This window comes from Streptomyces sp. NRRL F-5122 (genome assembly GCF_001507435.1).
In the GTDB taxonomy this organism is placed as follows: domain Bacteria; phylum Actinomycetota; class Actinomycetes; order Streptomycetales; family Streptomycetaceae; genus Streptomyces; species Streptomyces lannensis.
The window spans coordinates 1-57,671 of record NZ_LMWH01000242.1; the positions used below are offsets into that span (position 1 = coordinate 1).

44 protein-coding genes and 6 pseudogenes (1 of these 50 running past the window's edge) are annotated in these 57,671 nt (G+C 67.5%); 21 read left to right on the plus strand and 29 right to left on the minus strand.

Features of this window, described 5'->3' with window-relative positions:
• Positions 1 to 118: 118 nt before the first annotated feature.
• Together ADL25_RS48340 and ADL25_RS27125 are read right to left on the minus strand one after the other, a co-directional pair.
• Positions 119 to 252, minus strand: a pseudogene (locus ADL25_RS48340) (IS5/IS1182 family transposase); the annotation flags it as partial.
• A 191-nt stretch (positions 253 to 443) separates the two neighbouring features.
• On the minus strand, positions 444 to 1,352 hold the full coding sequence (locus ADL25_RS27125; RefSeq protein WP_059130536.1) for a LysR family transcriptional regulator: 909 nt from the start codon (positions 1,350 to 1,352) through the stop codon (positions 444 to 446).
• A 142-nt stretch (positions 1,353 to 1,494) separates the two neighbouring features.
• Here ADL25_RS27125 and ADL25_RS27130 point away from each other — a divergent pair, with 142 nt between their 5' ends.
• From ADL25_RS27130 to ADL25_RS27140, 4 genes and pseudogenes are all read left to right on the plus strand, one after another.
• The gene (locus ADL25_RS27130) at positions 1,495 to 1,959 is read left to right on the plus strand and encodes an ester cyclase (RefSeq protein ID WP_059130463.1); all 465 of its coding nucleotides are present in this window, start codon (positions 1,495 to 1,497) and stop codon (positions 1,957 to 1,959) included.
• 399 nt (positions 1,960 to 2,358) lie between these two features.
• Positions 2,359 to 2,522: pseudogene (locus ADL25_RS50760) on the plus strand (FAD-dependent monooxygenase); the annotation flags it as partial.
• A gap of 330 nt (positions 2,523 to 2,852) precedes the next feature.
• On the plus strand, positions 2,853 to 3,803 hold the full coding sequence (locus ADL25_RS27135; protein WP_059130464.1) for a GAF domain-containing protein: 951 nt from the start codon (positions 2,853 to 2,855) through the stop codon (positions 3,801 to 3,803).
• A 218-nt stretch (positions 3,804 to 4,021) separates the two neighbouring features.
• Positions 4,022 to 4,429 (plus strand): ATP-binding protein, encoded by a 408-nt coding sequence (locus tag ADL25_RS27140; RefSeq protein WP_107116715.1) that lies wholly within the window; start codon positions 4,022 to 4,024, stop codon positions 4,427 to 4,429.
• Positions 4,430 to 4,773: 344 nt separating this feature from the next.
• On the opposite strand, the gene ADL25_RS49155 is transcribed toward ADL25_RS27140, so the two are convergent.
• On the minus strand, positions 4,774 to 5,115 hold the full coding sequence (locus ADL25_RS49155; protein WP_159045011.1) for a hypothetical protein: 342 nt from the start codon (positions 5,113 to 5,115) through the stop codon (positions 4,774 to 4,776).
• A gap of 164 nt (positions 5,116 to 5,279) precedes the next feature.
• Between ADL25_RS49155 and ADL25_RS27145 the strand changes: the two genes are divergently transcribed.
• Positions 5,280 to 9,029 carry a family 78 glycoside hydrolase catalytic domain gene (locus ADL25_RS27145; protein ID WP_079050598.1) on the plus strand — a complete coding sequence of 1,250 codons (3,750 nt, stop codon included), beginning with the start codon at positions 5,280 to 5,282 and terminating at the stop codon, positions 9,027 to 9,029.
• A gap of 521 nt (positions 9,030 to 9,550) precedes the next feature.
• Entirely contained in the window at positions 9,551 to 10,627 is a 1,077-nt protein-coding gene (locus tag ADL25_RS27150) for a fatty acid desaturase family protein (RefSeq protein WP_059130466.1), read from the plus strand.
• Positions 10,628 to 11,123: 496 nt separating this feature from the next.
• Here the strand turns inward: ADL25_RS27150 and ADL25_RS46520 are convergent, their stop codons facing one another.
• Positions 11,124 to 11,408, minus strand: a complete 285-nt coding sequence (locus ADL25_RS46520; protein ID WP_181922975.1) for a hypothetical protein — start codon at positions 11,406 to 11,408, stop codon at positions 11,124 to 11,126.
• A 175-nt stretch (positions 11,409 to 11,583) separates the two neighbouring features.
• On the opposite strand from ADL25_RS46520, the gene ADL25_RS27160 reads away from it, so the two are divergent.
• Positions 11,584 to 12,327: a lysophospholipid acyltransferase family protein gene (locus ADL25_RS27160; RefSeq protein WP_059130538.1), complete on the plus strand. Its 744-nt coding sequence runs from the start codon at positions 11,584 to 11,586 to the stop codon at positions 12,325 to 12,327.
• 863 nt (positions 12,328 to 13,190) lie between these two features.
• On the opposite strand, the pseudogene ADL25_RS50765 reads toward ADL25_RS27160, so the two are convergent.
• Positions 13,191 to 13,353: pseudogene (locus tag ADL25_RS50765) on the minus strand (IS5/IS1182 family transposase); the annotation flags it as partial.
• A gap of 113 nt (positions 13,354 to 13,466) precedes the next feature.
• On the opposite strand from ADL25_RS50765, the gene ADL25_RS27165 reads away from it, so the two are divergent.
• A complete protein-coding gene (locus ADL25_RS27165; RefSeq protein ID WP_059130539.1) occupies positions 13,467 to 14,288 on the plus strand; it encodes a DUF1684 domain-containing protein in 822 nt (273 codons plus the stop codon).
• A gap of 281 nt (positions 14,289 to 14,569) precedes the next feature.
• Here the strand turns inward: ADL25_RS27165 and ADL25_RS27170 are convergent, their stop codons facing one another.
• Complete coding sequence (locus tag ADL25_RS27170) at positions 14,570 to 15,073, minus strand: AAA family ATPase (RefSeq protein WP_059130467.1); 504 nt, start codon at positions 15,071 to 15,073, stop codon at positions 14,570 to 14,572.
• A 644-nt stretch (positions 15,074 to 15,717) separates the two neighbouring features.
• Here ADL25_RS27170 and ADL25_RS27175 point away from each other — a divergent pair.
• A complete protein-coding gene (locus ADL25_RS27175; protein WP_079050599.1) occupies positions 15,718 to 17,049 on the plus strand; it encodes a sulfite oxidase in 1,332 nt (443 codons plus the stop codon).
• A gap of 398 nt (positions 17,050 to 17,447) precedes the next feature.
• Here the strand turns inward: ADL25_RS27175 and ADL25_RS50770 are convergent.
• Positions 17,448 to 17,612 (minus strand): annotated as a pseudogene (locus tag ADL25_RS50770) (NADPH-dependent oxidoreductase); the annotation flags it as partial.
• Between ADL25_RS50770 and ADL25_RS27180 the strand changes: the two are divergent.
• Positions 17,613 to 18,041 (plus strand): annotated as a pseudogene (locus ADL25_RS27180) (transcriptional regulator); the annotation flags it as partial.
• Positions 18,042 to 18,245: 204 nt separating this feature from the next.
• Here ADL25_RS27180 and ADL25_RS27185 read toward each other — a convergent pair.
• The gene (locus tag ADL25_RS27185) at positions 18,246 to 19,115 is read right to left on the minus strand and encodes an SDR family NAD(P)-dependent oxidoreductase (protein ID WP_059130468.1); all 870 of its coding nucleotides are present in this window, start codon (positions 19,113 to 19,115) and stop codon (positions 18,246 to 18,248) included.
• 56 nt (positions 19,116 to 19,171) lie between these two features.
• Here ADL25_RS27185 and ADL25_RS27190 point away from each other — a divergent pair, with 56 nt between their 5' ends.
• Complete coding sequence (locus ADL25_RS27190; protein WP_234381060.1) at positions 19,172 to 19,624, plus strand: MarR family winged helix-turn-helix transcriptional regulator; 453 nt, start codon at positions 19,172 to 19,174, stop codon at positions 19,622 to 19,624.
• Positions 19,625 to 20,406: 782 nt separating this feature from the next.
• Here the strand turns inward: ADL25_RS27190 and ADL25_RS27195 are convergent.
• The 6 genes from ADL25_RS27195 to ADL25_RS27220 form a co-directional block, all read right to left on the minus strand.
• Complete coding sequence (locus ADL25_RS27195; RefSeq protein ID WP_059130469.1) at positions 20,407 to 20,754, minus strand: ArsR/SmtB family transcription factor; 348 nt, start codon at positions 20,752 to 20,754, stop codon at positions 20,407 to 20,409.
• 730 nt (positions 20,755 to 21,484) lie between these two features.
• Positions 21,485 to 21,910 (minus strand): ATP-binding protein, encoded by a 426-nt coding sequence (locus tag ADL25_RS27200; RefSeq protein ID WP_059130470.1) that lies wholly within the window; start codon positions 21,908 to 21,910, stop codon positions 21,485 to 21,487.
• A 3-nt stretch (positions 21,911 to 21,913) separates the two neighbouring features.
• A complete protein-coding gene (locus tag ADL25_RS27205) occupies positions 21,914 to 22,309 on the minus strand; it encodes a hypothetical protein (protein ID WP_059130471.1) in 396 nt (131 codons plus the stop codon).
• Positions 22,306 to 24,033 carry a SulP family inorganic anion transporter gene (locus tag ADL25_RS27210; RefSeq protein WP_059130472.1) on the minus strand — a complete coding sequence of 576 codons (1,728 nt, stop codon included), beginning with the start codon at positions 24,031 to 24,033 and terminating at the stop codon, positions 22,306 to 22,308. The genes ADL25_RS27205 and ADL25_RS27210 overlap by 4 nt, the downstream gene beginning before the upstream one ends.
• Positions 24,030 to 24,371, minus strand: coding sequence for an ArsR/SmtB family transcription factor (locus tag ADL25_RS27215; protein ID WP_059130473.1), 342 nt, complete (start codon positions 24,369 to 24,371; stop codon positions 24,030 to 24,032). The genes ADL25_RS27210 and ADL25_RS27215 overlap by 4 nt, the downstream gene beginning before the upstream one ends.
• A gap of 397 nt (positions 24,372 to 24,768) precedes the next feature.
• Entirely contained in the window at positions 24,769 to 25,377 is a 609-nt protein-coding gene (locus ADL25_RS27220) for a TetR/AcrR family transcriptional regulator (RefSeq protein WP_059130474.1), read from the minus strand.
• Between the two features lie 171 nt (positions 25,378 to 25,548).
• Between ADL25_RS27220 and ADL25_RS27225 the strand changes: the two genes are divergently transcribed.
• Positions 25,549 to 26,262 (plus strand): SDR family oxidoreductase, encoded by a 714-nt coding sequence (locus ADL25_RS27225; RefSeq protein WP_059130475.1) that lies wholly within the window; start codon positions 25,549 to 25,551, stop codon positions 26,260 to 26,262.
• A 102-nt stretch (positions 26,263 to 26,364) separates the two neighbouring features.
• On the opposite strand, the gene ADL25_RS27230 is transcribed toward ADL25_RS27225, so the two are convergent.
• Genes ADL25_RS27230 through ADL25_RS27240 form a run of 3 tightly spaced genes read right to left on the minus strand, consistent with a single transcriptional unit; the run spans position 26,365 to position 28,942 of the window.
• The gene (locus ADL25_RS27230; protein ID WP_059130541.1) at positions 26,365 to 27,093 is read right to left on the minus strand and encodes an amino acid ABC transporter ATP-binding protein; all 729 of its coding nucleotides are present in this window, start codon (positions 27,091 to 27,093) and stop codon (positions 26,365 to 26,367) included.
• 41 nt (positions 27,094 to 27,134) lie between these two features.
• On the minus strand, positions 27,135 to 28,052 hold the full coding sequence (locus tag ADL25_RS27235) for an amino acid ABC transporter permease (protein ID WP_059130476.1): 918 nt from the start codon (positions 28,050 to 28,052) through the stop codon (positions 27,135 to 27,137).
• Positions 28,049 to 28,942, minus strand: coding sequence for an ABC transporter substrate-binding protein (locus ADL25_RS27240; RefSeq protein WP_059130477.1), 894 nt, complete (start codon positions 28,940 to 28,942; stop codon positions 28,049 to 28,051). The genes ADL25_RS27235 and ADL25_RS27240 overlap by 4 nt, the downstream gene beginning before the upstream one ends.
• Positions 28,943 to 31,199: 2,257 nt before the next feature.
• Between ADL25_RS27240 and ADL25_RS27245 the strand changes: the two genes are divergently transcribed.
• A complete protein-coding gene (locus ADL25_RS27245) occupies positions 31,200 to 31,415 on the plus strand; it encodes a hypothetical protein (RefSeq protein ID WP_059130478.1) in 216 nt (71 codons plus the stop codon).
• An 88-nt stretch (positions 31,416 to 31,503) separates the two neighbouring features.
• Here ADL25_RS27245 and ADL25_RS27250 read toward each other — a convergent pair whose 3' ends face one another.
• Positions 31,504 to 31,707, minus strand: a complete 204-nt coding sequence (locus tag ADL25_RS27250) for a cold-shock protein (RefSeq protein ID WP_059130479.1) — start codon at positions 31,705 to 31,707, stop codon at positions 31,504 to 31,506.
• Between the two features lie 1,271 nt (positions 31,708 to 32,978).
• On the opposite strand from ADL25_RS27250, the gene ADL25_RS27255 reads away from it, so the two are divergent.
• Complete coding sequence (locus ADL25_RS27255; RefSeq protein ID WP_059130480.1) at positions 32,979 to 33,224, plus strand: DUF5133 domain-containing protein; 246 nt, start codon at positions 32,979 to 32,981, stop codon at positions 33,222 to 33,224.
• Between the two features lie 305 nt (positions 33,225 to 33,529).
• On the opposite strand, the gene ADL25_RS27260 is transcribed toward ADL25_RS27255, so the two are convergent.
• A complete protein-coding gene (locus ADL25_RS27260) occupies positions 33,530 to 33,970 on the minus strand; it encodes a GNAT family N-acetyltransferase (protein ID WP_059130542.1) in 441 nt (146 codons plus the stop codon).
• A gap of 363 nt (positions 33,971 to 34,333) precedes the next feature.
• Here ADL25_RS27260 and ADL25_RS27265 point away from each other — a divergent pair, with 363 nt between their 5' ends.
• From ADL25_RS27265 to ADL25_RS27280, 4 genes are all read left to right on the plus strand, one after another.
• Positions 34,334 to 34,996: a class I SAM-dependent methyltransferase gene (locus ADL25_RS27265; protein ID WP_059130543.1), complete on the plus strand. Its 663-nt coding sequence runs from the start codon at positions 34,334 to 34,336 to the stop codon at positions 34,994 to 34,996.
• Positions 34,997 to 35,206: 210 nt separating this feature from the next.
• Complete coding sequence (locus tag ADL25_RS27270) at positions 35,207 to 36,430, plus strand: PP2C family protein-serine/threonine phosphatase (RefSeq protein WP_059130481.1); 1,224 nt, start codon at positions 35,207 to 35,209, stop codon at positions 36,428 to 36,430.
• Positions 36,431 to 37,754: 1,324 nt separating this feature from the next.
• On the plus strand, positions 37,755 to 38,267 hold the full coding sequence (locus tag ADL25_RS27275) for a hypothetical protein (protein WP_234381061.1): 513 nt from the start codon (positions 37,755 to 37,757) through the stop codon (positions 38,265 to 38,267).
• Between the two features lie 122 nt (positions 38,268 to 38,389).
• On the plus strand, positions 38,390 to 38,935 hold the full coding sequence (locus ADL25_RS27280) for a GNAT family N-acetyltransferase (RefSeq protein WP_059130482.1): 546 nt from the start codon (positions 38,390 to 38,392) through the stop codon (positions 38,933 to 38,935).
• Between the two features lie 57 nt (positions 38,936 to 38,992).
• Here ADL25_RS27280 and ADL25_RS27285 read toward each other — a convergent pair.
• The 4 genes and pseudogenes from ADL25_RS27285 to ADL25_RS27300 form a co-directional block, all read right to left on the minus strand.
• Positions 38,993 to 40,242 (minus strand): annotated as a pseudogene (locus ADL25_RS27285) (IS256 family transposase).
• 398 nt (positions 40,243 to 40,640) lie between these two features.
• Positions 40,641 to 44,327 carry an NACHT and WD repeat domain-containing protein gene (locus tag ADL25_RS27290; RefSeq protein WP_059130483.1) on the minus strand — a complete coding sequence of 1,229 codons (3,687 nt, stop codon included), beginning with the start codon at positions 44,325 to 44,327 and terminating at the stop codon, positions 40,641 to 40,643.
• Complete coding sequence (locus ADL25_RS27295; protein WP_059130484.1) at positions 44,324 to 44,740, minus strand: hypothetical protein; 417 nt, start codon at positions 44,738 to 44,740, stop codon at positions 44,324 to 44,326. The genes ADL25_RS27290 and ADL25_RS27295 overlap by 4 nt, the downstream gene beginning before the upstream one ends.
• Positions 44,741 to 45,061: 321 nt before the next feature.
• Positions 45,062 to 46,450, minus strand: a complete 1,389-nt coding sequence (locus tag ADL25_RS27300) for an IS1380 family transposase (RefSeq protein ID WP_059130485.1) — start codon at positions 46,448 to 46,450, stop codon at positions 45,062 to 45,064.
• A 113-nt stretch (positions 46,451 to 46,563) separates the two neighbouring features.
• On the opposite strand from ADL25_RS27300, the gene ADL25_RS46535 reads away from it, so the two are divergent.
• Positions 46,564 to 46,872: a VOC family protein gene (locus ADL25_RS46535; RefSeq protein WP_079050607.1), complete on the plus strand. Its 309-nt coding sequence runs from the start codon at positions 46,564 to 46,566 to the stop codon at positions 46,870 to 46,872.
• A gap of 556 nt (positions 46,873 to 47,428) precedes the next feature.
• Here ADL25_RS46535 and ADL25_RS27305 read toward each other — a convergent pair.
• Positions 47,429 to 47,839, minus strand: coding sequence for a cupin domain-containing protein (locus tag ADL25_RS27305; RefSeq protein WP_059130486.1), 411 nt, complete (start codon positions 47,837 to 47,839; stop codon positions 47,429 to 47,431).
• 319 nt (positions 47,840 to 48,158) lie between these two features.
• Positions 48,159 to 48,308 carry a hypothetical protein gene (locus tag ADL25_RS49160; RefSeq protein WP_159045012.1) on the minus strand — a complete coding sequence of 50 codons (150 nt, stop codon included), beginning with the start codon at positions 48,306 to 48,308 and terminating at the stop codon, positions 48,159 to 48,161.
• 481 nt (positions 48,309 to 48,789) lie between these two features.
• Between ADL25_RS49160 and ADL25_RS27315 the strand changes: the two genes are divergently transcribed.
• Both ADL25_RS27315 and ADL25_RS27320 read left to right on the plus strand, forming a co-directional pair.
• The gene (locus tag ADL25_RS27315) at positions 48,790 to 49,293 is read left to right on the plus strand and encodes a hypothetical protein (RefSeq protein ID WP_059130488.1); all 504 of its coding nucleotides are present in this window, start codon (positions 48,790 to 48,792) and stop codon (positions 49,291 to 49,293) included.
• 279 nt (positions 49,294 to 49,572) lie between these two features.
• Positions 49,573 to 52,812: a family 78 glycoside hydrolase catalytic domain gene (locus ADL25_RS27320; protein ID WP_199839215.1), complete on the plus strand. Its 3,240-nt coding sequence runs from the start codon at positions 49,573 to 49,575 to the stop codon at positions 52,810 to 52,812.
• A 222-nt stretch (positions 52,813 to 53,034) separates the two neighbouring features.
• Here the strand turns inward: ADL25_RS27320 and ADL25_RS27325 are convergent, their stop codons facing one another.
• The 4 genes from ADL25_RS27325 to ADL25_RS46540 form a co-directional block, all read right to left on the minus strand.
• On the minus strand, positions 53,035 to 55,569 hold the full coding sequence (locus tag ADL25_RS27325) for a Pls/PosA family non-ribosomal peptide synthetase (protein WP_079050600.1): 2,535 nt from the start codon (positions 55,567 to 55,569) through the stop codon (positions 53,035 to 53,037).
• Positions 55,570 to 56,052: 483 nt separating this feature from the next.
• A complete protein-coding gene (locus ADL25_RS27330; RefSeq protein WP_059130491.1) occupies positions 56,053 to 56,892 on the minus strand; it encodes an IS5/IS1182 family transposase in 840 nt (279 codons plus the stop codon).
• Positions 56,893 to 56,964: 72 nt separating this feature from the next.
• Positions 56,965 to 57,510, minus strand: a complete 546-nt coding sequence (locus ADL25_RS49890) for a hypothetical protein (protein WP_234381062.1) — start codon at positions 57,508 to 57,510, stop codon at positions 56,965 to 56,967.
• Positions 57,488 to 57,671, minus strand: partial view of a helix-turn-helix domain-containing protein gene (locus ADL25_RS46540; RefSeq protein WP_319115144.1) — the 3' portion only. It continues 326 nt past the right edge of the window; the window shows 184 of its 510 coding nt (coding positions 327-510); its start codon lies off the right edge, out of view — the gene reads right to left on this strand; its stop codon occupies positions 57,488 to 57,490. The genes ADL25_RS49890 and ADL25_RS46540 overlap by 23 nt, the downstream gene beginning before the upstream one ends.

Sequence of the window (57,671 nt, forward strand, 5' to 3'; positions counted from 1 at the left end):
GCCGCTACGAACGCAAATCCGAGCACTTCCTGGCCTTCACCAGCATCGCCTGCACCCTCATCTGCTACCGCAGACTCACCAAATGAGATGACGTCTTAGGGCGCGTATCGGGTCGTGATCAATGAGTGGTCTGTGTGAGGTCCTTGATCCAGATCATTGCTGCGCGCAGGTGGAGGCTGGCGAGGTAGCTGCCAGGGGTCTTGCCGTACCGGGTGGCGATGCCGCGCCTGCCTTGAGCTTGTTGATCAGGCGGGGCCACCGGCGATCCGGTGACCGCGCCGACGAACGTCGCGAGGTGCCCGGCCGCTACCTCTCCGGCGCGGCGGCATCCGACGGTCTCGACGGGGCGTCGGCCGTTTCCGCCCCGGAACCCGCTGTAACGGGGCCGAATGCCGGATGTGTCGGCCGGAACCCGCCATGGGAATTTCTCGCCTTCCACCCCGTCAGCGTCTCGGTTGATCCTCAAAGGGCTCCCGCAATGCCCGGACAATGATTTCGTGCGTTTCCACCCTGTCATTCCTGGTGACCGCAAGAATGCTCCGTCCGAGCCAGTTCGGGTCGTCCACGCGTACCAGGGCGATGTTCTCCGGGACGACCGGGGCGAGGATGTCTGGAATGACGCAGATTCCGAGACCGGCGGCGACGAGTCCAAAGCGGCTGTGCCAGGTCCGCGTACGGAAGGCGATGAGCGGATCGGTCAGCGTGGGCCAGGCGCCGAACTGTGGTTCGTCACGGGCACCCTTGCCCACGATCCATGACGCGTGGGCGAGTTCACGCACCGGGACGGTGCCTTCCATCGCGGCGAGAGGGTGCCCGCGTGGCACGCCCACCGTCAGCTCGCCGCCCGGCAGCGGGGCGATCCGCAACCCCTCCAGGGCCGGCTGCGGCAGGCCGGGCCCGGAGGCCACGACCGCGACGTCCAGCCGCTTGCTGATGATCTGGTGCACGAGCTGCGGCGAGGACGCCTCGGTGAGCGCGAATGTCAGCCTGGGCTGCTGCTCCAGTGCCCTGGCCAGCGCGAAGGGGAGCAGAGCGGCGTTCGCAGCGGGGAAGGCCCCCACCCGGACCCGCACCTCGGGTCCGTAGGTCAGCTCGTCGAGCCGTTCGTCCAGCTGGTCAAGGCCGGCGAGGGTCTCGGTGGCGAATCGGGCGACGAGCTCCCCCGCGCGCGTCGTCCTGACGCCGCGCGCGCCGCGTACGAAGAGGGGCTGCCCCGCGGCTTTCTCGGCGGCCGAGACCTGGCGGGAGATGGCGGGCTGGGAGTAGCCGAGGGTGCGCGCCGCGCGGCTCAGGGAGCCGTGCGCGGCCACCGCGCGCACGACGCGGAGAGCGTTGATGCTGAGTTCGGGCACGGCACCATCGTAGCCGTCCGAGCCATGCACAGTCGTTATGGGAGCGGGCCGATAATTGCATGTTACGCAGGGCCAAAAAGGAGTTTTCAGGGTCTAGTGTCGAAAGCGGCGGCAACGCCAATACCCCCGAAAGGATTTTCTAGTGAGCGAGTTCATTTCCCCTGACGACACCCGTTACGACGAGCGGGCGCGCGCCCTGGTGCGGATCGGCCGCGAGGCGATCGCCGTGGCTGACGACGAGAAGCTGGACGCCTACTTCGCGGATGACTTCGTTTTCCACGGGCCCGACGGCGACATGACGTACGCGCAGCTCCGTTCCTTCTTCGCGGCCATGCGTGCCGCGTTCGAGGGATTCGCGTGCGAGCGGCGCACCATTGTCAGCGAGGGTGAGTACATCGGTTCGCGTACCTGTATGTCGGGGCGTTTCACCGCGCCCTTCGAGGCGTCCCCGATCGACACGATCGCGCCGAACGGGCAGCCGATGCGACTCGAACTAATCAACGTCTTCCGCTACCACGAGAACGGCCAGTTGGCCGAGGAGTGGGTCCAGTACGACAACGTCGGCTTCCTGCGTCAGCTCGGCGTCGACCTCACCGAGGGGCACTGACGGACACTCCGGCGGCCGTCCCGCCGCCCGGGTACCTTCAAGGGGTGTCTCCGCGGAAAGATCGGGAAGGCACCCTGGGTGACCTAGGGTAGCCCTAGACCGACGTAACGGTATGACTCAGTTGGTCATGTGGCGGTGTGCATTAGAGCAGGAAAGCGGCTTGATCGGCGGTCGGCCGTGCATGGGGTGTTGATCCAGTCGGCGACGCCGACGTCGCCGCACGCCGGTGCGGTGTGAGCATGTTTCGGGGCGGGTTTCTTCAGCCCGCGGTAGCGGGATCGGTCCAGGCCGTGGGCCCGGACGTTCTGCGAGAGAGCGGCCTCGATGCCCACGGATCGCCTTGCAACGCTGCCACTCTGCGGTGGTCTGGTCGAGTCCGTTGTGCATCTCATCTCGTGAACCGACAGCGACACCGCGCCGGTCCTGTGCCGCCGCTGTATACCCTTCCGATCGGGCACCGCTGGGATTGAACGCCGGGGGTTACCCTGCTCGGCGACACCGCCCACCGCACGCCCCCGAACGGCGATGGCGCGAAGCTGGCCATGTTGGACGGTGCACAGCTCCAATGACGGGGCCTGACCGCGGCCAGGCGGGGTGCCTGTCGGCTGCCGTCGCCCCACTGGGTTACGGACGGAAGCGCCATCGACCCTCGATGACTATATCGACCTCACCGCCGATGATCAGAAGCAGGTCGGTGCAGGTCAGCACTGCATTGTGCTCATGCGGCAAACCCGCATCCACATGTGCGGCAGCTGCGCAGTATGGCTCGCGGGCAGGCCGCGTGAGGGTGGGCATTTCCCGCTTGGTGTGCACGGGCTATTACCGATGTGTCCCCAGTGACGGCGACGGATGCTCGGAGACAGGCACGCTCCTCGCCCCTCCGAGGTGATCACATGAATTCCTCCCTTCCTGCCGTCACCGGGGTCGACGGTCCGTCCTCCGTGGACGCCTTCCGGGCCACCAAGCAACTGGTGGACTCCGCAGTGCCCGCCGTGGCCGACATCGCTGTCGTCGAGGTCTCGGACAGCACCCTCTGCGAGCACACCGCCTTGTCCGAAGCATGCGACGGGATCGGCTTCCGCCGCGCAGCCTTCCGCGGCGTACGCAACCCGGGGTGCGCCTACCGGATCGGTGAAGCCTGCCGTATCCCTTCCGGCACGCCCTACAGGCGCAGCCTCAGGGACATGCGGCCGCGCATCGTCTCCCCAATTCCCGCGCACGCCCGGTGGCTGGCACATGACCCGGTCCGCGCTGCGGTGATGCGCAAGAACGACGTGCACTCACTGATGGTGGTGCCGCTCACTGCGAACCACGTCGTTCTGGGACTCGTCGCCTTCTACCGGCGCAGAGGGTCCTCACCGTTCCGGCAGGCCGACCTGCGGGCAGCGGCAAGGCTTGCGCAACAGGCAGCCCAGGTCCTCGATGCGATACGCCGCGAGCTGCAAGAGCAGGGGATGGGACGCCGATTCCAGCACGCTCTGCTGCCGCAGCCACCCCACCTGACCGCCATCGAAGAAGTCAACGGTCATGTGCCGGAGAACGGCCCTCCCGGCGGATGGTTCGACGTCATCCGTTTGCCCAGCGCCCGAGTGGGGCTGGTGGCGGGATTCTGCAGCGGTAGCGGCATCACCGCGGCAGCCGCCATGAGTCAGCAGAAGGCGCAGATCAGGGCATTCGCGGTACAAGACATCGACCCCGGTGAGGTCCTGAACCGCAGCTTTGAACTGCCCACTCACGAGCCCGACGCCCAGGGTCCACCCTCAGCAGCGGGGCACTGCGTGTACGCGGTCTACGACCCGGTGACCCGCCGCTGCACCGCAGCCCACACGGGCCTGGCCCGGTAGTCGACGCCGATGGTGCGCAATCCGTTACTACCTCCACCCAAGCGCCTATCGGCTCCGAGCCGTGCGACGTCGCCGAATTCGACGTTCCTCCAGGCAGTCTTCTGGCCCTGAGCTGTGCCGGTCCCCAGGAACAGCACCAGAGCGCGCCAGGCGACCAGGTACGAGCGGACCCGGGCGTGGGCTCGCACCACCCGGCACCAAGGACGACGTCGGCGGTCATGCTCACTGCTCGAACACGAGCCGCCACGCCCACGAACATTGCCACGTGGAACCTGCCCAACGAACCCTCCGCAGTGGCCGATGCCCGTGCCCGAACAGCCACCCAGCTGACGTCCTGGGGGCTCCCGGACCTGTCCTTCACCGCCAGCCTGGTGGTGAGCGAGCTGGTCACGAATGCGATCCGCTACTCCACCGGGCCGATCCAGCTGCGCCTGATCCGCGACCACGCCTTGATCTGCGAGGTGTCGGACACCAACCGTGCGGCACCCCACGCCCGCGAACCGGCGCCGAGCGAACAAAGCGGCCGGGGCCTGAGTATCGTCGCCCACCTCACTCAGGGCTACGGCACCAGATACACGGCGTCCGGCAAGATCGTCTGGACAGAGCTGAATCTCTGCGGTTGCTAACGGTGAATGCTCCTACAGCCCCTCGAGGGTCACGTCCGCGTGGGTGATCCAGGCTTGAGGTTATGGGCGAGTTCAGTGGGCAGGGCGGTGTCGTCGGCTTCCGATTTCGGTCGAGACTCCCAGCCTGGTCAAAAACGCCCTGGACGCTCATCAGCGGTCCGGGACCGCAGACGACGCAGTGGAGCACGCCGTCTCCATCAAGCAGGCTGTCCCGGCCGGTCAGGACATGGGCGACCCACCGCCGGTCGGGATGGTCATTCTCCAGCCGAGTCAGCTCATCGCCGAAGACGATCACGCCGACTGAGCGAGCAGGCCGCACCGAACCCGCCCATTTCCAAGCCAACTCAAAGATTTCCACGGGGCACTTCGGAGAGGTCGAGTTCGGTCAACTCCGCTTCGGTAAGCGTCAGATCGGCCGTTGCGGGCTTGTCGCCGATGGTTGCCGGATGAGGCGACCCGGGATTGGGACGACGACGGGTGCCGTGGCCAACTCCCAGACCAGACGTACCTGTTGTGGGCTGATCCCCGCGCCCCCGGGCGATACGCGCGAACGCGGCGTCCGATGAGCCCAGTTCCGCCACGTGAGAGGTATCGCCCAGCAGGCTGCACGGCGGAAAGCTGATTCCCAGCTGCGATTGGAGCGGCGAGGCCCTTTGTGAGCCCTGTGCCTCGAACCCATGCAGCATGTGTTGACGGTCCCGAGCAACTCTCATAGATTCACCCCGCACCAATGAATTGAAACGTTTCAATCCCGAGTGCTGTCGCCTCAGCGCTCCAGCTCCTCCTGCCCGGATGCACCGCTCAGCCCGAGTCGTCCTGCTTCGCTTGCCGTCTGTGAAGGAGCACCTCGTTGTCCAGTCCAACGACGTCCCCCGATCCCCACTCGACCGCCTCTCACGACCAACTCCCCCTGAGCCGCCGCCATTTCCTGGGCGTGGGGTCGGCGCTGACCGTGGGAGCCATTGCCGCAGGAACGGTCGGCGCAGTCTCCGGCCGCGCATTGGCCGCCGCCGGCACGGCACGGTCCGAGCCCGTCGATCTGTCCCGTGCCCACTGGATCTGGTACCCGGAAGGAAAGCCCGGCTCCGCCCCCGCCGGATACCGCTTCTTCCGCAAGAGGTTCACCGTCGGCGAGGGAGAGGTGACCGAAGCGCAACTCGTCGTCACAGGCGACGACACCGTCGACGTGTGGCTGAACGGGAAGCCAATCGCCGGATCCCCCCGCGTCGCCGGTGCCTGGCGCAACGCCCTGTACGTGGACCTGCGCTCCGCCGTGACGCCGGGCGTCAACACCCTCGCGCTGGCAAGCAGGAGCAAGGGCGGCCACGCCGGCGTCATCGGGCGGGTGCGCGTCCGTACCACCGAAGGGACGACGGATCTCGTCACCGACGGCAGCTGGTCGGCGGGCAGGGACGCCCCCGCGGGCTGGGAGCGGCCCACCTTCGATGACGGAGGCTGGCCTGTCACGCGGGACCTCGGCGCCTATGGAATCGCCCCCTGGCGCTCCGGAGTCCGCGCCCCCGACCTCGTGGCCGCATCACCCCTGCACGTGTCCGGCTGCACCGTCGAGCATCACATCCGTCCGATGGGGGTCGACGCCGCACGCCCACGGTTCGGCTGGAAGCTCGGCTCGACAGCCCTGCAGCAACGGCAGGCCGGCTACCGGATCCAGGTCTCGTCCACGCGTTCCGGCACCGGCGATGTGTGGGACAGCGGTCAGGTTCCGTCCGACCAGCAGATCGACATCGACTACGCCGGATCCCCTCTCGCAAGCCTGACACGCTATTTCTGGCGTGTACGCGTGTGGGACACCCAGGGCCGGGCCGGCGCATGGAGCACGCCGCAATCGTTCGAGACCGGGCTGATGGCGCCGGCAGAGGAGTGGCGTGCCAAGTTCATCGGCCAACCCCAGGGGCCGGACCTGTCAGGGGCCAACTGGATCTGGTATCCCGAGGGAGATCCGGCCGCCGGGCGCCCCGTGGAAACGCGCTACTTCAGGCGCACCTTCACGCTGACCGGGGCGCCCTCCGGCGCAACCCTGGCCGTCACCGGAGACGACACCGCGGACGTATGGGTCAACGGAGTCCTGGTGAGCACCTCGCCCCGCGTGACCGATTCCTGGAAGAGCGCCGCCCTCGTCGACGTCACCACGCACCTCACGAGCGGCAGCAACACCATCGCGATCGCGAGCCGCAACACGAGCGATTCGCCAACCGGAATGATCGCCAAGCTGACCATAGCCGCAGGCTCGACCATCGTCACCGATGCGTCGTGGAAGTCCTCCCAGAGCGCGCCGTCCGGCTGGAACGCCTCCGGTTTCGATGACAGTGCCTGGCCTGCGGCACTCGCGGTCGCAGCATACGGCGGCGGGCCGTGGGGATCCAACGTGCGGGTCGTCCAGCCGGCGCCGATCCTGCGTAAAAGCTTCACCGTGCGCAAGAGGGTGGCCTCCGCGCAGCTCCTGACCACCGCTCTGGGCATCCACGAGACTCGTCTCAACGGTGCGAAGGTCGGTGAAGACGTCCTGGCTCCCGGGTGGACCGACTACGCCAAGCGCCTCCAGTACAAGGTGTTCGACGTCACGGGACAGATCCGGCAGGGCACCAACGCTCTGGGTGCCTGGCTGGGCAACGGCTGGTACTTCGGCAGCCTGGGCTTCGCCGGGAGCCAGAAGTACGGCACCCAGCCGTGGTACTCCGCGCAGCTGCTCGTCACGTTCACCGACGGCACCACCCAACTCGTCACCACCGACGGTGGCTGGAAGGTCAACACCGGCGCGATCAGAGCGGACGACCTGTACAACGGCGAGACCTTCGACGCGCGCCTGGACATCCATGGCTGGGACAGCGCCGGCTTCGACGACAGCGGATGGGCCGCCGCAACCGTCTACGGCGGTTCCGCCCCCCAACTGGTCGCCCAGGTCGACAACGGCGTCACCGTCCACCACGAGTTCCAGCCCGTGTCGGTCACTCAGCCGCAACCGGGCGTTTGGGTCTTTGACCTGGGCCAGAACTTCACCGGCTGGAACCGCATCGCGTTGCGTGGTCCCGCCGGCACCGAGGTCAGCATCCGCCACGGCGAAGTCCTCAACGCCGACGGCACGCTCTACACCACCAACCTGCGCGGCGCCCAAGCCACCGACCGGTTCATCCTCGCAGGCACGGGCAACACCGAGACCTACGAACCCCGGTTCACCGTCCACGGATACCGCTACGTCGAACTCACCGGCCTGCCAGCCGACTTCACACCAGGCCGCAGCACTGTCAGCGGTCGCGCTGTGTGGACCGACACGCCACAGCCGGGCACGTTCAGCACCTCGGACGCACTGATCAACCAGCTGCAGCACAACATCGTCTGGGGCGAACGCAGCAACATGCTCTCCATCCCGACCGACTGCCCCCAGCGCGACGAGCGCCTCGGCTGGACGGGCGACATCGCTGCCTTCTGCGCCACGTCCACATTCAACCTCGACACCCAAACCTTCCTCGCCAAATTCGTCGACGACCTGACCGACGCCCAGCAGCCCAACGGCGCATTCACCGACGTCGCCCCCGCAGTGATCAGCGGTGCCGGTACAGCCGGCTGGGGAGACGCGGGCACGATCATCCCGTATACGCTGTGGCAGCGATTCGGGGACCTCAAAGTCGTCGACCAGCACTTCGCGTCGATGGCGAAATGGGTCGACTATCTCCGCAGCACCGCCGGCAGCGACCTGATCCGCAACCAGCAGACTTTCGGCGACTGGCTGAACGTCAACGACAACACAGCGCAGGACCTCATCTGCACGGCCTACTTTGCATGGTCGGCGCGGCTGGTCTCGCGCATGGCTGCGGCCACCGGCCGCGTGGCCGAGGCCACGTCGTACGGCCGGCTCGCCGACCAGGTCGCGGCCGCCTTCACTGCGAGGTTCGTCACGGACGACGGCACCGTCAGCGGCAACACCCAGACCGGTTATGTGCTGGCCCTGGCCTTCGAGCTGCTGCCCACCGAGCTGGTCCGGTCCGCGGCGGACAAACTGGCTGCCAAGGTCGCCGCGACGGACGGGCACCTCAGCGTGGGGTTCCTCGGCGTGGAGAACCTCCTGCCCGTGCTGGCGGACCACGGGCACCTGGACACCGCCTACCAGATTCTGCAGCAACGCGGCTTCCCTGGCTGGGGTTACATGATCGATCACGGGGCCACCACGATCTGGGAGCGCTGGGACGGCATCCGTACCGACGGTTCGTTCAACGACCCGGGGATGAACTCGTTCAACCACTACGGTCTCGGCTCGGTCGGAGACTTCCTTTACCGCCACGTCGGCGGGCTCGGCCCGGCAAGCCCCGGCTACGCTTCCCTGCGCATCGCACCGCAGCCCGGCGGCGGCCTCACCTCAGCCGACAGTACGTACGAAACGCCCTACGGCACCGCAGTGAGCAGCTGGTCCACCTCCGACGGGCAACTGACACTGCACGTCACCGTCCCCGTCAGCACCTATGCGGCGGTCATGCTGCCCACCTCGAAGCCACAGTCGGTCGTCGCACCCGCCCAGGCGATCCCGGCCGGACCAGCGGCCTACTACCTTCCGTCCGGAAAGTACACCTTCCGCGCGGCACGCTGACCGTGACCGGGCGGAGACGGGCCACCACACGCCTCCGCCCGGATCCCGACCGCCCGACATGCAGGCGTCCACCAGCCTGGGTAACTTGCGAGCCGCCCGGAAGGTCAGACCCTCTCCGGACGGCACCATCTCACGCGACATGCCCTGGAGCTGTGGTTGAGGCGTTCTCCGGGGTACGGGGGCCGTTCGGTTCAAAGCATCAGGGGTCCTAATGGTCTTCGGCGATGCTCGGCGAGCCGGCCTGGTCGGCGACGGGCTGGGCCTACTCGCGCTGTTCTCGCTCATTGCCGGTGCCATGGCGGCCTACGGCGTCAAGAAGGGCTGGCACGCACGACTTCACATGGCTCGTCCCTTGGCGGAGGCGGCTCGGTCGGCACCGGCATCCGGGCGAACCGGCGAATGCCCTGCTCAGGGGGCGCAGAGGTGGGGACAACCCCCGGGATGGTGGGGGGCTCGGCCCCCAGGAGGCCTACGGCTGACAGGCTGGTGGCGGTGGGAGGGCCGTAGCCAGACTCGCCTGCATGACGATTTCCTCCGAAGCCACGGTCACGAAGGGCCCGGCCGCCGTGCGGCCCAGCCGATCCCGCCCCGACGCCGGCAGCGACTTCGCCCGCCTGTCGCAGCGCATCACCGAGGCGGGTCTACTGCGGCGGCGCCCCGGCTACTACACGGTGCGGCTCGGTCTGGTGATCGGGCTGCTGGCGGGGGGCTGGACGGCCTTCGTCGCGCTGGGCGACACGTGGTGGCAGTTGGTGGTCGCCGCCTTCCTCGCCCTGATGTTCGGCCAAGTAGCCTTGGTGGCACACGACTTGGCGCACCGGCAGGTGTTCCGAAAGCGGCGCGCGAGCGCGATCTGGGGCCAGCTCTTCGGCAACCTCGGCATCGGCATGAGTTACGGCTGGTGGATGAACAAGCACACCCGCCACCACGCCAACCCCAACCATGAGGAACTCGACCCCGATGTCGCCCCGGACATCCTGGTGTGGTCCACCGAGCAGGCCCGCAACAGCAGCGGTCTGGCCCGATTCATCGGAGGCCACCAGGCGTTCCTGTTCTTCCCGCTGCTGACGCTGGAGGGCTTCAACCTGCACGTGGCGAGCGTGCGGGCGCTGCGCTCGCCGTCGATGAAGAACCGCCTGCTGGAGGGCACACTGCTCTTCCTGCACATTGCGGCCTACTTGTCCGCGCTGTTCCTGGTGCTCTCTCCCGGCAAGGCCGTGGCGTTCCTCGCCCTGCACCAGTGCCTGTTCGGTGTGTACCTCGGCTGCACGTTCGCCCCAAACCACAAGGGCATGCCCACCTTCACCGGCGAGGACCGCCCCGACTTCCTGCGCCGCCAGGTACTGACCTCCCGCAACGTGCGGGGCGGGCGGGTCACCGACGTGATGCTCGGCGGGCTCAACTACCAGATCGAGCACCACCTGTTCCCGAGCATGCCCACTCCTCATCTACGGCGGGCCCAGGTCGTCGTACGCGCGTACTGCGCGGAAATCAACGTGCCCTACCACGAGACCAGGCTGATCCAGTCCTACCGCGAGGCCCTTACCCACCTGCACCGAGTGGGCGAGCCCATCAGGCGCCAACGCAAGGCGTCATGAAGGGAGAACGACACGCAACGCCGCAGGGGGCGTCGACCTCAATCTTTGGCGTCCTCTTTGGGTGATTTCACGACCTTCAAGTCCGATAGATCGGTTGAGCATTCGTTGCTCTTTGTGCGAGCTCAGGCGTGGGGCACTGGCTCTACGGGTTCTGCGGGTGTCCCGACACGGGCGGCTACCAGCAGATCGCTGACGAAATGGAACCGGCGAGGTCCTGGTGCGTGAACGCATGGGCAGCCTAGGCGTCGTGGATGGGTTCCTGCGGGAGAGCGTGGTGGCCCGCTTCCGGTGGGCCGCTGGCGGAGACCCGAACGCGGTAACGCTGGCTGAGGGCTCCTGGAATTTCGCCGTCTCCTGGCGGGCGGCCCTCAGTGAGTACGGGCAGCGGGTAGACCGGCGAGCCGCAGCTTTGATCTCCTTGCTGTGCGGGGCGGTCAGCTCGGATAACCGGAGTGCTGTCCGCTGGCCCCGGACTCTTCGGCGGTCCGAACCCCTGTCAGGCGCGCCTCGTCTTCTTCACCGGTGGGGCGGGCTCGCCCGGCGCCGCCCAGCAGTCCGGCCCACCACCCTGGCCCGGCCAGACTTCCGGACCACCGCCCCGCCACTCGATGAGGTCCGATTCGGTCACGTCCAGCTCATCCCAACCCAGCAGCCCGATGCATTGCAGGAACACGGTCAGGTCGTGCAATGAATACGCCGTTCCCAGGAACTCGTCACCGAGGTGTACGTTGCGGCCGCCAGATCCGCAGGGCGCCGCCACGATTATGGGACGCTCAACCATGACCTCACTGTCTCCCAGGTAGAGCCCGACCGCATTCCGAGGCGTCATCTGAGGCAGACGGGACTCTTGTCCTGCCGGTGACGCCAGCGACCGTCACCGAGGCTTCCGGGCGGTGCCGACACTGCCAGGGAAGGCCCGGCACATGCATGCCGGGGAGATTGGGTGGGAGGTGTCCGTGTTCTATTACGTGCTCAAGTACGTTCTTCTGGGGCCGTTGCTGCGGCTGCTGTTCCGGCCGCGCGCGGAGGGCCTCGAGCACCTTCCGGTGAAGGGCGCAGCGATCGTTGCCGGGAATCACCTGTCCTTCGCGGACCCACTCCTTATGCCCGCGGTCCTGAAACGGCGTATCACGTTCCTGGCCAAGGCCGAGTACTTCACGGCGCCGGGCCCAATGGGCCGACTGATTGCGCTCGTCCTCCGCGGCGCGGGGCAGATCTCGGTGGACAGATCGGGCAGGCCCGCGGCGCAGGCGGCCATCCGGGAAGGGCGGGGGGTGCTGATGAAGGGAGACTTGCTCGCGATCTATCCAGAGGGCACACGTTCCCCAGACGGCCGACTGTACAAGGGCAAGGTTGGGGTGGCCGTAATAGCGCTGGATGCGCATGTTCCGGTGATTCCGTGCGCGATGGTGGGGACCTTCCAGATCTGGCCTCCGGGGCGTGTCCTGCCCAGGCGGCGGCCGATCGTGATCCGTTTCGGGGAACCGCTGGACTTCTCACGCTATGCAGGGACGGAGCATCAGGAGGCGGTGCTGCGGGCCGTCACCGACGAGATCACGTACGCGATTTTGCGGCTGTCGGGCCAGGAATACGTGAATCAGTACGCGGCTGACGTGAAGGCCGGACAGGCGCAGGGGCGGCGGAGGCGAAGCTCCACCGCCCCGGCGCTACGGTCCGGTCCAAACGGCCGTCCGCTGTAAACGAACAGTCGGTGTGCCGGTGTCTCGCCGGCGCAGGCACTGGATGCGCTGCGGCAGCAGGTACCGACGTGGCACGCGCCGCCCTGCGGATACCGTCCGCGGCTTCTTCGAGTAGGCCGCCGGGCGCCGAGTGCGGCCGTTGGGGGATGATCACGTAGAGCTTCCCGCAGAATTTACCCAAAACGCCTTTACTTAGAAAATATGCGGTGCATTGTGGTTATTAGGTCACAACACCGAAAGAGTTTACAAAGCCGGTAAGGACGTCTAGCCGACGGAGTGACTTGGACAGGATGTGGGTTAGGCCCCCGGCAAGCCGGCGCGATACCGAGGCGACAGTGACGACTGAAGCTTCAGGACACGCGCAGCACTACCGGGGACTGCTTTGCCTCGCAGCCTTCGCGCGGACCGGGTGTCCGATGCGAAGGCTGTCGCATGCCGACTCTCCCAGCGGGACCGAACAGGATTCGGACCTGCGCACACGGCTCCGTCGTCCCCGTGCTGCCGGCCATCTACGCCTGGTGTATCTCCAGGCAGCCAAGGGGCCTCAAAAGCAGATGCCCGCCCGAGGTGACCTGCCCAAGGTGGCTGGCTGATATGAGCCCGGCGCCGGGACGCATGGCGATCCTGGCGCCGAGTTGCATCTGCGCTCACTGTGGAGATGCGCCGATCAGCGTTGTCGTTCAGCGCCCTTTGCCTCAGGACGGCCCGGGAGGGCGCTCGGCTCGACTTATGGCGCCCGAGCGGTGCGGCAGCCGACGCCACGTCGATGTGGCTCGACTTCTGTCTAAGCGTTGTCTGAGCCGGCGAGGGGGGCAGCCGTTTTCCTGGGCCTTTCTTGAAGGCGCCCGAATGGGCGGGAGTCGTCCCGTGAGGACGAGGTTGTGAAGTCGGGCGATGCCGAGCATCGCGCTGTGGATGCCGTCGCTCTTCAGGTGGCAGTCGCGAAGGATCTTCCCGGCCCCATCCGCGTGAAGATGTGTCCGATACGGGCCCTACCCTGCGGTGAAAACTATTGTGCTCCTCCTTGCCATGGACCGACGACGCTTCGGCGAAATAGGGCGCCCGGGTCGGGATGAACTGCGAGATCGTCGCGGTTGTCGGAGGAGGAGGTCCGGCTCCAACCATGAGAGGGAGTGGACATGACCGTCCAGGACATCGAGCGGCAGGCCTTCAGCGAGGCGTGGCAGCAGTGGCACCGGCAGAAGGAGCAGGTCCTCGCCGGCCCGCACGGATTCCTCGCGATCACGAGTTTGCACTGGCTGAGCGAGGATCCGTCTCGCTTCCAGGATGCGCCCGGAGCATGGTCGAGTAGCGACGAGGGGGTGGTGGTCGAGCTTGCCGAGGGCGAGGAACTGACCGTCGACGGCACGGTGGTACACGGCCGGTACGTATTCGGGGTCATTGCCGAGCGGGACAGCCTGTACGCAGCTGCCGGTGACGCGATGATCGAGGTCGCCAAGCGCGGCGGTCACGACATTCTGCGGCCCCGCCACCCTGACAACGAACTGCGTACCTCCTTCACATACACCCCCGCTTTTGCTCCGGACGTACGGTGGGTGCGCCAGGGGCGCTTCCGGCCGCTCGAGGAGCCGCGGCCGGTGACGGTCGGTGCCGCAGTGGAAGGTCTGGAACACGTATACGACTCCCCGGGCCAGGTCGAATTCGAGTTGGACGGTTCGGTGCACCGGCTCACTGCATTCAATGGCAAGACCCCCGGCAGCCTGATGGTGCTGTTCACCGACAAGACGTCCGGAGTGACGACGTACGCGGCGAACCGCTCCCTGCAGATCGCTTCCCCGGACGCCGAGGGGCGGGTGATCTTGGACTTCAACCGCGCCGGGAACCTGCCCTGCGCCTACACCGACCTGGCGACCTGCCCGCTGCCGCCAGCCGAGAACCGCCTGACCGTCGCGATCGAGGCAGGCGAAAAAATTCCCTTGGAGCGAGGCGGCCGGCCCTGATCCCTCCAAGCCTTCAGCATCACTTTGACGTACGCCCTGCTCAAGGACGGTTCGGGCGACTGGTTTCGCCATGGGGCCGCCAGGCCTCTCCGTCCCGAGGCGGCCCGACTGGACCGGCCGGGCTCGGTCGGTCATACCGGATGACTTCCGAGCCGCCCTCTTCGCCTCGTCGTCGACGGAAGGCTCCGCTCGCCAAAACGGCGGTATGTCCTTCTCCGCCGGGAAGTGGACCTACGCGTGGAACCCCCCTCACGACGCGCCGAGCGCCTGTGTGAGGTCGGTCAGGGCAGGTCGAGGCGTTGGATCAGCGCGTCCAGTGAGTCCTCGGGCTCCTGACCGGCAGTGTCGAGCACAATGTGTTCGCGGTCCCACGGCTCATAGTCCCGGTCGACGACCTGCTGCCATCCGGGCAGCGGCAGGTCCGGGAGGTCTACGGAACGTGAGGTCACGCGGTGCCGGTGCTCTGCCGGATCCGAGCAGACCAGTTCCACCTCGATTGCCGGGGATCCCGCCCTGACGGCCGTGTCACGCCAGGTGTCGCGGGTGATGGCCAGCGGATTCACCGAATCCGCGATCACGGTCAGTCCCAGCCGCAGTTGCTCCTCAGCCAGGGCGTATCCGATCACGTATCCAGCCGGCCCGACAGGATGCCACGCCAGACCGGCGCGGACGATGGCCTGCTCGATGGTGTCCACGCGCAGGTGGACCGCGGCGTACCGCGCGGCGAGGAGGCGGGTGAGCGTGGTCTTGCCGGTACCGGGCAGGCCGCCGATGACGATGAGCACGGAGTCATCCTGCCGGAGTGGCCTGCGCAACGATTGACTGTTCATGCGAATGACATGCTGGGGTGCGGCTGCAGCGAACCTGCATGGGGGGAGAACGGTCGGGTCGAATGCCATCCCGGCGGCCAGTTGAGGACCGTTGCCAGCACGAATGCACTGGGCACCGGTCGAAGTGATGGCTCCGGCACCCCATGGCTGCTGCTCCAGGCTGCCTCGCACGGGGAAGGACCTGAGTGTCAGCGTCAGCGCAGCGACATACACTCCAGCCCACAGGCCAAGCCCACGTCTTTCCGAAACCTGCCGGGCCAGCGGCTCGCCAGAAAGAGCGCGAGTGCCCGACGTACGCCCGGGTTCACTCCAACTACCGTGCGTTATACAACCGTTGACACAAGCCAGCGCCACGTGCTTGCATCCCGCCATGCCTCCGCTGGAGCCTCTGACACGTCGCCGCGCCGTGGACCTCGTCCGCGTGGCCGCCGCGCTGTGTAGCCCCTCACGCTGATCGGCCTTCTCTCGGTTCCCTTCTCCGAACCCCCCGCGTAGCACAGGTGCGGTTGGTATCCAGCAACTGGTCAGTGCACACGGTGTACCCAAGCGCTGTGCTCCACCCGGGCCCTACCCAACCCGACTGGTGACGAGGACCTGCCATGTCTGCTGCCCACCTTGAAACCGCCTACGACCGCCGCAGGCTGCGCCAGTGGCTGGCAGGGGAGGCGAGAGCGGACGGGGTCACGCGCCGTCAACTCCTCACCCTGTTGGCTGCAACAGCCGCCGCCACTGCCCTCCCCACGACGACTCCGGCGCGAGCCGCCGACTCGCCGATCGTCAAGCCGTTGCCGCCCGAGTCGTTCATCCAGCGCGGCACCAACGCCGAGACCCGCTGGGAGGCACTGCGCGGAACCGGCCACTGCACGCCCAACGACCTGTTCTTCGTACGCAACCACACAGCGACGCCCGTGTTGGACGGCGGTGACTGGCGGCTGAAGCTGTGGGGCGACGGGCTGCGCGGCACCCCCGGCGAAGACAAACCGGTGGAGTTCGGGTACGACGATCTGCGCGCCTTGCCGGCCGTCAGCCGTACCGCGTTTGTCGAGTGCGCCGGAAACGGTCGCAGCTACTACACGACTCAGCAGGGCGAAACAGTCACCGGTACCGCGTGGACACTGGGCGCTGTCGGGGTTGCCCGCTGGCGCGGGGTACGGCTTGCCGACGTACTGCGCAGGGCCGGCCTGTCCCCGTACGCAGTGGACGTCCAGCCGCGCGGCCTGGACGCCGAGTACATCAGCGGTGGGGAGAGCCTCGGCCGGGTACGTCGCCCACTGCCGCTGGCCAAGGCGCTTCACGACGTTCTGCTCGCGTACGAGATGAACGGCGAGCCGCTACCCCACGATCACGGGTACCCGGTGAGGCTGCTGGTGCCCTCGTGGGTGGGGATTGCGTCGATCAAGTGGGTCGGCGACATCGAGGTGTCTGCGCAGCCGCTCCTCTCTCCGTGGAACACAACCTTCTACCGGTTGTTCGGCCCCGCCTACCCGGAGGAGGGCAGCGCACCGCTCGCACGACAGACCCTCAAGAGCGCCTTCGAGCTGGCGAGCGGCGCCACGTTCTCCCTGGGAAAGAGCCAGGTGCTGCACGGCCGGTCCTGGTCGGGTGCGGGAGCCATCCAGCGAGTCGAGGTGAGCACCGACGGTGGGAGAAAGTGGCGGTCCGCCCGACTTCACGACAGACCACGTTCCGATACCTGGATGCGCTGGTCCTTGCCTTGGACGCCGGACGCGCCTGGCCCGGTGCACCTGCTGGCCCGCGCCGACGACACGGCAGGGCGCAGCCAGCCGGACATCGCCGTGCCCAACACACAGGGCTATCTGTTCGACGCGGTGGTACGGCATGCGGTGACCGTGGTGCCCCGACGCGGCGGTCGGCAGCGTCTTGCCGACGACGCAGTACCGGTGGGAGGGGCGGGCCCGCTCAGACCATGAACGTGCTGAGCCGGCGACTACGTCGTCGTGAAGCCGGTGATCGGGATGCCGAGACCGCTCGCTGTACAGCGTCGGTCGTTGGCCTCGGTGTAACACGCGGGCTGCCCCTGGGTGACGGTACTGGTGCGTGCCACCTGAGCCGCGGAGGGGCGGTGCGCAAGAGGATCAGGGCCGACCCGTCCGCGTCGTGCCGGTCGGCGACCGGTCAGATCCCGGATACTTGGGCGCGGGCGAGCACGGAGGGTGCGGAGCGGGCCCCGGCTCTTGGACCGTGCCGGTGTCGGCTCATCCAACGGACCTCAAGAGGTACCGATGTCGAGCGTTGACCGGCTACGTACAGGCGACCGCTGGGAGGCAGGACCGGTACTGTTCGGGTCCCTTGCCGCGCTGAGCAGTCCTCACACCGGATAAGCGGCGGCCCGGCGGGCTGAGCGGAGTGCACCTGCCCACCAGGCCAGCTGATTGAGCATGGTCTTGGCGTACCCCGGGGCTTCCGGGTCGAGCGGACGGCCGTCGTGCCAGGCGGCGAAGTAGTTCGGGAACGCGAGACCGTCGCGGATGGTGAATTGCTGACGAGTGGAACCGGACTGCTCGACAGCGAGACTCCGAACCTCACGCGCTATGTCTTCACCGACCCCCGCGCCCGTACGTTCTTCGCCGACTGGAACGACGTCGCAGACGAGCAGGCATTCGACCTGTGGCTTGGACCATCTGTCGAGAACTCCGAGTGGCTCACCACAGAGCTCGCAGCCACCGCAGGTCCCGACTTCACCAGGCGCATGAACCGTCACGTGGTTCCCGAACGCGGAGTCCTCCGACTCAATCATCCCTCCGGCTGCGAGCTTCAACTGACCCGCGAGACGCTTGAGATCTCCGCGGATGCACAGCAACTGGTCGTCTTCCTTCCTGCGGAGGACAAGACAGTTCAGGCCGTCAATGAACTCCGCCTCCGGCCTCGCGTCCGACTCCGTGCCATCTCGCAACCTCAGTAGGCCCGTCACCTCGAGGGCGGCGATCGCAACACCCTGGTCGGCGCGTAGGTGAGTTCTCCATCTTCACCTGTTAGCGGAGGTGCGCGAGGGCCGGGCTTCGCTGCTGACGTGCGGCCAAGCCGTCCCCTGGTGTGCGTACCGCTCTGGCCCTGGCCCACAGCGCAGTGGGCGGACTGCACCATCCCTGAGACCCGGTCACAGGTCTCAACCCGCCGTGCGGGCAGCCAGCAGCGCAACGGTCTCGTCCCACAGTTCCTTCTGCACACGAGGATCACGCCCGGCCTCCGGACACTCCAGCGGCCGGGCGTCGCGCACGGAGAAGTAGCCGCCGCTGGCATGTGCGAACGCGGTTTCGGTAGCCAGCCGGACGATGATGCCGGCGCCCTTGCGCGGGTCACCGATGCGCAGTGCGTTCAAGACGCGCTGCAAGACCTTGGCACCAGGCAGATCACGTCCCAGTCCGGTGGCATTGAAGCCGGGGTCGCAGCAGTTGACGGTGACCTCGCCGGGATCCAGGCGCCGGGCCAGTTCCTGCGTCCACATGATGGTCATCAGCTTGGTCCGCCCGTACAAGGGCAGCGACTCCCGGCGGGTGTAGGCGTCGACGTTGAGTAGGTCCTCGGCCGGTGCGATCGTCGTTACCTGTCGGGACGCCTCGGAGGCCACGTTGACAATTCGAGCCGGTGCTGACGCAGCAAGCCTACTGGTCAGGGCCTGGGTCAGCACAAATGCTCCCAGGTAGTTGACCGCGGTCATCTGCGCGAAGCCCTCGGCGGTTGTGCGCTGGGAGAAGGCGTGCAGCCCGGCGTTGTTGACCAGTACGTCCAACCGTGGGTATTTCGCGGCGATCTCCTCGCCAACCCGGTGAGCGTGCGACACCAGGCCGAGGTCCGCGTGGAAGACATCGATCGGTGCGTCACCGGCCACCGGCTTCAGTTCGTCCACGAGCGCGTCGGCCCTGGTGCGGGAACGGGCCGCCACCCCGATCCGGTAGCCGCGTCGGGCCAGATCGAGGGCAGCGATACGGCCCAGGCCTGACGTGGCTCCTGTGATCACAGCAATGGGACGGTCCATCACTCGCTCCATTCATGAGGTACCTCACTATTTTCTGTGGGAGGATACCCGACACAATGAGCGACCACGAAGCGAACACCACCGACAACGACCCTGAGCAGGTGGGACTGTCCTTCCTCACCATCGCCTACGGTGTACGGGAAGAAGTTGACCGGCGCATGATGTCGACCGCGGGACTGTCTCTGTCCCGCACCAAGGTCCTACAGGTGCTGGACGCCCGCGGCGCTCTGCATCAGGCCCAGCTCGCCGATGCCCTCGGCCAGGCGCCGCGCTCCGTCACCCAGATCGTAGAAGCGCTCGAACGCATCGGCCTGGTCACTCGCACCGAGGACGCCGATGACCGGCGCCGCAAGACCGTGTCTCTGACGAAAAAGGGCCGCACGACGCTGGAGGCAGCGGAACAAGCAGGAGCGCATACCCTGCGTCAACTCTTCGGCTCACTCAGCCCGCAGCAACTGACAAGCCTGAGCGGGCTGCTTGCCCACCTCAACACGGCACTCGCGTACTAGGGGGAACGGGCAAGTCGAAGATGCCTCGGCGCTCGCCTGCGGGATTCGTAAGCCGATCAATCCGCTGCCGAACAAGAATTGTCCGAACTGGGAGGTGGAATGGCCTGCCCTGATGGACAAGGTGCGACCGGATGCGGTTCTGCTCAGCGTCCAGTGGGATGTGGCCGAGCAGCAGATCGACGCCGGTGGGAAGCAGGTGACGATTCGCGACGACGAGGCCCGGAGGAGGTTTGCGACAAATCTTGACCGAGCCATGGATCCTCTCCAAAGGAAGGACTCCGGTCTACGTCTCGGGGTCCGCCTTTCCGCATGTCAAGGGCTCGGTTGCGGTCCTGCTGTCCGGGATCTCCCTGGAATTCAGTAAGAAGTATCCGGGAGTCCATTACTTGGATATCTTTCATCAGTTCTGCAATGACTTGAATCAGTGCCCGAAGGTTATTTCCGGAATTCCCGTTTACGGCACTGACGTGCACTGCACAAGGAAACCAAAGTGCGCCTGGGGAATTGGATTCTCAATTCGATGTTTCATCGCGCGCGGCATGCGTGAGACATCCACGCAGCACGCTTGCATGATCTGCCGAACTTCCTTGACCGCGGCGGCGTTTCGCCCCTCGCGTGCTGGAACGGGTTCGGCCCGGCGGACCGGTGCTGCGGATCTTGCGTAACAGGCCCATGAGTCCCTCCGCGGCGCACCTGCGGCAGCGGGGAGGCAGCCGTCTCCCCGCTGCCGCAGAGCGCTGTCGCGCTACGGGAAGACGGTCGCCGATCGAGGGTCGTCGTTACTACGGCCGTTTTCCTTCGTGCTGCGCGGCCTGCAGATCGGCGAGGAGTTCGGCCTGGCCGCTCAGCACCCCGGACAGGATGGTGCGGGCCACCCGCAGCAACTCGGCCACGTGCGGGCTGGTAAGCGAGTAGTACACCGTCGAGCCCTCTTTGCGGTTTTTGACCAGGTTCGCGCGCCGCAGCACGGCTAGCTGCTGTGAGAGGTGCGCCGGCTCGATGCCCACCTCGGGGAGCATCTCCGCGACCGCGTGCTCGCGCTCGCTCAGCAGCTCCAGGACCCGGATGCGGGCCGGGTGGCCGAGGGTTTTGAAGAACTCGGCCTTCAGCTGGTACAGCGGTGTGCTCACCGTGCCATCCCCTCACCCCGGAAGCAGCGCGGCGCCATCAGCCGGGCCTCCGCACATCGCATCCACCCATTCGTCAAGAACATGCGGCCCATCCTCGCCTGCGGCACCGGCCAGGCCGAATCCGCACCAGGAAGAGGGCCGCCACATCCAGCCGCGATGACCTTGATAGTTGCCAATATTAGCAATTACTGGTCATGTGAGGAGGGTTGCGAGCGGATCATTCCGCTCTGCTGCGCTGCGCTGCGCTGCGCTGCGCTGCGTTGCGTTGCGCCGACGTCGCCGGGCTCAAAAGCTCCGCCTGCCGCCTCAAGTGCCGCCCTGCCGCCGTCGGCGCGGACGGCCGGCGCCCTCGCGGCGGCGAGCCCCGCATGCTGAGCTGTCCTTCGGCGGTCGGTCCACCCAGGGCATCCGCGACGCCGACCGGTGCCGACCACCGCGTCGCGTGAGGGAGGAGCGCGGTGACGGGTGACTGAAATGCCTGGTCCGCGGCCGGTCCGTTGTGAGTGAAGGGCGAGTGGGGCGGACCGGCTCGTCAGGACGGCAGACCGCCTGGTCGCTGTCGACGTGCTGAACTTCAAGACGGCGGTAAGCGTCGCAGTCGAGAAGGGCACCCGGGCCGAGGCATACGCCGACGGACATAATGCCGAGGTTCTCCTCGACTGTGCAGCGCCCGTCGATGGTCATGAGGACGGCTTCTGCGACGGCGGTCGCTCTCGGACGTGCTGATCGGTCAGAGGGGAAGGGTGATCCAAATGCTTTTGCCCCGGCCGTCGGCATCCGCACGCACCACCGCGGTGCCGCCCAGGGCGAGGACGAGCTCCATGACGGTGGCCAGGCCGCCGCCCGCCGCACCGGTGACCGCTCCGTACAGCGGGGGCTGGTAGGGATGGCGGTCGTGGACGGCAATGGCCAGGCAGTCCGGGCTTGCCGCGTAGATCACCGTGACCTGCGGGGACAACGACGCGGCGTGCCTGACGCTGTTGGTGACCAGCTCGCTGAGGATCAGCAGGGCCGGGTCCACGGTGGGGTGGCGCAGTCCGATCCTCCACTCGACCAGTGCCTGCTGCGCCGTCTCGCGGGCAATCCGCACGGCCGACGGCTCGGTGGGCAGGGTGAGTACATGCCAGTAGGGCAGGGCTTCCAACTGCGTGGACACGTTTCACGCCTCCGCACGGGTAGGACGGAAACCGGTGACGGTCTTGGGATGCAGGCATAGCAGGGTGTCGTGCCGGCCGTGCCTCCGGCCCGACAGGGCACGCCGGTAGTCGGTGGCATCAGCGGGGTCTGTGATCACCTCGGCCGGTACGGCGACGGTGACCGTCCAGCCGCCGGCGGGCACGGTGCGGATCTCCTCCACGTGGTGGGGCACCGTCGCGGCCGGGGCCAACGCGCGCACGATCAGACGGCCGTACCCCCACACATGCCTCGCCCGGCGCACCATGGTCCGATCCCGCTGCACGCACAGCAGCCGCGCCGGGGTGCTGCGCTCCAGCAGCCATGGGGCCGCTGCGCCGGAGAAGTCGACCACGCGCAGGATGTAGCGGAAAGTGCTCATCGCAGGCCTTCCTCGCTGGAGAGTGGGGACTGCTGGTGGGCGGGGAGGGCGGGGAGGACTCCGGCCGTCTCCAGGTGGTGGCGCGCGGCCCGGATCGCATCGGGGGTGGTGGCGTACTCCTGGCTGTCGTGGCGCAGCAACTCCAGGGCGCCGACGGAGTCGAGGACCTGGCGCTGACCCGCGCGTATGCCGGAGGCCAGAACGAGGATGCCGCGACGGTGCAGCTTCTGAACTGCGTCCTTGAGGACCAGGGCACCGGTGGCGTCCATCGTCGACACGCGGGACATGCGCAGGATGACGACGCGGACATCGGCGACCTCGGTCAGCTCCAGCAGGAAGCGGTGGGCGGCGGCGAAGAACAGCGGCCCGTCGATGCGATAGGCGACGATGTGCTCGGCCAGCAACGCGTGCTCCTCCACACTGTGGTTGCCCCGGTCCAGTGGTACCTGGTCGAAGCGGGCTTGCTTGGCCACGGCGCGCAGGGCGAGGCCGCCCGCGACGACCAAGCCGATGATCACGGCATACACGAGGTCCAGGGCCAGCGTCGCCAGCGCGGTCAGGGCAAGGATCAGAGCATCCGAGCGGGTGGCCTTCGCCATGGCCTTCAGTGAGCCGACCTCGACCATCCGGATCGCAGTGGCCAACAGGACGCCGGCGAGCGCGGCGAGCGGGATCTTCGAGACCAGGGGCGCCGCCGCAAAGACGATGATCGCGAGGACGGCGGCATGGGTGAGGGAAGCGAGCCGGGAGCCGGCGCCCGTGCGGACGTTGACCGCGGTGCGGGCGATCGCGCCGGTCGCCGGGACTCCACCGAACAGCGGGGCGGCGATGTTCGCCAGACCCTGTCCGAACAACTCCCGGTCCGGGTCGTGCTGCTGGCCGACCGTCATGCCGTCGGCAACCGATGCGGACAGCAGAGACTCCAGAGCGGCCAGGGCGGCGACCGCCACCGCAGGGGCGAGCAAGGTGCCGAGCGAGCCGAGGTCGAGGAAGGACAGCGATGGCAGGGGCAGCCCGGATGGCAGGTCGCCGATCGGCTTCGCGGCGTCCAGGCGGGCCGACTGCGCCACGACCGTGGCGGCGATCACGGCCAGGATGGAGAAGGGAACGGTCGGCCGCCATCTGGCCCCGACCAGCATGACCACTGCCACCGTGACCGCGAAGCCGAGCGCCGTCCAGTTCGGGGACGTGGCGAACTCCTCAACCGCCCGCCAGGTCACCACCAACACCCGGTCGCCCTCAGGCTTGGGCACGCCCAGCGCGTTCGGGACCTGCTGCAGACCGATCACGCAGGCGATACCGAGGGTGAAGCCCTCCACCACGGGGGCCGGGATGTACCGCATGTAACGGCCGGCCCTGAGCACAGCGAGTGCGACGAGCAGGACGCCCGCCATCAGGCCGACCGTGAGGACGCCCGTTGGCCCGTACTCGCCCACGATGGGGACGAGTACGACCGTCATGGCGCCGGTCGGGCCCGACACCTGCAGATTGGAACCGCCGAACACAGCGGCGATCGCCCCCGCGACCACGGCGGTCGCCAGGCCCGCCTCGGCGCCCAGCCCGGAGGAGACGCCGAAGCCGAGCGCGAGCGGCAGCGCGACGATCGCCACGGTGAGACCGGCCAGCAGGTCCCGACGTGGATCACGGCGCACCTCCGTGAGGTCGGTGCGACCGGGCAGCAACGCCGCCACTCGGGCCCGTACATGGCTGAACATGGTGCTCATCGGGCGGCGACCTCGGATTTCCGCAGTTGGGCCAGCAGTTCGCCCCGCCCGGCCAGCATCTCGGTCAGGATCCGCCGCGCGGCCCGCATCAGGTCGGCCACATCGCCGCCGGCCAACTCGTAGACCACGGTCGAGCCCTCCCGCACCGACGTGACGATCCCCGAGCGACGCAACACCGCCAGTTGCTGCGACAGGGCGGAGGGCTCCACCTCGATCGCATTCAGCAGCTCCCGCACCGGCATGGGCCCGTCCTGCAGCAGCTCCAGCACCCGAATCCGTACGGGATGTCCCAGCATCCGGAAGAACTCGGCCTTGGCCTGGTACAGCGGAACGGACATGACCTCTCGGCCTCCCCTACAAGCCCCACCCGGGGCAGACACAAAGGGCTGTGCCCGCGGCTACCTGCGAGCACAGCCAAGACAGCATCTAACCAATTGCGAAATTTTGCAATTCAGCATTCGCCTGCTGCCCGGTCTTCCCGCCGCGAACCGGCCGGGCGGGCGTCCGGCCGGCCTGGTCGACGACGTCGCCGATCTGCTCTACCCGCTTCGTGGACAACTCGTCAGGTGACCGGAAGCGACAGGTGCGCCGACATGCTGATGGTCCAGCCAGTGCTGCGACCGGAAATGATCACCGGGTGGTGCTGACCGGTCTCAGCGTTGCTGGTAATGCGGTTCGGGCCCATGTATTTGGCGCTGTCGGTCCACAGCTTCCGGGCCGGCTGGTCGCTGCGGTTCAGCTGCGCACTTCAGCCAGGCACTCGTCGTACAGGTCCATGATGTTGCCCTTGCCGCCGTTGCCGACCCATGTCATCGATGCGGCATCCAGGCACGCGAACGCCGTCGCGATCACCGCGCGGGCCCTCGGATCCGTACTGCCGGAACCGGTGCCCATACGCGCTTCGATGAACGGCAGCAGGTCCTCCTGGAACCGCAGTCGCTTTTCGAGCCAACCGGCACGCAGAGAAGCGGTGTTGTGCAGAAGGCGAAACCGTTCCAGGGCCTGTTCGCGGCTGTCGTGCAAGGCCAGTACGGCAGCGATCCCTGCGCGCAAGGTCTCCCAGACGTCGGCTTCCGGGGGCTGTTCGCTGATCGTGTCCGTCAGGACCTGCCCGAACCGGCCCTGGTCGCCGCCCAGAAGGTCCTCCTTGGTGCCGAAGTAGCGGAAGAGGGTGCGCTGGGAGACGCCGGCCTCCTGGGCGATCTGGGCGATGGTCGTCTCGTCGTAGCCCTGCTCGGTGAACAGGCGCAGAGCCGTCTCGAGGATCTCCTGGGAGGCCAGCTGCCGTGTCCGGTCCCACAGCGTGGTCGACCCGCCCGTTGCCTTCTTGGCTACCTGCTTCATGCCACCAGGTTAGCCCAGCACTGCCAGTCTGGCAGTAGCATCACACTTGGCAGTCGCTGCCAAACCATCGTACGCTGACAAAAGGTGGTCGTTGCAGCACAGCCCGCCGCTCCACGGCCCGGAACGCTCGCCGACCACCCCCACCTCCCGGAGCACACAAAGGAACGCATCATGTCTGCACCTGCGGCTTTGATCACCGGTGGAACCAGCGGCATCGGCCAGACGACCGCCGAACTGCTCCACTCCCGCGGCTACCGCGTCATGGTCACCGGCGTCGGTAATGTCGCCAACGCGGGGCTTCCCGAAGACGTCGTGGTCGTCCGGGCCGACGCACGGTCCCTGCCGGACATTGACCATGCGATTGACCAGGCACGCGAACAATTCGGCTCCCTCGACCTGCTCTTCCTCAACGCGGGCATCTCCCGTCCCGGCTCGATCGACTCAACCGACGAAGACGCCTTCGATGCGCTGTTCGACATCAACGTCAAGGGCAACTTCTTCACCCTGCAAAAGGCGCTCCCGCTCCTCAACGAAGGTGCCTCGGTCGTGTTTACCGTCGGCGCCGGTGAAGGGGTCGGAGCCGCCATGACAGCCGCCAAGGGCGCTCTGGTGCCCCTCGTACGGTCCCTCGCGCTCGAACTCGCTCCCCGCCGCATCCGCGTCAACGCCGTCAGCCCAGGACTGATCAACACCCCCGCCTACAGCAAGATGGGTGTCTCCCAGGAGATGATCGACTCCTGGGCTCGGGGGGTTCCGCTCGGCCGTGTCGGCGCTGCCGCCGACATCGCCGAAGCCGTGGCCTTCCTCGCCTCGGACGCCGCCGGCTACATCACCGGCGACAACCTCATCGTCTCTGGAGGCGTCGGTGTTCACGCCCGTCCTTGACGAGCAGATCCGCACTCGGCTCTGACCGGGAACAGTCAACGGGTCCGGCGATCAGGCCGGGGCCAGGGCGAGCCGCCCGCCCAGCAGCGCACAGGGCCCTCCCTAGAGGCGGCCCGCCTCCACGATCCGGCGCAGGAACCGCTGGGTGTGCTCCTGCTGTGGGGCGCCGAACAGCTCCTGGGCCGTGCCGTGTTCCAGGATCACCCCGTCCTTGAGGAAGCACACCTGGTCGGCGACGTCCCGGGCGAAGCTCATCTCGTGCGTGGCCAGCACCATGGTCATGCCGTCGTCCTTGAGGTCCCGGACGACGGAGAGGACCTCACCGACCAGTTCCGGGTCGAGCGCGGCCGTGATCTCGTCGAGGAGCAGCACCCTGGGGCGCACGGCCAACGCCCTGACGATGGCGGCGCGTTGCTGCTGACCGCCGCTCAACCGGTCAGGGAACTCGACTGCCTTGGCGCCGAGCCCGAGCCGGTCGAGCAGCTCGCGGGCGTGCTCCTCCGCCTCCGACCGGCCCACCTTGTGTACACGGCGCGGGGCCAAGGTGATGTTGTCGAGCACGCTCATGTGCGGGAAGAGGTTGTAGGCCTGGAAGACAACCCCGATCCGGCGTCGCACCGCGTCCTGGTCGACGCGCGGATCGGTGATCTCCTGCTCGTCCAGCCAGATCGCGCCGTCGTCGATCTCCTCGAGCAGGTTCGCGCACCGCAGCAGCGTCGACTTGCCGGAGCCGGAGGCCCCGATGAGCGCGGTCACGGTGTGGGGGGCGACGGCAAGGTTCACGTCGCGCAGGACGACCGTGCCACCGAAGGTCTTGCGGACGGACTCCATTCGCAGGACGGGGGCGGCGTCCGCTCCGGGCCGGATGTCGCTCACAGCGTGCCTCCTTGGGCCCGGCGGCGGTCCATCCGGGCGGTGACCCAGTCGGTGAAGCGGGTCATCGGGATGGTCAGCGCCACGAAGACGAGCCCCGCAATGATGTAGGGGGTGTAGTTGAGACTGCGGCCCACGATGATGTCGGCGGCGCGCACGGCGTCCACCGCCCCGCCGATCGACACCAGACCCGTGTCCTTCTGGAGGGACACCAGATCATTGAGGAGCGGCGGCACCTGCCGGCGCACGGCCTGGGGAAGCACCACATGGCGCAGGGCCTGCCGCTTGGTCAGTCCCAGTGAGCGGGCGGCGGCGCGCTGCGAGGGGTGGACGGACTCGATGCCGGCGCGGAAGACCTCGGCGACATATGCGGAGTAGGTCAGCGTGAGCGCCGTACCGCCCAGCAGCACCGGGTCCACGGTCACGCCCTGCAGACGTAGCGCCGGCACACCCAGAACCACGATCATCAAATTGATGATCAGCGGCAGCCCGCGGAAGAAGTCCGTGTAGGCGGCGGCCAGCACCCGCAGCGGGAAGAACACCGGGCCCTTCAGCGTGCGGGCCACGGCGATCAGCATGCCGAGGACGAGGACGGCGGCGCCGCACACCAGCAGCAGCCGGACGTTGAGCCACAGCCCCTCGAGGACCTTCGGCAACGCCTCACGCGCGTACTGCCCGTTGAAAAACGTCTCCTTGGTACGCGGCCATCCCGGTGCGCCGACGACGATCAGATACAGGACGACGGCGGTGACGAGGGTGGAGAGCGCGGCGATCGCGGTGGCGCGGCGGGCGCGGGCACGCTTGTAGGCCTCGCGCTCGATCCGCCGCTGCGAGGGGACGTAACCGTCGTCCCCGCGGGGCGTGCCGGGGTCGTCGCCCGAGCCGTCCTGCCCGGACTCCTCCTTGACGACCGTCACTTGAGTACCGGAGCGTCGACGGCGTCGGACAGCCACTCCTGCTCGATCTTCGCGAGCGTGCCGTCCTCGCGCAGGCTGTCCACGGCCTTTGTCACGCAGGAAGTCAGCGCGCTGCCCTTGTCGAGGACGAGGCCGAACTGCTCGGGCGTACCGCCCTCGTTCTCGAACTGTCCGACGATCTTGGCGTCGGTCACCTCGGCCGCGGTGATGTAAAAGGCGGTCGGCAGGTCGACCACGATCGCGTCGACCTGACCGTTCTTCAGCGCGGACTTGGCCTGGTCGTTCTTGGCGTACACGGCCGGGTCCTGCTTCGGCTTCACCACGTCGTTGATGTAGTCGAGGCTGGTGGTGCCGACTTGGGCGCCCAGCTTCACGTTCTGCAGATCGGCGATACTTGTCGCCTTCGCCGCCTTGGAATCCTTCAGCGCGATGACAGCCTGCCGGACGTCGTAGTAGCCGGAGGAGAAGTCCACGGCCTTCTTACGCTCGTTGCTGATCGACACCTGGTTGATGTCGAAATCAAATGTCTTCTCGCCGGGAGCGAAGGCCTTGTTGAAGGGCACCGACTGCCAGACGACGGCGCTCTTGTCGTAGCCCAGTTGCTTCGCCACCGCGTAAGCGACCGCCGATTCGAAGCCCTTACCACTGGCAGGCTTGTCGTCCTTGAACCACGGCTCATAGGCGGGGGAGTCAGTGGCGATCGTCAGTTTTCCGGCGCTCTTCGTGACCAACTTGCCCTGGACACAGGTGGTTCCGGCGGCCCCCGAGGAGGAGGGGGCACCGGCCGCCTGGTCCTCCGGCTGCGGGGCGCAGCCCACAGCGAGGGCGAGCAGGACAGCAGCAGCGGCCGCGGGAGCAGTACGACGGATCGCGCGTAGGGCGAGGTGCATGGCGGGAGAGTGGCAGCGCACGCCCCCCTCTGTCGAGCCATATCGGGAACTGTCCGCATAGTGGGAACGGGTGTTGCAATGCTGTGAACAGCCTCCTTGAGACTGGAGGCCGCGCCTCTGCCCGAGAGCCGCTCCGCCCGCGGGGACGCTCGAAGGCCGTCGCATCGGCTGACGGGCAGTCCTCGACCGCCGGTGCGCCAGCGCGTCGTGCACAGCGCCCTTCCGGCCCCGTCCACCGCACAGGATCGCGTCCGGGACGCGCTCGGCCCGCCGAGCACAGTGCCGGGGGACGGGGGAGATCACCCGAGGGCTGACCGTGTTCCCGGCTCATCGATAGGTCGGGGAGGCGACCGCCCTCCTTGAGGCAGGCCCATCGCTGACCCCAAGTTACGACGGCCCGCGCGATCACTCCCTCGGGCCGGAGCGGGACCCGCCCGCCGCGCCGAGGAAGTTCGGCGGCGGGGCGGGAACATGCGCAAGGTGCCGGTGGTTATGGAAGTTGTGGTGGTGAAGGGGACAGTGTCCCCGGGCCTCACCTATTGCCCATGAGGACGATCGTTCGGCTGAAGCCTCATGGAGCCTTTCGCCGCGTAGGCGACCCCTCGTCACTGCCGGTGCATGACCGGCACGAGGCCCACCTGCTTGCCTGGGTGCGCACGCTCACGGCCATCTCGCCCCCGACCAGATCCACTTCACTTCGCTCGGGCTCACGCGCGAGGGCCAGCCGTGCGCGGTATCGAGCAGTTCGCACGGCCTGCTGCGCCTGCTGGGGCCGTTGCCGGCGAGGAAGGACCGACAGTCGGCCGAGCCGGACGACCGATGGGGGAGGGCGCACCGCCCGCATCCCTGCGAAGGAACTGCCTCTATTCGAAAGAACCGTCTCCATCGGGGCGGCCGCACCCGAGCGCCGGGGTGCGCCCTTACGCGTTCCGAGGTCTCAAGCCTTCCCCGCCGTCTTCAGAACGGAATCAAGGCCTCACGCCAAGGATGCCCCTGCGCCTGCACGGGTGAAACAACGACTCCAGCACTGCTCAGCCGCCGGGTCGGACGCCCGAACGGTGCGCCTGGTCACACGATGGCTATCAGCCGGCGCCGCAATCCGTCCTCTCCGGTTTCGTCGGCGCTTCCGGGGCGGGCGTACTGGCCCCGCAGGGACGCTGACCGCCTTCGTGTACTCCGGACTCACCACTGCTTCGCTGTGATGACCACCAAGCACAGCCCGAATCTGTGACAGGCCCTGCATCCCACGCCGCTCACGGAGAACTTCCAGACCACTCGGCCTCCTGTCGGCTACCCGGGCAATCCGAGAGACCGGAGCGCCGAGATGCGTCGCACTGCGACATTTTTGCCCTGAGTAGAGCACAAACGGCTGAGGACGAGTCGGCTCATCGGCCACTTGTCCCTCACTCGCCGCCGGACGGCGGACCCCGAGCTCTGCCCGCCAGGCGCGATCCCCGCCCCGTGGAGCGCCGAGCTTGCGTAAAGGATCGAGGACAGCTTCCGGCCGCCGCGTACCAGCCTCAGCCTGACGACCGATCATGAAGGCCGTACCACCGTCACCACCGGGATGCGAAGTTCATGGTCGGTGTTGCTGGCGGCCGGAGAGATCGTTGCAACGTGAAGTAGCTGGTCCAGCGGCGAGCAGCCAGGCCGGGGACCTCCCAAAGAGCTGAACCGAGGCAACGACCACGGGAATCTCGCCCGGGGAGGGCCGACTGCAGGCCTGATCACTGATCGGCGACAGGCACCCGCTCAGCCCCGCGGCTGTGGACCCCCCGGCCGCCGTGTGTCTACGAGGCGCCCGGCACACCCCGCTCGTACAACCGGATGTCCAGCAATAGCACCCTCTCGTCCAGGTCGCGGCCGTCCCGGACGCGCGAGGCGCACTGCAACAGGCGTTCGACGCGGAGTGCGCCGCAGTGGTCAATCAGAAAGACGGGCCGTCCGACCAGGGGCAAGCGCCGGCCGGGGCCACCGTCGTCAGTAGCACCTGGGCACCGTCGTATCCGCCCAGCGCCCGCGAAGAGCCACCGCAGACGTGTCACGCACCGGACTTCTCGGGCCGACGGACGAGAGCGCGCAGAAGATCGCCATCAAGACCAGCTGGTACACGATGACCGTGACCGCCGCTAGGCCCACGGTGATCGGAGACTGAGCGGTTTTGCCAGAAGGATGGCTTGATATCGAGCAGTGAGGCCGCCGCGTCCGGCCAGGCGCCGCGGCGCGAACGCGAGACGGCCGCCCGTACGATGATCGAGTGACGACCCGCCGCACCCTTGGTACCGGCCCCCAGGACGCGAACAACATCCGCGCCTCCGAGGCCGACCTTCTTGATGAGCTCCCCGGAGTCCGCCTTCCCGACGTCGACGAGCTGCGGGCCCGCGGAGTGCTCGGCGCCCCTCTGGTGACGTCCCCGAGCCCGCGCCGCGCTCTCGGGGACGGCGGCCGCTCGGTCGAGGAACCGTCCGGTTGATGCCGCTCAGCGCGAAGCGCTCGCGGCCGATGGCCGGACACGAAGGCCCGGCACCTTCCACGGGTGCCGGGCCTGTGCAGGAGCTGGGTCAGATGACCCGGATGTTCTCCGCCTGGGGGCCCTTCTGGCCCTGGGTGACGTCGAACTCCACGTGCTGGCCCTCCTGCAGCTCGCGGAAGCCCTGGGCGGCAATGTTGGAGTAGTGGGCGAAGACGTCCGGGCCGCCGCCCTCCTGCTCGATGAAGCCGAAGCCCTTCTCCGCGTTGAACCACTTCACAGTGCCCTTGGCCATGCCTATCTCCTTCAAGAGGGTTCGGGCCTGCACCTTGCGGGCCCGGAGGTGATCGCCCTGGTCCGGAGTGGGCTGCACAGCAAAAACGCCCGCGGGCAAGGTGTCCACGGGCGCACGACTTCGGAACCACGACTGCTCTAGGTACTACGCTAACGCCTTTGCTGGCGCACCGCTAACCGAAACGCTGCGAGACTCGTCAAGCGCCGATGCTGCTGCTGCCGCGGGCCATTGAAGGCGAGGACCTACTTGCGGCAAGTGTCCTATAAGCAGAAAGCGCCATCACGCTCGCGCCGGCCGCACTACGCCGCCCAGGCGCGCAGAGGCAGAGCTGGGCTGAACACGCGTGGCAGGCGAGACCTGCGCCAATCGCAGCCCCCCACGGCCGTGCAGAGCCCACCCTGTGCACCCCGGGCGCGCCCACCCCGCCTGGCCCAGCGAACCGACAATCCCGGCCGCTCCCGAGTCTTCGACCCTTTTGCCGTCAACGATTCTTGACCGGCCGCGTCGACCGTCCAACGGCGCCCCCGGCCCCTGGGCGCCGCCGGGGAGATCAAGACCCTCCGCGTCACGTCCGCCGTCATCCGTTTCGAGCGTTCCAAGGGGCACGGTCCTGACGTTTTCAGCCGCGCGCACCGCTGGTACAGCGCCGCCGCGACGCAGACGCTGGAACAGCGAGAGGTCGGGTGAAACCGCATGCACCGGCCGGGCACGCGGCCAACCAGCGGACAAGCCTGCCACCCGAAAGGATTACGGCCGTAGTGGACGCATTCTCTGTTGCTCCGCACGTGCCGCAACAATTCAGCATGGCGAGAGTTCATACGGCCCGCCTCGCCACGCTCACTCATCCGGCGGGTGGGCCAGGCGGAACAAAGCGCGGACGCGCAGTCACACGCCGTGAATACTGTCCGGCGAGCTGGCCTGGGCGCCGCACCAGGCGCGGTACGTCGCTGGGAGCGGGCGGGGGCGCCCGGCGGGCCTGGCCAGCGAGGCGAATCCGACCGATAGCGGATGCTCGTCCTCCCTCAAGGACCGGCAGCCGGCCGCGTGCGCGTGCAGCCCTGGCGGCACAGCCTTGTTGTCTTCTGCCAGCAGACTGCGCTCCTCGCGCCGTTCACGACTTCTGCAGGCATAGGCCTTTCACTGCGGGGAACCTGAGACCTGCTCAACGTCGCTCGGAGTGGGGAGCGGCGTTGGTGCCCTGCATGCAACCTGTGCCTCGCGGTGGCGTTCGCCCGCCCAGCGGGCCGTGCCTTTTTGGGAGAGGAGCCACCATGATCCTTCCGGTGGAGAAAGAACTGCGCGCTGTACTGGCCAGGTTTGCTCATGCGCGCATTGAGCACGACGTGCGCCCCACCGGTCGCACCAGCCGGGACCTCGAGGACGCCACATACACGCTGTGCGTAATGACCGGGACCCGCCCCGCCGAACAGGCGCTGCTCGCCGCAGAAACACTGCTGCATCAACTCGGTGCCGACCGTGAGGGCCCCACCCGAGAGGACGCGACACTGGCCGCGTAAGCCCAGACTCGCCGGACGACGTGTTTGAAGGCGTTCCTGGAGACCGTCTCGGTGTGGCGGTCCGGGTCATTGGCTCAGGTGAGTCAGGATCTCGCGGTTCACGGGGTAGAGGCGTTCGGGGAGCAGGAGTTGGCGCGCTGCGCTCAGGGCTCTGGCCTGTACGTGCACGGGGAAGGTGGGGTCGAGCCGCTGGTGTCGGCGATGGGGGAGATCGACTGGACGGTGAACCGCGACGGAGCGTTCGCATCCGAGTGGGGGCACGGCTTTGACGCGTTCCGACGCCTCAACCCTTGCCTACACACAGCTCACGCCGGCTTGCGCACCATGAACACGTCCACCGGATCCTCGGCCTGGAGGGCGAATCCGTGCCGCTGGTACAGCCGCCGGGCCGGACTGCCCTGCAGGACGTTCAGTCGGACCAGGGTGCCATCGCGGTCGCACTGCCGCAGCAGCCCGCTGAGTACGGCCGTACCGATGCCCCTGCCCTGCACGTGCGGAGCCAGGTAGAAGTGCTCGAGCCAATGGGCGTCCTCGGCCGGACGCAGCGACACGCAGCCGGCGAACACGCCGTCCACCTCGATCACCCAGGTATGCGCAGGCGTGAACCCGTCCCGCAGGCGCTGCCTCACTCGCTGCTCGTCGTACCGCCCGAGCCGTTCCAGATCGGCCCGCAGCACCACGGCGCGCAACTCGGCCACTACCTCGACGTCCGCCGCGGAAGCAGGCCGAACTTCCCAGTTCGTCATGATCACCAGGCTAGTGGCCTGACCGAGAAGGTCTATCGCGTTGACGGGTCACTCCTCCTCGGAGGCCTCGGACGCAAGTGCGAAGTGAGCAGCGGTGAGTTGGGGTGCGCGCGATGCATCGATGTCGAGCCGAATCTCGGTGCCGGTGTCCGTGGCATCAACGCCGGCCGAATTCCTCGGGCTGACCGAGGCGTTGCGACCGGACCCGGCAGCCGTCCAAGCACATGCCGCGGCGCACCCTCGCGCTGCCGCATCAGGCGACGTTCGCCCTCTCGACCGCCTTACCCGTCATGCCTCGGGAGGAGTCGGCCGGGCCGTCTCGGGGGTCGCCAAGGGATCGGCAAGATGGCTACGGTTGTGGTCATGGTCAGCGATGACGACGCTCTCTTGGCGGAGCAGATCGCGTATTACCGGGCCCGCGCACCCGAGTACGACCGGGTTTATGCCGGGCGTGAGGACCTGCGGGAGCTGCTGGCTCTGATCGACACTCTCCCAGTCACCGGAGACGTGTTGGAGCTGGCCTGCGGCACGGGCCGGTGGACGCAGGCGCTCGCCGCTCGAGCCCGCTCGGTGACCGCCGTCGACGCGGCCCCCGAAGTGTTGGCGATCGCGCGTGAGCAGACCGTGTCGCAAACGGTCCAGTTCATCCAGGCCGACGTGTTGGCCTGGCGACCGCCGCGTCGCTACGACACCGTGTTCTTCGCCTTCTGGCTCTCCCACGTCCCGCCGTCCCGGGTGCCCGACTTCTGGGACACTGTGGCCACCGCACTCACCCCGCATGGCAAAGCGATCTTCATCGACAACGGGCCCGCCGAGGCCGCTGGTGAGGAGGTTCTCGCAGACCAGTCCGCACCTGCGGTGCGGCGTCGACTTAATGACGGCAGCGAATACCGCATCGTCAAGGTCTTCCACGATGCTCGGACCCTCGCAGCCGACCTTGCCGCTTTGGGCTGGTCGGCCCGTGTCCAGCCGGTGGGCGACAACTTCATCGTCGGTCTCGCTGAGCCGTCGGCCGGCTCCGGCTGAGCCCTCGGCGGCGACTCTGAGGGCGGGTCCACAAGCCCGCCCATAGGTGTTCCACCATCCGCACGAACCGCTCAGCCTGGCTCACAAATGACGTGCACGGTGGGCTCCGGTCGCGCACTCAGGCGCCGGTTGCGGCCAGCGAGCCCGGGACCTGCATCGCTCATAAAATGACATCAAGGTGGTCGCGCTCGCGAACCCTGGAGAGCGCGTATGTCACTAGACATTGATTTCACAACCTTCTGCGACGCCGCGCCGAGCCCGTATCTGGTGCTGGACGAGGACCTGGTGATCCGCTATGCCAATCCGGCATGTCTGCAGATCACCGGGCGCACCAGGGAAGAGCTCATCGGGAAGTATTTCTTCGACGCGCTACCAGGAAACCCCGGCGCCCCCGGGAACGATGCAGACCACCTCAAGGCGTCACTGCTGAAAGCCCTGGACACCGGGAAGCCGGACATCCTGACGCTGCAGCGATACGACATCGCCGCCCCCGCCCAGCCGCACAAGTTCGAGGAGCGGTGGTGGTCCGTGGTCCATACTCCGATTCCCGGGCCGGACGGCAACGTGAGGTGGGTCGTCCAACGGGCCGACGATGTCACCGCCTTCGTCCACTCACCCAGGGCACGTCACCTCACCGAGCACGACAAGGGCATAGCCGCCGAGCTCTACGCGCGGGCGCGGGAGCTGCAGCGGTTGAACCAGGAGCTGCGCCAGGCCCATGCCCGTGAACGCCAGGTCGCCGTCACCTTGCAGGAAGCCATGCTCGATGACCCTGACCTGCTCCGATACGAAAACATCGCCGTGCGTTACCTGCCCGCGGCGACATCACTCAACGTGTGCGGCGACTGGTACGACATCGTCGACCTGCCGCCCGATCTCTACTCGGTGGCGGTCGGAGACGTCGTTGGCCATGGCCTGCAGGCCGCGGCCGTCATGGGCATGCTTCGCAGCGCCCTGAGCGCAGCCATCCGGGCCCTCCCCAGCCCAGCCCAGGCCCTGGAAATCCTTGGCTTGTACGCCCGCTCCATTGAAGGCGCGACGGCCGCAACCGCAGTGAAGGTACTCATCGACCCTCGCACCAGACTGATCATCTACAGCAACGCCGGGCACCCGCCACCCGTCCTGCTCCACCGCGACGGGACCTGCGAGCTGCTGGACCGGGCCACGGATCCGCCGCTCGGCGCCCGCCCGCATCATGTCCCCCGCCCGCAGGCCAGCATGTCCTACACCCAGGGGGACACGCTCGTGCTCTACACCGACGGGCTCATAGAGCGGCGCGACGAGGACATCGACACCGGCCTGGCCCATCTGACCAAAGCCCTGACCCAGGACGCCACCCTTGCCCCTGACCAGTTGGCCGACGCGCTGCTGGCCCGCCTCGGCGTCACCAAGGGCGCCAACGACGACATAGCCTTGGTTGTCGTTCGCCTATAACTTTGAGTTATGCAGCGCACGCGGTACGTCACTCGGCCGTGCCCGATCTGACGGCGAGTGGCCCGCAGACGCGATCTTCCCGGCCGGCGCTGGAGGATCCTTCCGGCGGGCGTGAGTTGGTCATCGAGTAATTCGATCTCATGACGGCGACACCCTAAGAGGACGTCCCCCTCAGGGGCCGGCGCGGGCGGTAGGTCTGGTGGAGGGTTTCGGGTGATCCAGCCCGGTCACGCAGCCGATTCCAGGACGGGGGCTACGGGAACTGATGGGGCTGACCGCTCGGCCCAGACGATCAGTGGCCGCAGGTCTCAGCCAGCGGTGGCCAGTTGTGACTGTGCAGCGGCAGAGCGTGTGCACCATGACGCATGGGGCATTGATCTGGAGCCGTCACTCATCACGGTCTGCGGACAACAACCGGCGCAAGTCCCGCGGAACACTCCCGGGGAGCTTCTACGGGCACGGCGACGCGCTCTCGCCTACCGCGTGTTTCGCTGCAGGTCACCGGGGGCTCCGTCGTCCCGATTCGGTAAGGACGAGTGTCAGGCGGCCCAGCCATTCACCGTCACCGGGGTACTCCCAGTTCTTGGCATCTGCCAGCAGGGCAGGAAGGTCTTGTCGCGGGACGGAAGGTCCGGGCTGAAGACCTTGAGCCCCATCGGGGGCGGTCCATGGAACGAGGTGGCATACCTCGATCCAACCTTTGTCGACGAGGGGCAGGAGGATGGCAGCAAGAACTGAGGGGCCTCCGGACACGAGCGGCTCGTCCAGATCGCCTCGGACGCCGGGAAGGATGTCGATCTCGGACGCGTTGATCATAAATGCGCGCTCTGCGGACGACAGTTCGTCTGTAGCGGGATACCCCATACGGAGATCATAAAGCTGCCACATGGCGGGCCATGCCTGGGCTGTCCGAGGCGAACCGGTTGACAGGCGATGACAACCACTCCTTGCATCCGCGCAGGTCCCAGGCGGCTCCAGTGGGCCGCCGCACGGGGGAATGCCGGGTCATCACCTCCAGGAAAACCGATCGTCAGTTGGGCGGGCAGGAGCGAAACCAAGACAGCACGAAGAAGCGGCGCTAAGGGAGCGCTAAAGGGCTGTTCCGCTTCTGTCGAACCTCCGCGTCGGCGCCCGGAGCGAACTCGGTCAGTAGCAGATGGCAGGCTTACGACGTGCTGATTGAGGGATACAAGGGCGGCCCGCTGGTCGCCGGCGAGCCACTTGTAGACCGTCCGGGCTTCTGGTCGAACTGTGGGGCCCGTGTTGCCGTGATGCGGGTGCTGAGCCGGAGTGGTTCGGCGACGACGGAGCCGATGTCGACGCCATGTCCGACCTGCTCATGGACCCGGAGCGGTGGCCGGTGTTCCGGATGCCGGTTGAGGGCGGGTACGAGGCCGTGGTGGTCTACCGCAATCTTGTCGGCGACTACGGAGTCGACTACTTGTTCACGCATCCGAGCTGGAGCAGTGCCCAGCAAATCGCCAGCTGGGATGGCGACTTGCATGGAGACACGCTGACGTGGCGTGAACTCATCCGCATCGTTGACAGTCCGAGCTCCATAGCTGAAGGGATCGAGGACCCAGCTGCCCGTCTCCTGTTGCTGCTTCCCTTGCTCACCGAGCACGCCCTATCGGACAAGGCAGCTGCGACGCTCACCGCCGCTCTGATCGTGGTAGGAGCCTCTCAGGACATCGCCCCGGCCACTGCACAGCATCTGCTTGAGCACTCAGCCGGGAGCGGATGGCACGACCCCACGTGGGGCTCGCCACTCAGTGGTAGCTCAGGCCCTCCTAGCCCTACCGTAGGCGGAGTCCTGGGGCGCCTGGGTATCACCTGAGAGCACTCGATTCGTTCCCCCACACCTCAAAGGGCGACTCGCCCATAGTGACGGCTCCGCCAAGGCCGGAGTAATTGCCCCCGAGTGTCGACGAGCGCGGCTCGTTTGTGACACTCGTCCCCATGACCAGCAGCAACGCCCTTGGCTTCACCCAGATCGTTGACCCGCACGAGATCACTGACGAGCTGAAGCAGACCCTCGTGGACTGCTGGACCGAGGTGAGCAATGCGGGTGGGGCGGCCGGGTTCCCCTTTCCGCCGGTGGATGCCGCAGAGGTCACCGCTGTCCTTGACCGCATCATCGAGAAGCTTGCCCCAACGACCAGCCGCCTTCTGATCGCCCTGGCCGACGGCACCGTCGCGGGCTGGCTGAACATCCGCTGCGATCCCCACCCGCCCGTCGCGCACTGGGGCACGATTCACCACGTGCAAACCCGTCTCGGCGTCCGGGGCCAGGGGATCGGCGCGGCATTGATGAGCCGGGTCCGTGAGGTCGCCCGCGACGAGATGGGCCTGGAGCAGCTGCACCTTGCCGCCCGCGGTGGTGTCGGTCTCGAAGAGTTCTATGGCCGACTCGGCTGGAAGGAGATCGGCAGGTGGCCCGGCGCTCTGCGGTTGGCCTCCGACGACGATCGCGATGAGGTCCTCATGTTGTTGTCGCCTTTGTGACAGCCAGCATCCTGATCTTGGCCCAGGTAGGGCACGACGACAGGGACAGCAAGGTTGTCATGCCGAGAGGGGCTGCGTGCGCTCGATGAGCTGTCCGCGTTCGAAGCGGGCTCCGGCGCGGACGACGGCGACGAGGTGAGGTGAGTTCACGGCCCGCCGGCGGGCCTGGGCGGACTCGACGAGCTTGAAGACCATGGCCAAGGCGGCGGCCGCGCTGCCGGCCCCTCGGGTGACCTTGGTCCGCAAGCGAACGGTGGCGAAGGTCGACTCAATCGGGTTCGTTGTGCGCAAGTGGATCCAGTGCTCGGCGGGAAAGTCGTAGAACGCCAGCAGTTCGTCGACGTCGTCGGTGATCTTCTTGACAGCCTTGGGGAATCGCGCCGTAGCTCTTGGCGAACGCGGCGACGGCCTTGAGCGCGTGGTCGCGGTCCTCGGCGTTGTAGATCTCCTGCAGGGCCTTCTTCGCGCCGGGCTGCGCGGACTTCGGCAGGGCGTTCGCAACGTTGGCGATCTTGTGAGCCCAGCACCTCTGATGCCGGGTCTCGGGGAAGACTTCGGCCAGGGCCTTCCAGAAGCCGAGTGCGCCGTCGCCGACCGCGAGCACAGGAGCTCGCATCCCGCGCCGCTGGCAGTCGCGCAGCAGGTCGGCCCAGGAGTCGGCGGACTCGCGGTAGCCATCGTTCATGGCGATCAGCTCTTTCGTGCCGTCCGCGCGGACGCCCATCAGCACCAGCACGCACGGCTTCGCCTCCCTCAGGCGTATGCGCGGGTGGATGCCGTCGGCCCAGACGTAGACGTAGTCGCTGGCGGACAGATCGCGCTCGCCGAACGCCTGGTGGTCGGCCTGCCACTGCTGAGTGAGGCGGGTGACCGTCGCCGGCGATAGCCCGGCCGTCGACCAGGAACTGCTCGAGTGCGGGCACGAAGTCGCCAGACGACAGGCCGTGGAGATAGAGCAGCGGCAGCACCTCGCTGATCTTCGGGGACTTGCGGCACCAAGGCGGCAGGATCGCGGAGGAGAACCGCTTGCGCTCGCCCGAGGCCTCGTCGACGCGCTTGTCGTTCACCCGTGGTGCCTTCACCTCCAGCGCCCCGGCCGCGGTCGTGACCTTCCTCGGCTGGTGATAGCCGTTGCGGACCACCAGGCGGCGCCCGTGCTCGTCGCGCTGGTCTACCAACTCAGCTATATACGCGTTAACTTCGGCTTGCAGGGCGGCGGCGAGCATCCGCCTCGCGCCCTCGCGGACGATGTCGTCGATCATGGAGCCGGTCTCGGTCGTTCCATCGGCATTTACTACGCTCAGCACGGGCGTGCCTTCCCGACCGACGGTGCAACGTCGGTCTACTCGATGACCAGAAGTCGATCACTCGGGAAGGTACGCCCTTTGCGCCCAACCCGAGGCCGATCCACGGTCATGAGCATTGCTCGTGGTGGAATCTGTAGCGCGGCTCATGTCCGTGTCTGATGTGGCCGTGCGTGGGTAGTCCGCCGGAACGACAGGTTCGGGCTCGCTTCCCGGCTGGTGTCTGGTTGGGGTACACCAAACTGCACTCTCTGCGCGGTTCCTACTCGACCCCCGACTACGACCACCTGCGCCGATGGCTACACCAGGGCCCTAATCGTCGGCCCGAGAGAGGTCGTGCTGGTCGACGTCGTCCATCGCGGAACTCGATACCAAGAGGGCAGGCAGCCTGGACGCCAAGCTCACGAGCGGCACACCCGGCCGGGCGCCTGGTCTTCGAGATACGCAGTGCGTTCTTCGGCTGTGAAGTCCCGACCGACAGCCCTGCAGATCTTTGTGATTGCTGCGGTTCGGTCGGGCAGTTCGACGTCCCAAAGCTGCACCGTGGAGTCGTCGCTCCCTGTGGCCAGGCTGCGGCCGTCCCAGCTGAACGCGACCTCAGTCACCTCGTCGGTATGTCTGGTGAGGGCAGTGCGGATGCGGCCAGTCGCGGTGTCCCACAATCGCGCAGTGTCGTCACTGTCGCCCGTGGCCAGAGTGAGCCCGTCCCGGCTGAACGCAAGCGAGATCACGCCCTCTGTATTACCTGTGAGCGTGGTCCGGCGGTGGCCGGTGGCCGTGTCCCACAGCCGAACCGTGCCCTCCTCACTGACGGTGGCTAGCACGCGCCCGTCCGGGCTGATCGTCACCGCGTGCACTGGGCCGTCGGGGCGGGTCTGAGTGGTCCGTGAGCGGCCGGTTGAGATGTCCCACAGTTGCACCGTGCCCTTGTCGCTGGCGGTGGCCAGGGTGTGCCCGTCCCGGCTGAACGCCAGGGATACGACCGGTTGACGGCGACTGGGAAACTCGGCACGTGAGCGGCCGGTTGAGATGTCCCACAGTTGCACCGTGCCCTTGTCGCTGGCGGTGGCCAGGGTGCGCCCGTCCCAGCTGAACGCCAGCGCGATGACACGGTTGGCCAGAGTGAGGCGGCGCCGACCGGTCTTTGGGTCCCACAACCGCGCCGTACCCTTGTCGCTGAGAGTGGCCAGGGTGCGCCCGTCCGGGCTGAACGCCAGCATGGCGACGTCGGGTTCAGCAAGGAAGGTGTGGTCTCCGGTGGCGGTGTTGCGCAACTCCGCCTTCTTGTCGCTGGCGGTGGCCAGGGTGCGCCCGTCCCGACTGAGCGCCACCGCTCTTACGGGGCCATCAAGGTCAAAGGTGGTGCGGGAACGGCCGGTGTCTGACAACCGCACCGTGCCGTCATAGCTAGTGGTGGCGAGGGTGCGCCCGTCCGGGCTGAACGCCAGCGCGATGACGCCGTATTTGTGGCCGCCCGTAAGAGTGAGGCGGCGGCTGCCGGTCGAGGCGTCCCATAGCCGGGCTGTGTCGTCATAGCTGGTGGTGGCGAGGGTGCGCCCGTCCGGGCTGAACGCCAGCGCGATGACGCGGTCATTGTGACCGCCCGTAATTGCGGTGAGGCGACGGCCAGTTGAGGCATCCCACGTCTGTGCCGTGCCGTGCAGAGTGCCGGTGGCCAAGGTGCGCCCGTCCGGGCTGAATGCCACCGCGGTCACATCGTCGTCGTGGTCGGCGAGGGTGAGGCGGGGCTGGCCAGTGGTGGCGTCCCACAACCGCACCGTGCCCTCAGCGTCGGCGGTGGCCAGGATGCGCCCGCCCCTGCTGAGCGCCATGTCCTGGATCTCTTTGTCGGTTTTGTAGGTGACCGTGGCGCGTCGACGGCCTGTGGATGTATCCCACATGGACACGTTGCCGTCCCAGTTGGCGGTAGTCAGGGTGCGCCCGTCACGGCTGAATGCGATCGCTTTGGTTTCCCGCTGGATGGTGACGCGTCGGCGGCCTGTGGATGTGTCCCACAGCCGCACGGCGCTGTCGTCCGCGGTGGCCAGGCTGTGCCCGTCAGGACTGAACGCTACAGCGGTCACATCGCTGTTGTGGCCGGAGAGTTTGATGTGGGTGCGTCCCGTCTCGAGTTCCCACAACCGCACTGTGCCATCCCCGCTGCCAGTGGCGAGGGTGCGCCCGTCCGGGCTGAACGCCACTGAGGTCACTGCCTCTTTGTGGCCTATGAGGCGACGCTGGAGGGGGAGTTCGGCTGCCGCGTACAGGGCGGCGGTGGCGTCGGTGGTGGGGTAGATCCGGTAGGCCTGGACGGCCAGAAGGGAGGCCAGGTCGGGATTGGCGTCGAGCAGTGCGTCGTATTCGGCGACGAGTTGCCGGGACAGGGCCTGTCGCTGGGCCGTCAGTGCTGCCTGCCGTTGGGTGAGAGCGTCCTGGCGCTGCCAGAAGGCCAATGAGGCGGCAACTACAGCGAGGACCAGGAGAACGGTAAGGGCTGTGGTGAGGACGTGGCGTCGCCGGGCGGTACGGGTCTGGGCCCTGGTGCTTGCAGAGAGGAAGGCTGTGGCGGTGGGGGTGGGCTGGTCCTCGTGGGAGCGGTCGGCCCAAGTGCGGGCTTGTTCCAGGCGGTGGCCGCGGTAGAGCCTGCTGGGGTCGCGGTGGGCGCGGTCCCAGTCGGTAGCGGCCTCTTCGAGGCTTTGGCGGACGAGGTGGCCATCGCGGTTGGTGTCGATCCAGCGGCGCAGCTCGGGCCAGGCGTCCAGGAGGGCCTCGTGGGTGATCTCGACGGTGTCCTGGTGCCGGGTGAGCAGGCGGCCGTGGGTGTAGGTGTCGATGACCGCGGCGGTGGCTGCCGGGTCCTCGCCGGCGTTGAGCAGGTCGATGTAGGGCAGGCGGCGGCGGGTGTCGTCGACACCGTCGCCGATCTTGACCAGGCGTAGGAACAACGGGCGCGCGCTCTGCTGCTGGGCGAGGGTGAGGCTGGTGTAGAGGCGTTCGGCTGTGGTGGCGACGGCGTGGCGGATGCCGCCAGTGGCCTGGTAGCCGTCCACGGTCAGGGTGTGGCCGTGGCGTTGCTGCCAGGTGGCGCGCAGGGCGTGGGCCAACAGTGGCAGCCGCCCGGCCCCATAGCCCTGCGGCGGAGTACTCGTCGAGCCGGCGGCGTCGGTGCCGAGGTCGCGCAGCAGAAGCTCAGCCAGGCCCGGTTCGATCTCCAGGCCGACGGCCCGGGCCGGGAACAGGATCGCTTCGCGCAGTTCGATGGGGGTCATGGGGCCGACAACGAGCTGGCCGTCCTGCAGTACGGCGCGCAACTGGGGGTAGTCGGCGCAGGGAGTGTAGAAGTCGGAGCGCAGCCCGTACACCACCAGCGCGGCTGGCCCCGCCCCATCGGGCCCGGCATCCGCGAGGGCGGTCAGGACCTCGATGAAGCAGCGCCGCTCCTGATCGCTCGCGCACAGGGTGAACAGCTCTTCCAGCTGGTCGACGACCACCACAAGCCGCTGGCGCGCCCGGCCACCATCGCCCGTTGCCGCGCGGAGCAGAGCCACGGATGCCTGCCCACCGCCCGCTGCCAGGGCCTCGGCCACCTCCTGCTCGCTCACGCCGGTGGACTCGGCGAGGCTGGCGGCCAGTGCCGCGAGGGGATGCGCGCCAGGAGTGATCAGCAGGCGGGGCCAGGTGGCCGATCCGGGAGCGGGCAGCGCACCGCGCGCCACGGCGGGCAGCAGGCCGGCGCGCAGCAGTGAGGATTTACCCGCCCCAGACGGTGCCACCAGCGCCAGCGCGCCACCAGCGCGTAGCCGTTCGTCCAGACGGACCAGCAGATCTGCGGTCACCGCGTCCCGGCCGAAGAACCAGTGGGCCCGGTCTTCGTCGAAGGCGGCCAGGCCCGGATACGGGCATTCCAGCACGGGCGCGTCAGGTGCAGTGCGGCGGGAGCGGCGCACCCCGTCCTCGTAGTGCAGGTGCAGATCCCGCTGGGCGATGTGCTGATCCCGCCCGGCCTGATAGATCCGCGCCCCTTCGGACGCGCGGGCCTCAAAGCGCGCCTCCTCACCGCCGGGCGGCGCGGCCTCCGGCGCGCTCACCGCTCAGTGATGTGCTGGTCCCGCCCGGCCTGATACACCCGCCCGCTGCCGGACGCCTCTGCCCGCATCAGCAGCGTCCCGATCCGGGATTGCTCCTGCTCGCTCAACGCCGAGGTGAGCTGGGTGTCCAACAACTGGCGCAGTTCATCGGCGACCGCCGGATTGGATCGCAACAGCGCCTGGATCCGCATCTGCCAGTCGGCTACCAAGGCCTGCTCGGTGTCTGCCTCCCCGGTCTGCCGGGCAGCCAGCACTTGAGCCCGGGTTTCGGCCAGTTCCGCGTCGACCGCCTCGGCCTGCTCAGGACGTACCCGGCGCCACAACGCCACCATGCCGGTACGGGCGCCCTGCCAAGCATCCGCGGCTATCGCACTGACAAGCGCCGTCCCGGCCGCGAGCGCAATCGGATCCATCACACGTCCCCCTTACGCGCAAACCCGGAGAATTACGCTACCGGCGCGCACCGGAGAAAACAGTATTTGGGGCAAGACTTCATCGACACACGACTGGCGCGTTGGGGCGTACGACGAAGGCTGTTCGCTGGCGCAGTTGCCGAGGCACGACTCGGACCTTGGCACACTGAACCTCGATCCACCGCGGGAATTCTGATCACGGGCGTCGGACGGGTTCCGGGTGTTTCTTCGGGACGAGGGCAGGGGTGGTCGTCGGGTGGCCGTCCGATGCGGGGTCTCCAAAGTCTTTCGGGTCGTGGGCGGGCAGGGCAGTCGCGTGGGTCAGGTGATCATGCGCTGTCCGGTCGCCGTCCACAGGTCGGCGAAGTCGTCCTGCCAACGCCAGTGTTGGGGTAGGTGGAGGGTGAGGCGGCGGGCGCCGGTGGCGATCCGGGCGGGGATGTTGATCAGGTGGCGGCGGATCGTTCCGGTCCGTGCCCTGGCGTGGAAGACGGAAGCGAGATGGGCGGCGGCCCGGGTGAGGTTGTAGGCGGTGGCTGCGAGGGTGAGCCAGGCGGCGTTCGCGGTGAACTTCCCCGAGGGTAGATGGTCGAGCGCGGAGTCTTCCAGGTCGGCGAAGGCCTGCTCGACCTGGGCGTGTTCGCGGTGCATGGGTTCGGCCTGGGCCAGGACGAATGGGCTGTCGGTGAAGATGACGTGGTGGCGCCAGACGCCGAACAGCTCGGCCTGCCCCTCCGGCACGGACTTTGGGTTGAGCCGCTTCACGCGGCGCACGATCAGCCGGGCGGTGGCGTGGAACGCCTTCTTCTTGCTGGTGAATGCGGTGAAGGGGACTTCGGCGATCTCGGCGTCGGAGATCCAGCGTTCCTCCTCGGCGTCCCAGACGGCGGCGGCGTACTTGATCGGCGTCCAGGCGTCCTCGGCGATATGTGCGATGGCCTCACGGATCTTCTTCTTGACCGCGACCGCGAGCGAGAACCGTGCGCCGGCCTTGCGGCAGACGTCGACGACCTTGTGGGAGAAGTACGCAGAGTCGGCGCGGACGATGATCTGCGCGGTGATGCCCATCGCCCGCACTGTGGCCAGCGCCTCGCACAGCAGACTCGCCGCGCCCTTTCCGGAGCCTGCCGAGCCCTTGCGCAGCCTAGTTGCCACGATCACCGGCGCGCAGGTACCCGTCTTGACGGTGACGATCTGGAAGTGCAGGCCGTGCTGTTTGGTGTAGCCGAAGGAGGCGCCCTGCTTGGCCGGGCCGTATACCTGCTTGACCTTGGAGTCGATGTCGACGAATACCACCTCGTCCCTGGTGGGGACCAGGCCGGTGTGTGCGGCGAGATTGCAGGTGAACGCCCGTGCTGCGGACTCCAGTTGGCGCACGTGCCCCCAGGTGAACGCGCGCAGGAACGTGCCCAGCGTCGACGGGGCACGCACCCCGCCGAACAACCGGGCCAGCCCGCCATGACGTAGCAGGTCCAGGTTGTCGATGCTGTCCGCCCCGGCCGCCATCCCGCCCACGATGCTCATGACCTTCGCCTCGGCGGCCGTCCCGGCGCCGTTCTTCGCGCCGGTCAACTTCACCTTCGCGGCCACCAGAGCGGCCAGCCCGCACCGCTCGGCCAGCCGGATCGTGGGGACCAGCCCGGCATGTGCGATCAGGTCGGCGTCGTCGAACGCGGCGAACAGCTCCGCGGGCCTGTGGGAGACTTTCACTTCAGAGGTGCCTTGCCGATCGTGCGTGGTGGAAGCGTAGGAACTCCTATCATCGCAGGTCAGCAGGCACCTCTTCCTATTTCCCCGTCCACAGACAGCACGTCACACGGTGGATCAAGGATCAGGAGGCCACGGGCTTCGAACCCCACCCGAAGTCGGACGCCGACTTCGCGGGTCTCAACCGTGAGGACGGACTGTTCATCGGTTTTCAGCGGGTCGACGAATACCGGGCTCCGCGTTGGCCCGACCAGACCGTTCCCCAGCAGTTGCACCTTTGCTTCGACGTCGTGGATCTAGACGAGGCCGAGGCTCGGTTGCTGGAGTTGGGCGCGGGCAAGCCGGATCACCAGCCTCATGAGGCCGCCAAGGCGCGCGTTCTCACTGATCCGGCTGGTCATCCCTTCTGCATCTGCCGAGGCTGACCGTTGGGATCAGTACGGCATCGTCCGCACAGTCGCTCCCATAACGGAGCGCAGATGGGGACCCGGCAAGCCCGCATGCGGTACCCGACACCAACGTGCGTACTGCAGCGGTCGGAGCCGTACTCCGTGAACAGTGCATCAGGCTCAATGTGGTTCCGGTCAGTCCCACCAGCCGTCGCCGGCGTGCCGCCCATCTCTCCACTCCAGGAAACCGAGCGCCCTCCGCACGGGATACGGAGAGGCGCCGGCGTCCGCGCCGCCTCGCGGCGGTCTCACCCCGGCTGCTTGTCGCGGAGGACGTTGCGCAACGCCGCATGGCGTCCCGCACATGCCAGTGCGGAAAGCCATGCGGCGTCAGCGATGCGAGGCGGCCTTCCGGCCTACCTTCCCCCTCACCGGACGGATTCGGTGTAGGTGGGCCGGAGTGCCTTGGGTCGCCGATGCCCGAGAGTGCGTTGACGAACTCGACGTCGGCTGCCGTCAACTCTTGGACGAACGGACCGAACCGCCCCGCACCGCCCGGAAGTGCATGCGATACCAGTCCAGCCGGTCGTCATTACCGCTTGGTGACCCGCAAATGCCGTCGTTCGGCCAGCTCCTCCGCACTGACCACCGTCAGAACAGGGGTACCGGGAGGCGCGAACATGGTCACCACCAGCTGCGACTGAGCGTCCGAAAGGTTGTTGGCGCCCTGGTAGTGGATCACGTCGCCTCCGGGCTCGAAGAGGGCGTCACCGGCTTTGAGCACGCGAGGCGGCTGTCCCTCCAGCTCGAACAGGATCTCGCCCTCGGTCACGTAGCCGAAGAGCGGCCCTGGGTGCCGGTGCGGCGGCGCGCCGAGATTACCGGGCGGCAGGGTGACCCGGATGGTCCTGGCCTCGGCGTCGGCCGGGATGCGGGCCGTCACCCCCTGCAGGGCCGCAATCACCTCGACGCCCGGCGGCAGGTGTGCGTGCTCAGCGCTCATGTGTTCCTCCAAACAGGGACTGTTCACAGAGGAGGACAGGACAGCCTCCTTGTTTGTGACAGGCCTGTGCGGCGAGCGTGCCGAGAGCCGCGCCCGCGCGACCTGGTCGTGGCGGCGGATGAGCGTGCTCCGCACCTCCAACCCCCTCGCGGGTGTGCGACGCCGTGCCGGCCTGGGCCCAGCCTTTCGACGGGGAGCACGCAACTGCAGGCGGGCTCGCCGCGACCACTGGGGGACGGTTCGGAGCGGCGTCGGGCGGCTCATGCAGTAGTGGCGTTCCAATGGAGGCGCACCCCGGCGCCATTTCCCCGCCCGTGCTTCACCAAGGGATGCGTATCTCGGGGAGTGACAGCAGGAACCAAATGACCAGTGGCAGAACGAAGACCAGGACGAGGCCGGCCAGCATTTTCGCCCAGGTGGCGGTCTTTCCGCGGTCCTCCTCAGGCGGAGCGTCAAAGCGGTTGCTCACAGTCTTCCTCCCTCGATGCTCGCGCTTTCCCCAACGAGGCGCGATTGAACAGTGCTCAACGTGAGGTACTTATCAACGCCTCAAGCTGTTCGGGCACTTGCACGGACTCTGGCCTGGGGAAGTTCCTTGTCCAGCGCCTACAGGACACCGTACGCCGACTGGGCGCCCACTCCGGCCGTCGCGTTGCCAGTCGTGTTTGTGGCCGTCGTCGCGAGCACACAGGGGTGGTCGCCGGAGCGGCACGGGCCGAAGTCGGCGAGCAGGACGTTGCCCCAGGCTCGACGGTGCCTGTCGCAGATGAGAGCGTGGCCACCACTGTCGTCCGTGGCGCCGACCGCTCGAAACACCCAGCGGCCGAGATCCCGGACCCGCCGGCTCGCACCGCACCGCGCCACCGGATCGGCAGTTATTGCGCGAAGTTCATTGCAGGCAGGATGTCCCCCACGCGGCGAGTGCCGCCGCGGCATCGGGGAGACCACACATGGCTGACTGCTATCCGTACCGAATAGCGTCCAGGAGAGGAGACCTGACTCTGATCTGGCGGCCCGGAGAGGGTGACGCCCCCGACGAGCTCGTCGTTGGCGACCTCGGGGGACTCCTTGTGTTCCACGACCTCAAGACGCTAGAGGACTATTGTGTTCGCAAGGGCTGGGAGCTTGTCCAGGAGGGCGAAGCCACTCTCGATCTGCGCGTCGTACAGCGCTGGGTCGACCACCCTGACCTTGACTCGGTCTCGGCAGGACTGCTGCTGGACGCGTGGAACTTCTTCGAAGACCTCTCCCACAGCCTGAAAACCGGCTCACCCCTTCCCTCGCAAGGATCCATCCACGACAACGCCTACGAAAAGATCTTCGGCGGTGGCGCTCTCGAGCCGACCGCCGGCGAGGGAGCCTGGACGGGCGAAGAAGCCGCAGCCGTGCGCGAACTCCTCCGGGTGGGGCTCGAGCTGTGGCAGCACGCTGTGCATGGATCCAGCACCCGCTGATCGAATCCACGGGCGCCCGGCAGCAGTAGCGCGAACCGGTCCCACGCTGCTTCGTCAACCCGCCGCGAACCAGCACCAGATCGGTCGTGGCACGCCTCGGGCGAAGCGGATTTGGCATGTGGGTGGGTCGGTTCGTGCGGTGGACGGGTCGGCTGACGACACCTTGTCTCCTTCGTGACGCCTGTGGTTGAGTGTCATGGGAAGCGATTGAAACGATTCACTTCATGAGGGCGGTGTACACGCCGCATGCCGAATTGTGTTTCGTCGATGGGGGTAAGCGTGAGAAATCGCAGGATCGCAGGGCTGATGCTGTCGCTTGTGGCGACCGTGTCGGGGCTCGGCGCGACGTCCGGCGCGTCGGGCGTGCCCGTCCCGGACTCCCAAAAGGGCTCGGCCGTAGCCGGGTCGGGGCTCGCGGTGAGCGGACTCGAGGTCGAACACCAGGTCCGGCCCTTGGGTGTGGACGTCCCCCGGCCGAGGCTGAGCTGGCAGGTGACCTCGGGGCAAGGCGCCGCCGGTCCCACCGCCGTCGAGCAAGTGGCCTACGAGGTCGAGGTGTCGACGTCGCAGGGCGGCCGGGGACAGGTCTGGGACAGCGGGCGCGTGCGCTCCTCCCGGTCCTTCGACGTCGCGTACGACGGACCCGCTCTCGCGTCGCGTGCGAGCTACTACTGGCGCGTACGGGTCTGGGACCGCTCCGGAAAGGCGTCGCCGTGGAGTGGTGAAGCGCGATTCGAGACGTCCTTCGTCAACCCCGGTGACTTCCACGGGGCCTGGATCGGGGCACACGAGAAGGCGCCCGCGCTGCGGCTCGACGACGCGAAATGGATCTGGTACCCCGAGGGCAATCCGGCCGACTCGGCCCCCGCCGGTACGCGCTACCTGCGCCGGAGCTTCGACCTGCCCGACAAGACGCAGATCAGCTCGGCAGAGATGCAGCTCACGGCCGACGACCGCTTCACGCTGTATGTCAACGGCACCGAGGTGGCGCGTTCTCCGCTCGTTGCGGACTCCTGGCGGACGGCGAGCATCATCGACATCGCCCCCTACCTGCACACAGGCACCAACGTGCTGGCGGTCGAGGCGACGAACACCAATCAAGGGCCGGCGGGCGTACTCGGCAGCCTGCGCCTCCAGGGAGCGGGATCGCCCACCGACCTTGTCACCGACAGCGGCTGGAAAGCCTCCGATTCCGCGCACGAGGGGTGGGAGCAGCCCGGATACGGCGACGCGGCGTGGCCGAACGCCCTCGAGGCCGCCGGCTACGGTGCCGGCCCCTGGGGCCGGTCGGTGTCGGCTCCACCGTCCCCCGAGACGCTGCTGCGTGACGAGTTCACCGCGGCCAAGCCCATCGCGTCGGCGCGGGCCCACATCGCGGGCCTGGGCTACAACAAGCTCTACCTGAACGGCCGGCGCATCGGCGACCGAGAGCTCGAGCCCGGATTCACGGTGTACGACAAGACCGTCCTGTACTCGACGTACGACGTCACGGACGCGCTGCGCACCGGCGGCAACGCCATCGGGGTCAGCCTCGGCCGCGGCTTCTACGCGATGACCGATCCGGACGAATGGAAGGCGTCGTCCTGGTGGGGTGAGCCCAAGCTCAAGCTGGAACTCGACATCACCTACACCGACGGCACGCACCAGCAGGTGCTTAGCGACGACGGGTGGAAGGTGTCCGACGGGCCGACGACCACGCAGTCACTGTGGTTCGGGGAGACCTACGACGCCCGTGTGGAGCAGCCCGGTTGGGAGCGGCCGGGCTTCGACGACAGCACCTGGCGCGCCGCACTGACGGTCGACGGCCCCAAGGGCACCCTCCGTTCCGAGAGCTTTCCGCCCGTCAAGGTGACCGGCCATCTGAAGGCAGAGCACACCACCACGCCCGCCGACGGTACGCACGTCTACGACTACGGCACCCCCACAGCAGGGTGGGCGCGCGTCGGGGTCCAAGGACCTGCCGGAGCGACGGTCACCGTCACCTACGGCGAGAAGTTGCGTGCCGACGGCACCGTCGACAACACCGGCGCCTTCGGAATGGCCCTGCAGACCTACTCCTACACCCTCAAGGGCGAGGGGGTGGAGCACTACCAGCCGAGCTACAGCTACGCCGGTTTCCGCTATGCCCAAGTCGTGGTCCCCAAGGGGGTCACCCTGCGGTCGGTCGACGGGATGAGAGTCCACACGGCGGTGGCGTCCACCGGCGACTTCACCAGCTCGAGCGACCTGCTGAACCGCTACCAGGACGCGCAGGCCGACACGATCCTCAACAACCTCCACTCGATCCCGACCGACACACCCATGTACGAGAAGCGGCCCTACACGGCCGACGGCTTCCTGTACGCCGACTCGGCGATCGCGAACTTCGACATGCAGAACTTCTACGAGAGCTGGATGCGTTCGCACCGAGACGACCAGAACGACGACGGATCGATCGGCCCCACCGTACCCACCACCGAGTCCGGCAAGCAGGTCAAGGACCCCATCTGGTCGGCCAGTTTCATTCTCGGCACCTGGGACCTGTACTGGTACTACGGCGACACAGAGGCGGTCGCCGACAACTACGACGGCATGAAGGCCTGGTTGGAGCACTACGAGCGGGACATCGCCGACACCGGCGGCATCTACACCGGCTTCAGCTACGGAGACTGGCTCTCGCCGGAAGGCGCCAACGCGCCGGAGGGCACCCGGCTGTCCGGCACCGCGTACATCTACCTCACCGCGACGAGGCTCGCGACGATGGCAAAAGCGCTGGGCCACGAGGCAGACGCGCGGCACTTCGGCGCGTTCGCCACGCAGGTCAAGGACACCTTCAACGCCACCTTCTACGACCGGGACAAAGAGTCCTACTACGACGACAAGGCCGCAGGTTACCGGCAGACGGCGAACCTGCTCCCCCTGAGCTTCGGCATGGTGCCCAAGGAGCACCGTCAAGCCGTGATCGACAACCTCGTTGAGGACATCCACGCCCGTGGTGATCACCTGGACACCGGTGCGCTGGGCACCAAGGTCCTCCTTCCGGTCCTGACCGATGCCGGGCACGCCGACCTGGCCTACAAGGTGGCCACCAACCCGACCTACCCCGGGTGGGGTTACTGGTTCGAGGGCCTTGGCGCCACGACCATGTGGGAGGAGTGGAACGCGAACTCGCGCTCGCACGACCACGCCTTCATGGGCACGGTGGACGACTGGCTCTACCAGGATGTGGCCGGCATCGAACCCGCCGCACCCGGCTACACGAAGGTGACGATCCGCCCCCACCTCGTCGGCGACCTGACACACGCCTCCGCGCATGTCCAGTCACCGCTGGGTCGGATCGCCTCGTCGTGGACGCGGGCCAAGGGACAGTTCACCTTGCGTGTCGACGTGCCGGTGGGGTCGACCGCCGACGTCCTCGTACCGGTGAGCGGTCGGCAGAAGGCACATGCACCCGCAGCCGCGACGGCCGGCGCACAGATGGGCGGCTACGCCCGTTTCACGGTCGGCCCGGGCAGCCATCTGTTCCGCGTGACGGGCTGAACGGCGCGCGTCGTCGTGCGCGGACCTCGCCCATGGAGGGCAGCTTGATCATCCGCGTACGACTGCGACGGGCGTACGACGGTGGCAGGGCGGCCGGCGGTGAGGGTCCGGCCCATCTCTCCAGGAGCAGAGGCCCGCACGCTGGTGCGAGCCTCTGCCCATGGAACGTGACACCCAGAACTCGGGACGGAGGGCGTCGCCCCGGCCGCTGATCCGTTGCCCTCACCCGCCCTGCGGCCGGATCGGCAGGCTGTTGGGCAGGGAAGTGGGCATCTCGCGGGCAGGGTTGCCCGCCCAGTACCCCTGGGCCGGGACTTGCTCGCCCTTCATGAGGAAGGCGTCGGGCGCGAGTGTGGAGGTGTCGCCCATCGTGACGCCGTAATGGACAAGGCTGTTGACGCCGATGGTGCAACCGTTGCCGAGTGTGGTGCGGTCGGACTTGAAGGTGCCGTCCTCCTGCGAGTGGCACTGGATCCTGCTGCCTTCGTTCAGGGTGCAGTCATTGCCGATGGTGACGAGTGAGCGTTCGGGGATGAAGCATCCGTCGTCGAATACGTGGCTGCCGATCCGGGTGCCGAGCAGTCGCCAGATGAGGCTCTTGTACGGCGTGCCGTTGAAGACGGCGATCGCCTCGGTCGGGGTGGTGATCTTCCAGTACCGCTCGTGCCGCCAGAAAGGTTGCTCGTAGATCGAGCAGTACAGCGGTCGCAGACCGCCACGGCCCGCTGCGGCGCGTTCGGTGAGCAGCATGTAGACGATGACGAACAGGAGAGTCAGGAGGCCGGCCAGCACGATCACCGCCGCGCCGAGGGAGTCGTAGAGGTCGACAGCTGCCGATGCGATCACGGTCACGCAGAAGAAGTACAACCACCGCGCGAACAGGTGCACGCCCATGGTGAAGGCGTTGTGCTTGGTCTTGGCGGCCAGGCGGCGACGGAAGACCTCGCCCTCCTTGAGGTGGTCGAACCTGCTGTCCCGGAGGACCGTGCGCGGGATCTCGAAGCTGGGCGAGCCCAGGAGCCCGACGTTCTCGCGGATGGCTCCGACGAGCGGGACCATGACCTTGGTCGCCAGCAGGCAGTTGTCGCCGGTCCTGCCTCGCGCGGGGTAGGCGATGTAATTGCCGAGGAAGTTGCGCGGGCCTATGGTCACCGGCGACACGCTGAAGGAGGACGGGGAGAACTCGGCGTTGATGATCGACAGCCCGTCGGCCACCATCGTGCCCTTGCCGACAGAGCTCAGGTAGGGGATGTCGTGCTTGACCGCCATGCCGAAGTTGGAGCCCGTCTGTTCGACGGGGGAGAGCTTGTAGCCCAGGCGTTGCAGGTAGTGGACGATGCCCGAGCTGTCGCCGAACAGGATCGTGAAGAAGCGCCGGTTGGTGAAGAGCACGATGATGCGGTGGACCGCGTACCGCACGCCGTACAAGGGGTAGACGACGTCCGGCTTGAGGGTGAGGTTGAGCGCGCGGGGAACCGTCGCAGTGAGCAGTACACCCAGGACCACGGCCCCGACCACGAAGATCGCCGACCCGGCCAATGCGTCGGCGTAGAACGTCCAGTCATCCAGCGCCGTGGGCCCGGGCTCAAGGATCGAGGTCGACTCCGGGACGGCCGCCACCAGGATCACGACACCGGCGACGACCAGTGGGATATAGAGGAACAGCGCCATCAGCACCTGGGTCATCGAGTACATGGCCCTGCGGGCGCCGCCGCAACGGGCGGGGCCGACCCGGCGGTAGTCCACTTCGGTGGGCTGGGCCGGCGACCCGTGCCAGTGCTCTCCGTCGGGCACCACCTGGCCGGCGTGCAGCGAGGAGGTGTGGCCGAGCTGGGTCCTGTCACCCATGGCGGTGTCGATGTCGAGCACCGTCACCTCACCCACGAGGACATCCCTGCCGAGCGTGATGGGCCCGGTCCGGATCACTCCCGATTCCGCCCGGTAGCAGTTGTAGTAGGTGTCCTTCCGGATCACCGAGCCGTCACCGATGGTGAGCAGGTCCGTGCACACCGGGATGTGCCGGGAGAAGATGCTGACGCGACGTCCGATCTTCGCTCCGAGTGCCCGCAGATAGAGGGGGTACAGCGGTGAGCCGACGAACAGCACGAGCGGGCTGGTGCGGATGAGCGTCTTGGCGCACCAGAATCGGACGTAGGCCAGGCTCCAGGTGCGGATCCGCTGGGGCCGCCACCGGCCGATCAGCACCCACTTGGCCACCACTGGCAGCACGGAGGCGCCGAGGAAGAGCGCGGCACCGAAGATCACCGCTCGTAGGTAGGTGCCCAGCAGGCCGACGCCGTCGGAGATCCACTCCACACCCTGGGCGAGGACCAGGGCCACAACGTAGGAGTAGGCGAGGAAGAAGAGCAGTTGCAGCGCCCCGCACGTCACGTAGTGCGACGTGCCGGAGACGGGGGGTGGTGGTGCTTGCCTGTGGGGCGCCGCCACCGGTGGAGGGGAGGCCTCGGGCGTCGGCGGCGCGGTATCGGTAAGGGCCGCCGCCAGGCCCCTGACGGTCGGATGGCGGTAGACGTCCTTCATGGACACCGACGGCACGTCGTCCCGTTTTCTGAGCCGCGCACAGAAATGGGCCATGACCATGGAGTCCGCGCCCAGGTCGCTGAAGAAGTTGCTGTCGACCGAGACCCGGTCGACCCGTACGACCTGAGCCAGAACCTCGGCAAGGACCTGCTCGGAAGCGGCTATCGAAGATTCCCCCGGGTCCGGGGTGAGAACATCGACCGGGTTGTCCACCATGTCGGCTCCATGACGCATGCGGCCCGCTCTCGTCCAGCGGGACACGGCGTCCTCGAACCTCGCCAACGGTCCGAGCGCGCGATCCGCGACCGACGCGCTGCGCCAGTGTGCGGCCGCACCGAAGGCGCCGCATTGGCATTGTCTGCCCAGGCCCGCAGAATGGCCACTCCGCCGCTGCATCGCGGAGGCCCTTGCCGGACTGCAAGATCTCCTCGGTGGTCCATCAGCGTTCAGCGACGCGTGCCGGGGTGGGCGGCGGTGGCCCCGCTGCTGCCGAGTGGCAGCGGTAGAGGGCGAGTTCGCCGGTGGGTCAGCTGCGGAGCCGCGCCACGTGGGATGTGAAACTGGCGACCTCGCGTATTCGGCTGTCGCGTATTCCTTAATCAGTGAGCCTCCGCCAACTTGAAATCACAGGTCAAAGAGCTGGTGTGACCGGTTCTCGGGGTGCTCACGCTGGTCGTGGGCGACAGTCTGCGGAGTAGATCATCCGTCAGCGGTTGACTTCGAGGTTCGCCAGAACGAAAGGGCGCGCAGAAGGTGGGTGGCGCGGGCGGGGTCGGTGCGGAGTTTGGTGGGGGTCCGCCAGTTCTTGAGGTGGGCGAATCCGTGTTCGACCGGTGCGCGTCCGGTGGCGAGGACGCGGTTGGCGGTCTTCTGGCCGGGGGTGAGCTTGTGAGCGCGGGTGGCTGTGAAGCCGGTGACGATCACGGGGTCGCGTACGTCGTTGTCGAGGCCGCGGAAGCCGAGGTCCGCCAATGCGCCGAGACCGGCGGCGCGCAGGTGGGCCAGAATGTGGTCGTGGCGGGCGGCCGTGATGTCGTGGGTGCGGCCGGGCCGGGCGGCGGATATCCAGATCAGGCGGCCTTTCTCGTCGGTCACGGCGAGGAAGTGCAGGCCGTGATGGCGGTATTTGCCGGAGTAGTTTTGTCGGTCGGCCTTTCCTGTGCGGCGTCGGGTGGGGATGAGGGTGCCGTCGATCAGGACTACCTCCCCGCCCTGCTTGGCCACCTTCTTCAGGGCGCGGTCCAGGCGCGGAGCCTGCGCGACGAGGAGGGCGATCAGCTCGTCGCGCCAGCGGCGGACGGTGGACTCGGACTCATTGTTGCCGCCGGCCATGTCGGCCAGGCGCTGGTCGTGGCGCAGCACGGTCAAGACGATCACCGTGATCCTCCCGGGCGGCAGGATCCGCCACCTGGACCGAATCGCCTTCAGGTGGCGTCGCAGTAGATCGGCGAGGTACTTGACGGTGCTCGTGGACAGCGGCAGACGGTACTGGTAATCAAGCGGGCAGGTGTCCTCGGCGCGTTCTTTGGATCTCGTCACACAGTTCCAACGGCCGCCGGGGGCAACCCGGTTACGCCCGCACCCCACCACTCCGGGCGCTGGCGTCCCTGGTCACAGGCAGGTGGTAAACCGGCCGTCGGGTAGTTTCCGCAGCCAGCCGCGATCGACGAGTCTGACCACTCTCCCGCGCAGCGGTTCCAGCTTGGCCCGCACACTGACGTCGATTCCCAGCGCGTCACCGACCTGCCGGGCCATGACCGGTCCGGCGGCCTGCCGCACAGCGGCGAGAATGCGCTGGTGGTCCGGCGGGAGTGTGCTCTCCTCCACGCCTGACGTGCGGTGCGGGATCAGCATCACCGCTCGTCCGCCCACCTGCCCGGGCGCCGGCGTGACCGATGCCCGTTCGTTGGCGAGCTGTTCACTCACCCGTTCAAGGACGCGTTCGGCGACGGCGAGTTCGTTCCGCTCGGCCCGTACCTCCGCCAACTGCTTGGCCAGCTGCTTTTCGAGTTCCTCCAGTTCCGCGCGCCGCGGTGATCCGTTCCAGCAGCTCAGGATCCATGCACCGGATCGTAGAAGGCCGTCCAGCCGCAGCGAGCAAGAACCGGGGAGCTGACGAGGTTCAGGCCGTGTTCTACGGGTCTGGCGTTTGGCCAAGGGCCTCCCGTCGCGCTGTGCCTCGCTCCCACATGCTGCGCGCCACTGGTTCCAGCGCCCGGCCGTGGCTGGTCAGAATGTAGCGGACGCGCGGAGGCCAGCCCGGGGTGCGGTGAGGCTCGATGACGCCCGCACTGGTCAACTGGGTCGGCCTGTCCGAG

Bases quoted from the DNA above. Each gene is read 5' to 3' on its own strand.
- ADL25_RS27255 (WP_059130480.1), top strand. From the start codon at position 32,979: ATGATCCTTCCGGTGGAGAAAGAACTGCGCGCTGTACTGGCCAGGTTT.
- ADL25_RS27210 (WP_059130472.1), bottom strand. From the start codon at position 24,033: ATGAGCACCATGTTCAGCCATGTACGGGCCCGAGTGGCGGCGTTGCTG.
- ADL25_RS27215 (WP_059130473.1), bottom strand. From the start codon at position 24,371: ATGTCCGTTCCGCTGTACCAGGCCAAGGCCGAGTTCTTCCGGATGCTG.
- ADL25_RS27270 (WP_059130481.1), top strand. From the start codon at position 35,207: ATGTCACTAGACATTGATTTCACAACCTTCTGCGACGCCGCGCCGAGC.
- ADL25_RS27305 (WP_059130486.1), bottom strand. From the start codon at position 47,839: ATGAGCGCTGAGCACGCACACCTGCCGCCGGGCGTCGAGGTGATTGCG.
- ADL25_RS27230 (WP_059130541.1), bottom strand. From the start codon at position 27,093: ATGGAGTCCGTCCGCAAGACCTTCGGTGGCACGGTCGTCCTGCGCGAC.
- ADL25_RS27205 (WP_059130471.1), bottom strand. From the start codon at position 22,309: ATGAGCACTTTCCGCTACATCCTGCGCGTGGTCGACTTCTCCGGCGCA.
- ADL25_RS27185 (WP_059130468.1), bottom strand. From the start codon at position 19,115: ATGGACCGTCCCATTGCTGTGATCACAGGAGCCACGTCAGGCCTGGGC.
- ADL25_RS27315 (WP_059130488.1), top strand. From the start codon at position 48,790: ATGGCTGACTGCTATCCGTACCGAATAGCGTCCAGGAGAGGAGACCTG.
- ADL25_RS27280 (WP_059130482.1), top strand. From the start codon at position 38,390: ATGACCAGCAGCAACGCCCTTGGCTTCACCCAGATCGTTGACCCGCAC.
- ADL25_RS49155 (WP_159045011.1), bottom strand. From the start codon at position 5,115: ATGCTGCATGGGTTCGAGGCACAGGGCTCACAAAGGGCCTCGCCGCTC.
- ADL25_RS27325 (WP_079050600.1), bottom strand. From the start codon at position 55,569: ATGGTGGACAACCCGGTCGATGTTCTCACCCCGGACCCGGGGGAATCT.
- ADL25_RS27150 (WP_059130466.1), top strand. From the start codon at position 9,551: ATGACGATTTCCTCCGAAGCCACGGTCACGAAGGGCCCGGCCGCCGTG.
- ADL25_RS27175 (WP_079050599.1), top strand. From the start codon at position 15,718: ATGTCTGCTGCCCACCTTGAAACCGCCTACGACCGCCGCAGGCTGCGC.
- ADL25_RS27275 (WP_234381061.1), top strand. From the start codon at position 37,755: ATGTCCGACCTGCTCATGGACCCGGAGCGGTGGCCGGTGTTCCGGATG.
- ADL25_RS27240 (WP_059130477.1), bottom strand. From the start codon at position 28,942: ATGCACCTCGCCCTACGCGCGATCCGTCGTACTGCTCCCGCGGCCGCT.
- ADL25_RS27220 (WP_059130474.1), bottom strand. From the start codon at position 25,377: ATGAAGCAGGTAGCCAAGAAGGCAACGGGCGGGTCGACCACGCTGTGG.
- ADL25_RS27265 (WP_059130543.1), top strand. From the start codon at position 34,334: ATGGTCAGCGATGACGACGCTCTCTTGGCGGAGCAGATCGCGTATTAC.
- ADL25_RS27165 (WP_059130539.1), top strand. From the start codon at position 13,467: ATGACCGTCCAGGACATCGAGCGGCAGGCCTTCAGCGAGGCGTGGCAG.
- ADL25_RS27140 (WP_107116715.1), top strand. From the start codon at position 4,022: ATGCTCACTGCTCGAACACGAGCCGCCACGCCCACGAACATTGCCACG.
- ADL25_RS27135 (WP_059130464.1), top strand. From the start codon at position 2,853: ATGAATTCCTCCCTTCCTGCCGTCACCGGGGTCGACGGTCCGTCCTCC.
- ADL25_RS27190 (WP_234381060.1), top strand. From the start codon at position 19,172: ATGAGCGACCACGAAGCGAACACCACCGACAACGACCCTGAGCAGGTG.
- ADL25_RS27250 (WP_059130479.1), bottom strand. From the start codon at position 31,707: ATGGCCAAGGGCACTGTGAAGTGGTTCAACGCGGAGAAGGGCTTCGGC.
- ADL25_RS27260 (WP_059130542.1), bottom strand. From the start codon at position 33,970: ATGACGAACTGGGAAGTTCGGCCTGCTTCCGCGGCGGACGTCGAGGTA.
- ADL25_RS46520 (WP_181922975.1), bottom strand. From the start codon at position 11,408: ATGGTTGAGCGTCCCATAATCGTGGCGGCGCCCTGCGGATCTGGCGGC.
- ADL25_RS27295 (WP_059130484.1), bottom strand. From the start codon at position 44,740: ATGGATCCGATTGCGCTCGCGGCCGGGACGGCGCTTGTCAGTGCGATA.
- ADL25_RS27225 (WP_059130475.1), top strand. From the start codon at position 25,549: ATGTCTGCACCTGCGGCTTTGATCACCGGTGGAACCAGCGGCATCGGC.